General features: G+C 36.4%; 54 protein-coding genes, 1 tRNA gene and 1 pseudogene (1 of these 56 running past the window's edge). 21 read left to right on the top strand and 35 right to left on the bottom strand.

Annotated elements, in window-relative coordinates; all coding sequences use genetic code 11:
- The 6 genes from AC4GZ8_RS15280 to AC4GZ8_RS15255 all read right to left on the bottom strand — a co-directional run.
- Nucleotides 1–778 carry the 5' portion of a GntP family permease gene (locus AC4GZ8_RS15280; RefSeq protein WP_491082759.1) on the bottom strand. 542 nt of this gene lie to the left of the window's left edge, so the window shows 778 of its 1,320 coding nt (coding positions 1–778); it begins with the start codon at nt 776–778; its stop codon lies off the left edge, out of view.
- A 613-nt stretch (nt 779–1,391) separates the two neighbouring features.
- Nucleotides 1,392–2,765 carry a sigma-54 interaction domain-containing protein gene (locus AC4GZ8_RS15275; RefSeq protein ID WP_491082758.1) on the bottom strand — a complete coding sequence of 458 codons (1,374 nt, stop codon included), beginning with the start codon at nt 2,763–2,765 and terminating at the stop codon, nt 1,392–1,394.
- A gap of 267 nt (nt 2,766–3,032) precedes the next feature.
- The gene (locus AC4GZ8_RS15270; protein ID WP_491082757.1) at nt 3,033–4,238 is read right to left on the bottom strand and encodes an MDR family MFS transporter; all 1,206 of its coding nucleotides are present in this window, start codon (nt 4,236–4,238) and stop codon (nt 3,033–3,035) included.
- Nucleotides 4,239–4,381: 143 nt separating this feature from the next.
- Nucleotides 4,382–4,864: a GNAT family N-acetyltransferase gene (locus AC4GZ8_RS15265; protein WP_491082756.1), complete on the bottom strand. Its 483-nt coding sequence runs from the start codon at nt 4,862–4,864 to the stop codon at nt 4,382–4,384.
- 104 nt (nt 4,865–4,968) lie between these two features.
- The gene (locus AC4GZ8_RS15260; RefSeq protein WP_491082755.1) at nt 4,969–5,136 is read right to left on the bottom strand and encodes a glycogen biosynthesis protein GlgD; all 168 of its coding nucleotides are present in this window, start codon (nt 5,134–5,136) and stop codon (nt 4,969–4,971) included.
- Entirely contained in the window at nt 5,133–5,405 is a 273-nt protein-coding gene (locus AC4GZ8_RS15255) for a YtzC family protein (protein WP_102230607.1), read from the bottom strand. Before AC4GZ8_RS15255 ends, AC4GZ8_RS15260 begins: the two co-directional genes overlap by 4 nt.
- Before the next feature lie 182 nt (nt 5,406–5,587).
- Between AC4GZ8_RS15255 and mnmL the strand changes: the two genes are divergently transcribed.
- Nucleotides 5,588–6,547 (top strand): tRNA modification radical SAM protein MnmL/YtqA, encoded by a 960-nt coding sequence (gene mnmL, locus AC4GZ8_RS15250; RefSeq protein WP_491082754.1) that lies wholly within the window; start codon nt 5,588–5,590, stop codon nt 6,545–6,547.
- A 1-nt stretch (nt 6,548) separates the two neighbouring features.
- Nucleotides 6,549–7,121 carry a tRNA 5-(aminomethyl)-2-thiouridylate-methyltransferase MnmM gene (mnmM, locus tag AC4GZ8_RS15245; protein WP_491082753.1) on the top strand — a complete coding sequence of 191 codons (573 nt, stop codon included), beginning with the start codon at nt 6,549–6,551 and terminating at the stop codon, nt 7,119–7,121.
- A 197-nt stretch (nt 7,122–7,318) separates the two neighbouring features.
- On the opposite strand, the gene AC4GZ8_RS15240 is transcribed toward mnmM, so the two are convergent.
- A complete protein-coding gene (locus AC4GZ8_RS15240; protein ID WP_491082752.1) occupies nt 7,319–8,410 on the bottom strand; it encodes a tetraprenyl-beta-curcumene synthase family protein in 1,092 nt (363 codons plus the stop codon).
- Nucleotides 8,411–8,496: 86 nt separating this feature from the next.
- Entirely contained in the window at nt 8,497–9,291 is a 795-nt protein-coding gene (locus tag AC4GZ8_RS15235; RefSeq protein WP_491082751.1) for an alpha/beta hydrolase, read from the bottom strand.
- Between the two features lie 90 nt (nt 9,292–9,381).
- Here AC4GZ8_RS15235 and AC4GZ8_RS15230 point away from each other — a divergent pair, with 90 nt between their 5' ends.
- From AC4GZ8_RS15230 to AC4GZ8_RS15220, 3 genes are all read left to right on the top strand, one after another.
- Complete coding sequence (locus AC4GZ8_RS15230) at nt 9,382–9,912, top strand: gamma carbonic anhydrase (protein WP_491082750.1); 531 nt, start codon at nt 9,382–9,384, stop codon at nt 9,910–9,912.
- Nucleotides 9,913–10,191: 279 nt separating this feature from the next.
- Nucleotides 10,192–10,746: a phosphatase PAP2 family protein gene (locus AC4GZ8_RS15225; RefSeq protein ID WP_491082749.1), complete on the top strand. Its 555-nt coding sequence runs from the start codon at nt 10,192–10,194 to the stop codon at nt 10,744–10,746.
- A gap of 70 nt (nt 10,747–10,816) precedes the next feature.
- On the top strand, nt 10,817–11,959 hold the full coding sequence (locus AC4GZ8_RS15220; protein WP_491082748.1) for a glycosyltransferase family 4 protein: 1,143 nt from the start codon (nt 10,817–10,819) through the stop codon (nt 11,957–11,959).
- Nucleotides 11,960–11,994: 35 nt separating this feature from the next.
- Here the strand turns inward: AC4GZ8_RS15220 and AC4GZ8_RS15215 are convergent, their stop codons facing one another.
- Nucleotides 11,995–12,480 (bottom strand): FixH family protein, encoded by a 486-nt coding sequence (locus AC4GZ8_RS15215; protein ID WP_491082747.1) that lies wholly within the window; start codon nt 12,478–12,480, stop codon nt 11,995–11,997.
- A 234-nt stretch (nt 12,481–12,714) separates the two neighbouring features.
- Nucleotides 12,715–13,911 (bottom strand): methionine adenosyltransferase, encoded by a 1,197-nt coding sequence (metK, locus tag AC4GZ8_RS15210; protein ID WP_491082746.1) that lies wholly within the window; start codon nt 13,909–13,911, stop codon nt 12,715–12,717.
- Between the two features lie 818 nt (nt 13,912–14,729).
- On the opposite strand from metK, the gene pckA reads away from it, so the two are divergent.
- A complete protein-coding gene (gene pckA, locus AC4GZ8_RS15205) occupies nt 14,730–16,316 on the top strand; it encodes a phosphoenolpyruvate carboxykinase (ATP) (protein WP_491082887.1) in 1,587 nt (528 codons plus the stop codon).
- Nucleotides 16,317–16,445: 129 nt separating this feature from the next.
- Here the strand turns inward: pckA and AC4GZ8_RS15200 are convergent, their stop codons facing one another.
- Both AC4GZ8_RS15200 and AC4GZ8_RS15195 read right to left on the bottom strand, forming a co-directional pair.
- Nucleotides 16,446–16,688, bottom strand: coding sequence for a DUF2584 domain-containing protein (locus tag AC4GZ8_RS15200; protein WP_491082745.1), 243 nt, complete (start codon nt 16,686–16,688; stop codon nt 16,446–16,448).
- A 60-nt stretch (nt 16,689–16,748) separates the two neighbouring features.
- Nucleotides 16,749–17,540 (bottom strand): alpha/beta hydrolase family protein, encoded by a 792-nt coding sequence (locus AC4GZ8_RS15195; protein ID WP_491082744.1) that lies wholly within the window; start codon nt 17,538–17,540, stop codon nt 16,749–16,751.
- A 251-nt stretch (nt 17,541–17,791) separates the two neighbouring features.
- On the opposite strand from AC4GZ8_RS15195, the gene AC4GZ8_RS15190 reads away from it, so the two are divergent.
- From AC4GZ8_RS15190 to AC4GZ8_RS15180, 3 genes are read left to right on the top strand one after another with little or no spacing between them, the layout of a single operon-like run.
- Nucleotides 17,792–18,778: an ABC transporter substrate-binding protein gene (locus AC4GZ8_RS15190; protein WP_491082743.1), complete on the top strand. Its 987-nt coding sequence runs from the start codon at nt 17,792–17,794 to the stop codon at nt 18,776–18,778.
- A gap of 15 nt (nt 18,779–18,793) precedes the next feature.
- On the top strand, nt 18,794–19,564 hold the full coding sequence (locus AC4GZ8_RS15185) for an ABC transporter ATP-binding protein (RefSeq protein WP_491082742.1): 771 nt from the start codon (nt 18,794–18,796) through the stop codon (nt 19,562–19,564).
- A complete protein-coding gene (locus AC4GZ8_RS15180) occupies nt 19,551–20,366 on the top strand; it encodes an ABC transporter permease (protein WP_491082741.1) in 816 nt (271 codons plus the stop codon). Before AC4GZ8_RS15185 ends, AC4GZ8_RS15180 begins: the two co-directional genes overlap by 14 nt.
- Before the next feature lie 28 nt (nt 20,367–20,394).
- Here AC4GZ8_RS15180 and ytkD read toward each other — a convergent pair whose 3' ends face one another.
- Together ytkD and AC4GZ8_RS15170 are read right to left on the bottom strand one after the other, a co-directional pair.
- On the bottom strand, nt 20,395–20,880 hold the full coding sequence (ytkD, locus tag AC4GZ8_RS15175; RefSeq protein WP_491082740.1) for an RNA deprotection pyrophosphohydrolase: 486 nt from the start codon (nt 20,878–20,880) through the stop codon (nt 20,395–20,397).
- A 67-nt stretch (nt 20,881–20,947) separates the two neighbouring features.
- Nucleotides 20,948–21,280 carry a hydrolase gene (locus AC4GZ8_RS15170; RefSeq protein ID WP_491082739.1) on the bottom strand — a complete coding sequence of 111 codons (333 nt, stop codon included), beginning with the start codon at nt 21,278–21,280 and terminating at the stop codon, nt 20,948–20,950.
- Nucleotides 21,281–21,477: 197 nt separating this feature from the next.
- On the opposite strand from AC4GZ8_RS15170, the gene AC4GZ8_RS15165 reads away from it, so the two are divergent.
- A complete protein-coding gene (locus tag AC4GZ8_RS15165; RefSeq protein ID WP_491082738.1) occupies nt 21,478–21,690 on the top strand; it encodes a hypothetical protein in 213 nt (70 codons plus the stop codon).
- Between the two features lie 74 nt (nt 21,691–21,764).
- On the opposite strand, the gene AC4GZ8_RS15160 is transcribed toward AC4GZ8_RS15165, so the two are convergent.
- Nucleotides 21,765–22,205 carry a Dps family protein gene (locus AC4GZ8_RS15160; RefSeq protein WP_491082737.1) on the bottom strand — a complete coding sequence of 147 codons (441 nt, stop codon included), beginning with the start codon at nt 22,203–22,205 and terminating at the stop codon, nt 21,765–21,767.
- Between the two features lie 143 nt (nt 22,206–22,348).
- On the opposite strand from AC4GZ8_RS15160, the gene ytzI reads away from it, so the two are divergent.
- Nucleotides 22,349–22,498: a YtzI protein gene (gene ytzI, locus AC4GZ8_RS15155; protein ID WP_491082736.1), complete on the top strand. Its 150-nt coding sequence runs from the start codon at nt 22,349–22,351 to the stop codon at nt 22,496–22,498.
- A gap of 30 nt (nt 22,499–22,528) precedes the next feature.
- Here ytzI and AC4GZ8_RS15150 read toward each other — a convergent pair whose 3' ends face one another.
- Both AC4GZ8_RS15150 and AC4GZ8_RS15145 read right to left on the bottom strand, forming a co-directional pair.
- On the bottom strand, nt 22,529–23,497 hold the full coding sequence (locus tag AC4GZ8_RS15150; protein ID WP_491082735.1) for a TIGR03943 family putative permease subunit: 969 nt from the start codon (nt 23,495–23,497) through the stop codon (nt 22,529–22,531).
- Nucleotides 23,498–23,515: 18 nt separating this feature from the next.
- A complete protein-coding gene (locus AC4GZ8_RS15145; protein ID WP_491082734.1) occupies nt 23,516–24,520 on the bottom strand; it encodes a permease in 1,005 nt (334 codons plus the stop codon).
- A 206-nt stretch (nt 24,521–24,726) separates the two neighbouring features.
- Between AC4GZ8_RS15145 and folE2 the strand changes: the two genes are divergently transcribed.
- Complete coding sequence (gene folE2, locus AC4GZ8_RS15140; RefSeq protein ID WP_491082733.1) at nt 24,727–25,632, top strand: GTP cyclohydrolase FolE2; 906 nt, start codon at nt 24,727–24,729, stop codon at nt 25,630–25,632.
- 256 nt (nt 25,633–25,888) lie between these two features.
- Here folE2 and AC4GZ8_RS15135 read toward each other — a convergent pair whose 3' ends face one another.
- Nucleotides 25,889–26,362: an S-ribosylhomocysteine lyase gene (locus tag AC4GZ8_RS15135; RefSeq protein ID WP_026561799.1), complete on the bottom strand. Its 474-nt coding sequence runs from the start codon at nt 26,360–26,362 to the stop codon at nt 25,889–25,891.
- Nucleotides 26,363–26,501: 139 nt separating this feature from the next.
- Here AC4GZ8_RS15135 and yidD point away from each other — a divergent pair, with 139 nt between their 5' ends.
- Nucleotides 26,502–26,759: a membrane protein insertion efficiency factor YidD gene (gene yidD, locus AC4GZ8_RS15130; RefSeq protein WP_491082732.1), complete on the top strand. Its 258-nt coding sequence runs from the start codon at nt 26,502–26,504 to the stop codon at nt 26,757–26,759.
- A gap of 65 nt (nt 26,760–26,824) precedes the next feature.
- Here the strand turns inward: yidD and AC4GZ8_RS15125 are convergent, their stop codons facing one another.
- The gene (locus AC4GZ8_RS15125) at nt 26,825–27,388 is read right to left on the bottom strand and encodes a beta-class carbonic anhydrase (protein ID WP_491082731.1); all 564 of its coding nucleotides are present in this window, start codon (nt 27,386–27,388) and stop codon (nt 26,825–26,827) included.
- Nucleotides 27,389–27,833: 445 nt separating this feature from the next.
- Between AC4GZ8_RS15125 and AC4GZ8_RS15120 the strand changes: the two genes are divergently transcribed.
- The 4 genes from AC4GZ8_RS15120 to AC4GZ8_RS15105 all read left to right on the top strand — a co-directional run bounded on the left by AC4GZ8_RS15120 (nt 27,834) and on the right by AC4GZ8_RS15105 (nt 31,844).
- A complete protein-coding gene (locus AC4GZ8_RS15120) occupies nt 27,834–28,922 on the top strand; it encodes a metal ABC transporter substrate-binding protein (RefSeq protein WP_491082730.1) in 1,089 nt (362 codons plus the stop codon).
- 233 nt (nt 28,923–29,155) lie between these two features.
- Nucleotides 29,156–30,511: a cytochrome ubiquinol oxidase subunit I gene (locus tag AC4GZ8_RS15115; protein ID WP_491082729.1), complete on the top strand. Its 1,356-nt coding sequence runs from the start codon at nt 29,156–29,158 to the stop codon at nt 30,509–30,511.
- A 19-nt stretch (nt 30,512–30,530) separates the two neighbouring features.
- Nucleotides 30,531–31,571: a cytochrome d ubiquinol oxidase subunit II gene (locus tag AC4GZ8_RS15110; protein WP_491082728.1), complete on the top strand. Its 1,041-nt coding sequence runs from the start codon at nt 30,531–30,533 to the stop codon at nt 31,569–31,571.
- An 87-nt stretch (nt 31,572–31,658) separates the two neighbouring features.
- Entirely contained in the window at nt 31,659–31,844 is a 186-nt protein-coding gene (locus tag AC4GZ8_RS15105; protein ID WP_491082727.1) for a hypothetical protein, read from the top strand.
- A gap of 93 nt (nt 31,845–31,937) precedes the next feature.
- Here the strand turns inward: AC4GZ8_RS15105 and AC4GZ8_RS15100 are convergent, their stop codons facing one another.
- The 10 genes from AC4GZ8_RS15100 to AC4GZ8_RS15055 all read right to left on the bottom strand — a co-directional run bounded on the left by AC4GZ8_RS15100 (nt 31,938) and on the right by AC4GZ8_RS15055 (nt 43,926).
- Nucleotides 31,938–32,834: a metal ABC transporter permease gene (locus AC4GZ8_RS15100; protein ID WP_491082726.1), complete on the bottom strand. Its 897-nt coding sequence runs from the start codon at nt 32,832–32,834 to the stop codon at nt 31,938–31,940.
- The gene (locus AC4GZ8_RS15095) at nt 32,824–34,137 is read right to left on the bottom strand and encodes a metal ABC transporter permease (protein ID WP_491082725.1); all 1,314 of its coding nucleotides are present in this window, start codon (nt 34,135–34,137) and stop codon (nt 32,824–32,826) included. Before AC4GZ8_RS15095 ends, AC4GZ8_RS15100 begins: the two co-directional genes overlap by 11 nt.
- Nucleotides 34,138–34,234: 97 nt before the next feature.
- The gene (locus tag AC4GZ8_RS15090; RefSeq protein WP_491082724.1) at nt 34,235–34,984 is read right to left on the bottom strand and encodes a metal ABC transporter ATP-binding protein; all 750 of its coding nucleotides are present in this window, start codon (nt 34,982–34,984) and stop codon (nt 34,235–34,237) included.
- 33 nt (nt 34,985–35,017) lie between these two features.
- Entirely contained in the window at nt 35,018–35,941 is a 924-nt protein-coding gene (locus AC4GZ8_RS15085; protein ID WP_491082723.1) for a metal ABC transporter solute-binding protein, Zn/Mn family, read from the bottom strand.
- A 473-nt stretch (nt 35,942–36,414) separates the two neighbouring features.
- Complete coding sequence (gene menC / locus AC4GZ8_RS15080; protein WP_491082722.1) at nt 36,415–37,518, bottom strand: o-succinylbenzoate synthase; 1,104 nt, start codon at nt 37,516–37,518, stop codon at nt 36,415–36,417.
- Nucleotides 37,515–38,987, bottom strand: coding sequence for an o-succinylbenzoate--CoA ligase (locus AC4GZ8_RS15075; protein WP_491082721.1), 1,473 nt, complete (start codon nt 38,985–38,987; stop codon nt 37,515–37,517). The genes menC and AC4GZ8_RS15075 overlap by 4 nt, the downstream gene beginning before the upstream one ends.
- 145 nt (nt 38,988–39,132) lie before the next feature.
- A complete protein-coding gene (menB, locus tag AC4GZ8_RS15070) occupies nt 39,133–39,951 on the bottom strand; it encodes a 1,4-dihydroxy-2-naphthoyl-CoA synthase (protein WP_491082720.1) in 819 nt (272 codons plus the stop codon).
- A 30-nt stretch (nt 39,952–39,981) separates the two neighbouring features.
- The gene (gene menH, locus AC4GZ8_RS15065) at nt 39,982–40,776 is read right to left on the bottom strand and encodes a 2-succinyl-6-hydroxy-2,4-cyclohexadiene-1-carboxylate synthase (RefSeq protein WP_491082719.1); all 795 of its coding nucleotides are present in this window, start codon (nt 40,774–40,776) and stop codon (nt 39,982–39,984) included.
- On the bottom strand, nt 40,773–42,524 hold the full coding sequence (menD, locus tag AC4GZ8_RS15060; protein ID WP_491082718.1) for a 2-succinyl-5-enolpyruvyl-6-hydroxy-3-cyclohexene-1-carboxylic-acid synthase: 1,752 nt from the start codon (nt 42,522–42,524) through the stop codon (nt 40,773–40,775). Before menD ends, menH begins: the two co-directional genes overlap by 4 nt.
- Nucleotides 42,514–43,926, bottom strand: coding sequence for an isochorismate synthase (locus AC4GZ8_RS15055; RefSeq protein WP_491082717.1), 1,413 nt, complete (start codon nt 43,924–43,926; stop codon nt 42,514–42,516). The genes menD and AC4GZ8_RS15055 overlap by 11 nt, the downstream gene beginning before the upstream one ends.
- Before the next feature lie 282 nt (nt 43,927–44,208).
- Between AC4GZ8_RS15055 and AC4GZ8_RS15050 the strand changes: the two genes are divergently transcribed.
- The 4 genes from AC4GZ8_RS15050 (at nt 44,209) to AC4GZ8_RS15035 (ending at nt 48,506) form a co-directional block, all read left to right on the top strand.
- Nucleotides 44,209–45,141, top strand: coding sequence for a 1,4-dihydroxy-2-naphthoate polyprenyltransferase (locus AC4GZ8_RS15050; RefSeq protein WP_491082716.1), 933 nt, complete (start codon nt 44,209–44,211; stop codon nt 45,139–45,141).
- Nucleotides 45,142–45,556: 415 nt separating this feature from the next.
- Entirely contained in the window at nt 45,557–46,312 is a 756-nt protein-coding gene (locus AC4GZ8_RS15045) for a yteA family sporulation protein (protein ID WP_491082715.1), read from the top strand.
- A 159-nt stretch (nt 46,313–46,471) separates the two neighbouring features.
- Complete coding sequence (locus AC4GZ8_RS15040) at nt 46,472–47,443, top strand: bile acid:sodium symporter family protein (RefSeq protein ID WP_491082714.1); 972 nt, start codon at nt 46,472–46,474, stop codon at nt 47,441–47,443.
- Nucleotides 47,444–47,711: 268 nt separating this feature from the next.
- Nucleotides 47,712–48,506, top strand: a complete 795-nt coding sequence (locus AC4GZ8_RS15035; RefSeq protein ID WP_491082713.1) for a TIGR00266 family protein — start codon at nt 47,712–47,714, stop codon at nt 48,504–48,506.
- A 218-nt stretch (nt 48,507–48,724) separates the two neighbouring features.
- Here AC4GZ8_RS15035 and AC4GZ8_RS15030 read toward each other — a convergent pair.
- The 6 genes and pseudogenes from AC4GZ8_RS15030 to AC4GZ8_RS15005 all read right to left on the bottom strand — a co-directional run bounded on the left by AC4GZ8_RS15030 (nt 48,725) and on the right by AC4GZ8_RS15005 (nt 57,615).
- Nucleotides 48,725–51,075 (bottom strand): annotated as a pseudogene (locus AC4GZ8_RS15030) (glycogen/starch/alpha-glucan phosphorylase).
- A 43-nt stretch (nt 51,076–51,118) separates the two neighbouring features.
- Entirely contained in the window at nt 51,119–52,564 is a 1,446-nt protein-coding gene (gene glgA, locus AC4GZ8_RS15025; RefSeq protein ID WP_491082712.1) for a glycogen synthase GlgA, read from the bottom strand.
- Nucleotides 52,561–53,589 (bottom strand): GlgC family sugar phosphate nucleotidyltransferase, encoded by a 1,029-nt coding sequence (locus AC4GZ8_RS15020; protein ID WP_491082711.1) that lies wholly within the window; start codon nt 53,587–53,589, stop codon nt 52,561–52,563. The genes glgA and AC4GZ8_RS15020 overlap by 4 nt, the downstream gene beginning before the upstream one ends.
- Before the next feature lie 134 nt (nt 53,590–53,723).
- Nucleotides 53,724–54,890, bottom strand: coding sequence for a glucose-1-phosphate adenylyltransferase (locus AC4GZ8_RS15015; RefSeq protein ID WP_491082710.1), 1,167 nt, complete (start codon nt 54,888–54,890; stop codon nt 53,724–53,726).
- The gene (gene glgB, locus AC4GZ8_RS15010) at nt 54,847–56,769 is read right to left on the bottom strand and encodes a 1,4-alpha-glucan branching enzyme (RefSeq protein WP_491082709.1); all 1,923 of its coding nucleotides are present in this window, start codon (nt 56,767–56,769) and stop codon (nt 54,847–54,849) included. Before glgB ends, AC4GZ8_RS15015 begins: the two co-directional genes overlap by 44 nt.
- A 774-nt stretch (nt 56,770–57,543) precedes the next feature.
- Nucleotides 57,544–57,615 (bottom strand) — tRNA-Glu (locus tag AC4GZ8_RS15005).
- Between the last annotated feature and the right edge of the window lie 56 nt (nt 57,616–57,671).

Here is a 57,671-nt window from a genome sequence, read left to right as displayed (position 1 = left end):
ATTGCTGTAAAGAGTCATGAAAAGCAAATGAAATAATTAAGACAACAAGTAATGGAATTAACCCAAATAGAGGATTAGGCAATTCCTTGTTCTCATTAACAGGATCATTCTCCCTTGCCACAAATTTCTCACCATTTGCTACCGCTTTTGTAATCATTCTGCGTAACCACCAATACCCAAAGACGATCATAAACACAGCGACAATTAAACTTACTTCCCAGCCTGCGTATGGAGATGTTCCAAGATATTCAATCGGGATCCAGTTCTGAATTTCTGGTGAACCTGCTGATGTCATGGTGAAGGTAACAGAACCAAAGGCTAGGGCAGCCGGAATAAATCGACGTGGCAAGTTTGCTTCTCTAAACAAACTAACCGCCATTGGATAGACAGAAAAAGCCACTACGAATAAGCTGACACCACCATATGTTAATACCGCACAAGCGATAACAATAGCAAGTACAGCTCTTTTCATCCCAATCTTACTAACAATCCATTTTGAAACACTATCTGCTGCACCACTATCTTCCATGACCTTTCCAAAAATTGCACCTAATAGGAACATAAGATACCATGAAGCAATAAAGCCGGAAAATCCTGTCATATAATTGCCTACAAAATTAGCTTCACCTTCTCCAACTAATTGCGGAAATAAAGGAAGTCCACTTAATATCGCAACAAATAAAGCACATAATGGACCTGCTACTAATAAATTCATACCCTTCATTGTTAAATAAATTAAAAGTGCTAAACCACCGACTAGCCCGATCATGCTTAACATTTCATTTCCCCCTTTGTTTGACCAAAATAAAATGATGCAGATGAAGGTATTTTGACATTTTCACAAACTAGTAAAAACTAGGTTCAGTTGTTTGTATCGTTTGATAAGGACGAATTCCTAAAACCCATTCTCTAATCGCAAGACAACATGTTTCTCTGTTTAAATATAATTAGCCTCCGAAACCACCCACTCAGTAACCGCTTTCATTAATCTGTTTTTCACGTCTAGATATCTTATCACGAATATTTGCTTTACTCATTGCTCTTTTCGCACTGTCAACCGCTCAATTCTCTATTCTTGTGTCCTATCAATTAAGTACTGCACAAAACAGCTTCTATCTTCTTCCCCCTTTCAGCTTTACACATATAAAAGCAAAAAGTGTGCCAAAACAATTAATGTACTAAGACGGGATCAGAATTTTTCACTAATTAGCCACATTCGCTTATAGAGACACTCATTTTCCACTTAACCAATTTGTTCACAGTTCAGGTGAATCATTCCACTTTTTCGGAAACTAAATCGTAACATTAGACTTGTCCATCTAATTGACGTATCTATATCACAACAAAAAAACAACAGTCCATGTTTATGGACTGCATTCCAAAATTCTGGACTATTCATTTAGTCCATATTTTTGAATTTTCTCATACATACTCGATTTGCTAATCCCTAATTCTTTTGCTGCCTTTCTTTTGTCACCAGCATGTTTTTTTATTGTTCGTAAGAGAATGTTTTTTTCCGCTTCATGTAACATCTCCTTTAATGAGTTAGCTTTCATATCGGAGTGATAAAGAGATGGATTTTTTATATATTCAGGGATTGCCTCGAGTGTGATAACATCTGTTTTGGCTAGATGGATGGCTGCTTCAATAATATTTTCTAATTCTCGAATATTGCCTTGCCAATGATATTGATGGAATGTTTCCATTACGTCTTCATGAATCATAGAAATTCTTTTACCTGTTCTTAAGGAAACCTTTTTAATAAAAAAACGGACTAGTGTTTCTAAATCTTCCATCCGTTCCCTTAAAGGCGGGATCGACAACGGAATAACACTAATTCGATAATAGAGGTCACTTCTAAAATCATTCGTTTTCATGAGTTCCTCTAGGGGTCTGTTTGTAGCTGTTATGACTCGGACATCCAAAGGAAGTGTTTTTGTTGATCCTATTGGTTCGACCTCTTTTTCTTGAAGGACACGCAGTAGTTTCACTTGCATATGGAGGCTCATATCTCCAATTTCATCTAAAAAAATGGTTCCGCCATTTGCTTGTTGAAACTTTCCCTTCTTCCCACCTTTTTTAGCCCCTGTAAAAGCACCATCTTCATACCCAAATAATTCGGACTCAAGTAATTGCTCAGGTATAGCCCCACAGTTAACTTTAACAAATGGTCCTTCACTTCGATGACTTAACAGATGAATGCTGTGTGCGAACAATTCCTTTCCAGTTCCACTTTCACCTCTAATTAATACTGAGCTGTCTGTTGCAGCGATCGATTTGACTTTCTCCTTTAATTCAGCCATGATAACAGAATTTGAATGAATATCATTTAATGTGTATTTCGCTCCTGTAACATCCTGCTGGTCAATAAATGACTGAATGGAAGATAGATGGTGACGAACATGAGAGTTCATCTCGCTCCATTCCTTTGTATCACGAAACATGACTGTTCCAAATGCACCAACTACTTTATCATCCGCAAAGATTGGAATACGGTTAGCAATCATATAGTTTCCACGAATATATTGGAGATCAGCTATTTCTTCCTCGCCGGTTTTCACAACGATATGCATCCGTGTATTTTCAATCACTTCTGTAACATGCTTTCCAATGACTTCCTCTTTTGTTACTTCACAAAACCGGCAATAGTTTTCATTCATATAAATAATCTTTCCATCAGCATCCACAATAACGATCCAAACGTAAGCGTTTTCTATAACGGTCTCAAAAATTTCTTTGGCATATGGAAAACGATGATTTAACATAGTACCTTCCCCTAGCAAATGTTTTCTTTTATCGTATCACACTGTTTATATGGATAGTTTTTAAATTTGCTTTTCGAAAAAAGGAGCAGAAGGTGCGAGACTCCTGTGGGAGCAGCGGGACAGGTGAGATCCCACAGGCGCAGCTTACGAGGAAGCTCACCGCACGCCCCCCCCCGGAAAGCGAGCATCCTGTAGCTCCAATCAACCTTGTCTAACACTTATTTCAAAGTAACAAAGTTTGCGACAAAAGCATAAGGAAAAAGAGTCTTAGACCCCGACGGCGTCGGAAGTCTTAGACCCTTTGTTGTTTACCTCAGCATTCAGCTTTTTATCATATACAATGGTTGTAAAGATCCCTACTATTAATAGACTAATGATAATCATGAAAAGCAGATTCATATTGTAGTAATCAACAACCATTCCTCCAAGGAGAGGACCAATCATTTTTCCTCCTGTGGCTGTGCTATTAACAAAACCTTGGTAAAAGCCTTGTCTTCCTTCAGGTGCTAAATCATTTGCAATTGTTGGCACTGCTGGCCAAACTAACATTTCGCCGATCGTCAAAATGACCATAGCTACGAGAAAAGCGGTAAATTGCTCTGCATACGATGCAACCACAAACGAAATGATAAACACGATAAAGCCTAAAACCATTTGCTTTTTTAATGTTTTTGCAAAATACTTTACAAATAGAGAAATAAGCGGTTGACCTAATACAATTAACACACCATTTATCGTCCAGAGTAAACTGTATTGACTTAGGGATATATTTAAGGTTTGAGTATGTGACGAAATGGTGGAGGGCCATTGAACATAACCTACCCAACAGAGTAAATAACCTACACATAAAATGACTAAAGCCGCAAACTTATCACGATTTTTAATCGTTGGATTCTGGTCTAATATCGATGCTTGTTTTACAGTTGAACCATTGATATTTCGATACCCGAAGAATGCAAGCAAGAAAAATACAGCGTAAAGAGCTGCGTTAGCAATAAATATATACTCAAACGAGATCGAAGCAACGATTCCTCCTAAGGAAGCCCCTGCTGCTACACCTACGTTTTGTGCAACATAAATAGCATTAAATGCTTTTCTACCACCTTCTGGCCAAACCGTTCCAGCTAATGCATATGTAGCAGGGAAAACAATGCCTGACCCCAATCCGATAAAGATTAAGAGATACATATAGACAGGCCAATTATGATTAAACATAAGAGCCACTACTGAAACCAATGTAATTACAATTCCTAATAGGATGGATTTATATCCACCAATCTTATCAAATAATACTCCGCCAATAAGATTCCCTACTACACTTGCCGCTGCATTTAACATGAGGACAATTCCAGCAACTGTCAAAGACTTACCCAGATGATCATGAATATAAATCGTATTTAACGGCCATAAAAAAGAAGCCCCTGTTACATTGATCATCATTCCAATCACAAGCAACCAAAGAGAACGTGGCATAAATCCTCCTCCTTCACATATTTTTTCACGACGACAGTCGTAAATAATTCCTCAGAGAATTTTAGCCCCTTTTTCCTTGTTTTGCAATGAAGAAATGCCCTAATTTCTAATGTTATAATAGTGAGAAAATATAGATTTTTCTACTAATCCAAAAGTCTGTACATTAATACATCATTTACATATTTTCCCTCGATAAAAAACTCATTGATCAGTCTGCCTTGCTCAAGAAAACCACATTTTTGATAAAAACGTATTGCTCCTTTATTCGTTTCAAGTACACGTAGAGATAGTTTTTTTATCCCCTTTTCTTTAAAGATTTCTTCCGCACTTTTAAGCAATCTCTTTCCAATTCCCATTCCTTGAAAGGGCAGGTCTACAGCAATATCTATTTCTAGGACATGTTGATTTGTTTCTAATGGTGTTGGTGAATGGTAGCCAAGATAACCGGCGACTTTTCCATTAACTAATGCAACCAGTTGGCTTCCCTCTGGATTCTTTTGTTTATATTCACTTACTGAACTCCACTTAATAACTGCAGGTGTTGCCGCTGTATTCCATACTCGATTATCTAACGCTAATAGTTGTTCAATATCTCTTTCTTTTGAAAACCTCACTACGATTGTCATTGCATTACCTCCTGTCTGTTCTGTTCCCTTTATAACATACCAACTTCCATTAATTTTTCAAATATTTTTCACGAAAGCAAAAAGGGCCAATTTGGCCCTTTATATTACTCGTTCTCTACTCTTTGTTTTGATTTAATTGGTTGCCCTTTTTTGGCATTTTTTGCTTTAGTTTGAATAACCGGATCATAATCCTGACAAAATTCTAAATCATTACTATTGATACCATTTTTGGTTTTTTGCTCAGGATTGTTTTGTTTAGAACGCTTCTTCATCGTTCTGCATCTCCTTTTAAAATCATTTCATTTTGTAATTGTTGAAGCTGCAGTCTCATACGGTAAAGTTGATCTTGCTGTTGGTCATTCGCACTAAGAGAAAGATGGTTAATGTCATTTACTGCATTTTCTAATCCTTGCAGTGCTTTTGTATATTCAGATGCATTATAGTGCTCTTGTTGTGAACCAGTTTTATATTGCTCTCGAGCATATTCAATTGCTTCCGTACAGCGCTGTAAATATTCGTTAACGGATTGTCTTGTTGCCATATTTCTCTCCTCCAAACGATATGAAGTCAATAAAGCTTCATCGGTTCTATTATTTGCAATCTTATATCAAAGTTTGTATTTAAATTATTGGTAAGTCTTGAACCAATCTGTCTTTCTTTTAACTGACATGGTAAAATGTTTAGATGGAAAATTTGGACTGATGATACAAGGAGGTATCTAACTTGAAACAATCCTCTGTATTCGAATACGCATTAGATAATAAGCGATATCATACATGGAACTATCATTTACGTCATCATTTTGGTCATAAAGTGTTTAAAGTTGCATTAGATGGAGGGTTTGATTGCCCAAATCGTGATGGCACTGTTGCCCATGGCGGATGTACATTTTGCAGTGCAGCAGGATCTGGTGATTTTGCTGGAAATCGAGCTGATGATCTCGTTACTCAATTTCATACGATTAAACAAAAAATGCATCAAAAATGGAAAGATGGAAAATATATGGCTTACTTTCAAGCCTATACAAACACACATGCCCCGGTTGAAGTGTTAAAAGAAAAATTTGAATCAGTTTTAAACCAAGAAGGCGTTGTCGGCCTATCAATTGCAACTCGCCCCGATTGCCTTCCTGATGATGTAGTTGAATATTTAGCTGAATTAAATCAACGTACGTACTTATGGGTTGAACTTGGTCTCCAAACCGTACACGAGCGAACAGCACTTCTAATCAATCGCGCACATGACTTTCAATGCTATGTAGACGGTGTGGAAAAATTACGAAATCATAATATTCGCGTGTGTTCTCATATTATTAACGGATTACCCTTAGAAAATTACGATATGATGATGGAAACGGCAAGAGCTGTTGCCCAATTAGATGTTCAAGGCATAAAAATTCACCTTTTACACTTGTTAAAAGGGACACCAATGGTGAAGCAATACGAAAAGGGAAAACTAGAATTTCTATCACAAGAGGAATATGTGAAGCTCGTATGTGATCAATTAGAAATCATCCCTCCCGAAATGATTGTCCATCGAATTACAGGTGATGGTCCAATTGATCTTATGATAGGACCTATGTGGAGTGTTAATAAATGGGATGTATTAAATTCAATTGACGCGGAATTAAAACAACGCGACAGTTATCAAGGAAAGTTCTACCATAAAACGGAGGTAAAATGATATGAAGCTTCAACGAATTTTACCATTCGCAAAGCAACTATTAGAAACATCTGTTTCTAAGGGAGATATTGTTGTGGATGCCACAATTGGAAATGGACATGACACTGTTTTCCTGGCTAAGTTAGTTGGTAAAAAAGGAAAAGTGTATGGATTTGATATACAGGAGCAAGCAATCATCAACACTCAAAATCGATTAATGACAGAAAATCTCTTAGAACAAGTTACCCTCGTCCAACAAGGGCATCAACATATTCAATCTGTCATAGCTGATGAACATAAAGGAACCATTGCAGCTGCTGTGTTTAATCTTGGCTATTTACCAGGGGGAGATCAATCCATTGTGACTGTTCCTGATACGACCATTTCAGCCATCCAGCAATTGTTAGAGATTATGAAACCTGAAGGATTGATTGTGATTGTAATTTACCACGGGCATGAGGAAGGACAGGTTGAACGAGATGTATTAATGAATTTTGTTAAAACAATTGATCCACGTCATGCCCAAGTTTTGCAGTATCAATTTATTAACAAGAACAACAACCCACCTTATATTGTAGCGATTGAGAAATGTTAAGAGTCCTCCAGGAAAAACATAAGAGTGCGAAGCATTCGGCGACATGCATAAGGCGAGTAGGAATAGAAGGTGTTCTTTACCTTTTATTCCTACTTAACTAAACCCTAGAGACAAGTTTTTAACGTGACGTCGCCATAACTGCACTAGTGCGTCTGTACTTCGCCGATGGCACATGGAGCAAAGAGTGCCCCTTTATTTCACATTGCCTTTTGCGGGCTTTTTTTCCATGAAAACTTTTGAAATGCACGGTAAGCTCTTCCGTTAAAATAAAAGAAAAAGCTGGTCATACCTCCTAATTTTATTAACCTTTTTGCAAGCTTATTGAGTTCTTTATGTGTTGCAACTTTATCATCTGATAAATAAACCCCTAATAACCCCCGGTTAATTAGTTTATGAAAATTTTCGTGTGGGATACCACTTAACTGTGAATCTGCTTGTTGAACAAAATGCTCTAATCTTTCCATCATTGCTGCTTCTGAATCATAGTAACTGCAAAAATTTAAATCTCCGCCCAACTCATCTTCCTCTTGATCAATTAGATAATCGAGTAAAATATGAAGGCCTTGTATATATGGAAAATAGCTGTCTCTAATTTGTAATGCTTGTTTTTCCTCAAAGTTCTCTTGAAAAGCATAGGCCACCAAACAAAAGATCCCAAGTGTTGACCCTGTACATGCTGAAAATTCATACCACTCCATCTTTGGTACATTGTTTTTATGACTCTCAAACCAATTCTCAAGCCTTGGTACTCGCTCATCTTTTTTCACATGCTTATGTACTTGCAGATCACAATAATAGCTTGAAAGCTCTAGTAAATGTTTAGATATCATCGGATAATGTTCTAAGTCAGAAAGGACATTTTGACATGTTTGAACTAAACAATGTAAATATCCTCCATCATCTTGGTCTTCTCTATATTTGTAATAATCCTTACACGGAGCACCACATGTTAATGCATCAAGCATGGATTGGTGCAGCATACGAAAATCAACCGGATCTAATGATGTACTTCGATCACAAAGATTGTCTAAATAATCACTTATTGTTTGGTAGGCAACAATAAACTCAATACATTGTTGTTTATGCGGCCCTGAAATCATAGCCAATATAGCTCCACCTTCACAATGGAATTCTTTATCTTGAATACTATTCAAGGCTTGAATACGTAATTCCTTATTTGGAATTTTTTCAGCTTGGGCCTTCCATTGTCCAATATAAAAATGAACAATTGGGAAGATCTCTCTATACACTTTCGTCATTAACCGTAACGGATGCTGTGGTACTGTCAAAGGGGGTGTCACCTCTTGTGTCTATTTTTAAAAGTTTGCACTGCCACTTTAAATAAAGTGACAAAATCAACAATATGCTTTAGAAACTAAATAGCAGATTCAGAATGAGCATCAAAAAAACGTTTGGCTGTTTCAAATACTTGTTCTCTTTCCGGCTCGTTAAAGATTTCATGATAAAGCCCTTTCCATTCTTTATAATTTTTCTCCAATAAATCCACTTTGTTAAACCACTCTTTCACAAGTGATTTATCTACAATTTTATCTTCTCCACCTTGCATAAGAAGAAGAGGAACTTCTTGAAATTTGCCAACTTGTTTTTGTGCTTCTTCCATCGCCTTTATTAATTCACGATACCATCTTACCGAAACCTTTGTCACATATAAAGAATCATTTTCATCGAGATCCTGAACAGATTTATTACGAGTTGCTATATTTACACTTAATTTTGAGTCAACTTTAAATGACGGTGCTATAAAATTTAACCCCCGAGAGGCTAACTCTAATGCTTTATTTGGCTTAAACAAAATCCCTAAACAAGGAGATGATAAGATAACAGCTTTTATTTCATGATGTTTTTCTTGAAGCGCCCTAATAACAACTAAACCGCCCATGCTATGTCCTAATAAAAATAAAGGCACCCCAAACTTTTTCGCTTCTGTTATCCATTGATTTACTTCTGTTATATATTCGTCAAATGATAAGATATGTCCTCTTCTTCTTGTTGATGTTCCTTGACCAGGTAAATCTCCCATGACAACATGGTAGCCTGACAAGCGCCACATTTCTACTAACCATTTGTAACGTCCGTGATGTTCTGCAGCCCCATGGATGATGACAATAACACCTTTTACCGGCTTAATTTCAGCTTCCCATTTCCACATTGCATTACCTTCTTTCACTTTCTTCTTTGTCTATGGTTATAATAAAATAGAGGAAAAGTATATTCTTTCCATATGAAAGGAATGAAAAACATGATCTATCCTTATAAAGAAAAAATTCCTAAAATCTCTGATTCAGCTTTTATTGCTGACTACGTTACAATTACTGGTGATGTTGAAATTGGAGATGAATCCAGCATCTGGTTTCAAACCGTGATTCGCGGTGATGTCTTCCCTACTATTATTGGAAAACGAGTAAATGTTCAAGATTTGTGCTGTTTACATCAAAGTCCTAACAAACCCCTTATTCTTGAGGATGATGTTACTGTTGGACATAGTGTTATCTTACATAGTTCAATTATTCGCCAAAAGGCATTAATTGGAATGGGGTCCGTCATTCTGGATGGTGCAGAGATTGGTGAAGGTGCATTTATTGGAGCTGGAAGTCTAGTCCCTCCCGGAAAAAAAATTCCTCCTAACACACTTGCACTTGGACGGCCTGCAAAGGTTGTAAGGACATTAACACCAGAAGATATAAAAGACATGGATAGAATTCGTCGTGAATATGTTGAAAAAGGACAGTATTACAAATCACTTCAATCAGAACAATCACAAAATATCTAGATTGATCTTAATGAGTAAGGAATATAATAATCTGTGTCAATTCCTTACTCTTTTACTTTAATGGTACCATCCCCTTATCCTGCTTACCACACTTCTACAAACAACTCATACTTTTTTTACTAAACAAATTGCCATTTCCGATCAATATTTATTTACATTTTCAGGAGCAATCGTTAATTTTGTGAATATTATGTGAAGGAATTTTTTACAATATCTTATTATTAACTAAATATTTCTCTACTAAAATAATAGAAAAGGGGTAAATAAAGGAGCGTACAAATGAAAACAAAGCTTATGTCCAACATGTATAATTTCGAATGCAAGCTGTTTCGAAGTGTTAATCGTCACTTCGATCAAAAAATGTTGAATTTCTATTTTCGAAACATTACCCACTTAGGTGGAGCTGTCTCAACAATAGCTGTCTGTTTATTTCTCATTTTTTTCACAAACGATCTTTTACAAATCATTGGAATAACCAGTGCTGTATCCCTTCTTTTCAGCCATCTGCCAGTTGCACTAGTGAAAAAGTTATATCCAAGAAAACGACCTTATCTTGCACTTATTGAAACAAAGGTACCTGCCAATCCTTTAGAAGATCACTCTTTTCCTTCTGGGCATACAACAGCAATCTTTTCTGTTATCATTCCATTTATTTTATTTATGCCTCAGCTAACCATGATCCTTTTGCCATTAGCTATTAGTGTAGGCCTTTCAAGAATGTATCTAGGATTGCACTATCCTTCTGATGTGTTAGCAGGCGGCTTATTAGGATGTTCAATTGGATTTCTTTGTTACACAATCATGACAAGGTTCTTTTTCCTGTCTTCGTTATAGTGACGAGCAAAACAAAAATAGTGCCTCATTTTAGGTACCTTTCATTTATTTTGTAACTGGAGGGATTGCATTGAGAATAGCTATTTTCACAGATACTTTTGCACCTGATGTTAACGGAGTTGCAAGAACCTTAAAACGCTTTACAGATTATCTTGAAAAGAATGGCTATGAATATAGGGTTTTTGCGCCTGTTAGCACAAAGGAAAGCATGTTTTCAAGCCATATCCACCGTTTCACAAGTTTACCATTTTTTCTTTATCCCGAATGCAGGTTGGCTCTGCCAAACATGCTACAGGTTAAAGCTGAGCTTCAACGGTTCAAACCAGATTTAGTTCATGTTGCAACTCCATTTAATGTTGGGCTTTGCGGTTTACATTATGCCAAAAAGCTCGGAATTCCAATAGTTGGATCTTATCATACAGACTTTGACCAATATTTAGAGTATTATGATTTTCAATTTTTATCGAAAGTATTATGGAAATATATGCACTGGTTCCATAAACCACTAAGAAAGATATTTGTTCCATCAAACGAAACATTGGAACAATTAAAACGAAAAGGATTTTCAAATCTTCGTATTTGGGGCAGAGGTGTGGATTGCCATTTATTTCATCCAAACTACAATCATGAAGAAATCCGTAAAAAATACCAGATAAAAGAAAAATATATCCTTTCGTATGTAGGAAGACTTGCACCAGAAAAAGATATCCAAACATTAATGAATGTCACAAAGGAACTTCCTAAGCACATTCAAAAAGATGTTCACTGGTTAATTGTTGGAGACGGACCTTCGAAAGAGGAGATGCAAAAAAACGCTCAAAGCAATATGACATTCGCCGGATATTTAAACGGTATCGAGCTTGCCAAAATTTATTCTTGTTCTGATTTATTTGTTTTCCCATCTCCGACTGAAACATTTGGAAATGTTGTTATAGAAGCATTGGCTTCTGGTACACCTGTTATTGGCGCAAACTCAGGGGGAGTAAAAAATATTATTAAACCGTTAGAAACCGGATTTTTATGTGAACCTAAAAATACAAATCAATTTATTCAAGCTATTATTCATTTATTAGAAGATTATTCTTTACGTAACAAAATGGGGAAAGCTGCTCGTGAATATGCCCTAACTCAAACATGGAATCATATTTTTGAAGGTTTATTAATGGAATATGAAGATGCATTAATAGATGAAAAACATGCACGTTATGCCTAAACCAATGAGGAGCCTTTTCGGCTCCTCATTGTTGTCTACTCTTCATTTGCAGCTTCTTCATGATGATGATGAATTGTTTCACTTTCCTCATCATGCTGTGATGGTTCAACACTATCACCTACTTGAATTTCAATTGAAGGCATAATATGATAACCTTCAGCATTAGTGTGAGCAGTGACCTGATAATGACCATCTGACTCAAATGTATAATCAATCGCATATTTTCCTTCTTCTATCAAATTAGCTGTGATTTTTTCTGATACTTCATCATGGTTGATTTCAAACACAACTTCAGCATTATCGACAAATTCTTTTCCGTATGTAACCATTGCTAAAATCGTTTCTTCCTGACCTTTATCAACATGTTCGTTTGCCTTAATTTGAACTTCTGGAGCTATCACCTCATCATCAGCATCATCATGCTGCATCTGATGGTCTGACTCATGAGCATTGGACTGATTTTGACAACCACTCATAGAGATTCCTATAACCAAAGACATTCCTATAAGAAAAGCTTTCATTTGCATCCTCCTGCATTTTACCTTTAATACATTAACTATACCACTGACTTCAGCAATAAAATGAATAAAACAATTGCATTTCTATGAACAAACCGGACCTTATTAATATACATGATTGAAGAAAAATATTCCAAATCCCATACAGATTTTCTTTTTTTATCATCCATAAAATCTTATGCTTCCAGCATGGTACAAAAAAAGAATGACCAGAAAAAGGCCATTCTTTTTATATTTTTACTGAAGTGCAGCTTTGCTAAGCGCTTCTGCTTTATCTGTTCTTTCCCATGGTAGATCTAAGTCATTGCGACCAAAATGTCCGTATGCAGCAGTTTGCTTATAAATCGGACGTCTTAAATCAAGCATTTTAATGATTCCAGCTGGACGCAGATCAAAGTTGTTGCGAACAACCTCTACTAATACATCCTCAGAAACCTTTCCTGTTCCAAACGTATCAATTGAGATTGAAACAGGTTGTGCTACACCAATTGCATAAGCTAATTGAACTTCACACTTTTCAGCTAGTCCTGCTGCTACAATATTTTTTGCTACATAACGAGCGGCATATGCTGCAGAACGGTCAACTTTTGTTGCATCTTTACCAGAGAATGCTCCGCCACCGTGACGTGCATATCCACCGTATGTATCAACGATGATTTTACGTCCAGTTAAACCTGCATCACCTTGTGGCCCTCCAATAACGAAACGGCCAGTTGGATTAATAAAATATTTTGTATTTTCATCAATTAATTCTTTAGGAACAACAGGGTTAATTACATATTCTTTTACATTACGTTGAATTTGTTCTAACGTAATCTCAGGATGATGTTGAGTAGAAATAACAATTGTATCAATACGAACTGGTTTATTATTTTCATCATATTCAACTGTTACTTGAGTTTTACCGTCTGGACGTAGGTAAGGAAGAATTTCTTCTTTACGTACCTCTGTTAAACGGCGAGATAGTTTATGTGCTAAAGAAATTGGCAGCGGCATTAATTCCTTTGTCTCATTACATGCAAAACCAAACATTAATCCTTGGTCTCCTGCACCAATAGCTTCAATTTCTTCGTCAGACATTTGGCCTTCACGTGCTTCAAGTGCTTGGTCAACGCCCATTGCAATATCTGCTGATTGCTCGTCAATAGAAGTTAAAACCGCACATGTTTCTGCATCAAAGCCATACTTTGCGCGAGTGTATCCGATATCTTTAATTGTTTCACGAACAATTTTAGGAATATCAACATACGTACTTGTTGTAATTTCTCCCGCTACTAACACTAATCCAGTTGTAACAGATGTTTCACACGCTACACGTGCATTAGGATCCTTGGAGATAATTGCATCAAGAATTGAATCTGAAATTTGGTCACAAATCTTATCTGGATGGCCTTCTGTTACAGACTCAGAAGTAAATAGATGTTTTTTAGACATAGTTAAAAGTTTCCTCCTCATATTTGTTCATTCAGTTGATCCGGAACTCTTCCCAAAGTATGACCTTTAGAAAATCACGTTGGCATATTTGTGAACAGAAGTATTATGTACCTTTACCACATGCTTGTCCTGGTAAAACTCTAATGAAGAAAATACTTATTTCTGTTATCAAAAAAACCTTTCCCTAAATGAGGAAAGGTTTGTTATCGTTCATCGCCTTTCGCTCTTATCGATCAAGGGCTTTCGCCTTGCTTCAGGTTAGCACCTTTGCGTCGGAAAATGTCGCCGGGAGTGCGTCTCTTTAACATAGTTCCACAGATTGGGGCTTTTTTGCCTAAGCAAGCTTTCGCTTGCTTAGAATGATGCATAGCATCATTCTTGACCTAACAAAAACACAACATGAAACAAAACGAGTTTTGTTTCATAACGTGCTTTTGTTAGGTCAGGCAAAAAAACTGCTAATACTATTGACTATATAATTAGTGCGCATTCGCCGCTTTCCTTTGATAGCAGGTTGCTGGGTTTCATAGGGCCTGTCCCTCCACCAGCTCGGGATAAGAGAATCCGTTCAAGGACATATCATAGCGCACTAACTTATTGGTGTCAACAAAAATCGACAGTGATTCCATATGAATTTTATTTAGCTTTCAGTTAAATCTTATTATTAATATTTCCCTTCATGTTCTCAAATATGAGATTAATTTTAGTTTGTACATTTTTTTTGAAAAGCCTTCACAAATAGTATGTTCTAATAATATAAATGTGTTATACTATTAATCACAAGGAATACTATTCAGAAAGAAGGTATGGGTATGGGGATGAATATGACAGACATAACAGCTGAGCTTAATCAGCTTGTTAATGGGAAAAATGCAAAGCATAACTTATCGGTTTCACAGCTAGTTGAAAAAGTACTTGAAAAAAAAGAAGGTGTTCTTACTTCAACAGGAGCTATTAGAGCGACAACTGGAGCATATACTGGAAGGTCCCCTCAAGACAAATTTATTGTAGAAGAATCCTCTACTAAAAACATTATTAATTGGGGTTCTATAAACCAGCCTATTTCCTCAGAGGTATTTGATCAACTCCATAGTAAAATGATTTCTTACTTAAAAGAACGAGATGAGATTTTTATTTTTGAGGGTTTCGCTGGAGCGGATAAGCGCTATCAACTTCCATTAAAAGTGATAAATGAATTTGCATGGCATAATCTATTTGCTAGCCAGCTTTTCATCCCTAATGATGGAGAAGAAACCCTAACATATGAAAAACCTTTTACAATTTTATCAGCTCCGCATTTTAAAGCAGATCCTAAGATGGATGGAACAAAATCTGAAACCTTTATTATCATTTCTTTTGAAAAGAGAACTATTTTAATTGGCGGAACGGAATATGCTGGAGAGATGAAAAAATCCGTTTTTTCTGTTATGAACCTTTTATTACCTGAAAAAAACATTCTTCCAATGCATTGTTCAGCAAATGTTGGTTTTGAAGGGGATGTAGCATTGTTTTTCGGTTTATCTGGAACTGGAAAAACCACATTGTCTGCTGATCCAAACCGACGTCTTATTGGTGATGACGAACACGGATGGTCAACGTCTGGAGTATTTAATATTGAAGGTGGGTGCTATGCAAAATGCATCAACTTAACAATAGAAAAGGAACCTCAGATTTATAATGCTATTCGATATGGATCTGTTCTTGAAAATGTTGTCATTGATGAATTAACTAGAGAAGCAGATTATAGTAACCCTTTTTATACTGAAAATACAAGAGCAGCCTACTCCCTATCTGCTATTGATAAGGCTATTGTTCCTAGTATCGCTGGTCATCCGCAAACAATTGTCTTTTTAACAGCAGATGCGTTTGGAGTCCTTCCTCCAATAAGTAAACTATCGAGAGAACAGGCAATGTATCATTTTTTAAGTGGATATACAAGTAAATTAGCCGGAACAGAAAGAGGTGTAACAGCACCTGAAGCCACGTTTTCAACTTGTTTTGGTTCCCCATTTCTTCCACTTGAAGCAACACGCTATGCAAATATGCTAGGTCAAAAAATTGATGAACACGATGTTCAAGTTTTTCTCGTAAATACTGGTTGGACCGGTGGAGCATATGGTGAAGGAAAACGAATGAAACTGCAGTATACTCGCTCAATGGTACAGGCGGCTGTCGAAGGAGACCTTGATCATATCGAAACTGTAAAGGATGAGGTATTCGGACTAAATATTCCTATTCATGTCCCTGGTGTTCCCGATGATGTGCTACAACCTCATAAAACATGGAATTCTCAAGAACAATATTACGTAAAAGCCAATGAATTGGCGACAAAGTTTAAAGATAATTTTAAAAAGTTTAAACATCTATCACCACATATCGAAAAACTTGGGGGACCAATTAATTAACATTAATTTTATTTCCACTCAGGGCTTTAGGAGGGTTGTCTCATTTCAGAGAGGCCCTTTTTCAATGCTCTAAGGGGTAATCTGTCTGGGATAAAAAGAGACCTTATACGGGTCCCTTTTTATGTTGCGTTAATTTGTTGAATTTAAGTTTATTAAACGATAGGTGATAATCGTACTTGTGTTTGTTAATTCTAGTTTTTGAACAATAGCTTGTCCTGTAACTTCTCCACTTTTGGATTTTCTTACCTCTATCGGAATATCTATTGGATAAATACGGTATCCATCTTTTATTAGCTCAAATGTATTTTCATCTATACGAACTTCTTTACCTTTTGTTACAATCATTGTATTAAATTCAACTGGCATTCCCATTTGAATTCCTCCTCTTCTTACTGATTGGACACTTCTATCATACCATCATTGCTTTTATCGTTAAACTTGAAACGACTGTTTTTTCATCCAAAAGCAAAGTTTTTGAAGAGTATCACGATTAATGTTTGGTGGAAAGTAGTGAGTAAACTCCTTAAAATACCAGCACTCTACTTGTTTTCCTAATTCTTTAAGTCGTTTCTCCAGTCTGTAAGCATGTTCAACAGATACATTTTTATCATTTACCCCATGAATGATTAACACTGGTGCATGGATCCTTTCAAGCTCATATAAAGGTGTTCTCCACTTATACCTTTTAGGAAACTTTGATGGTGTCCCGCCGATGACTCTTTTCATCATTCTTCGTAAATCTTCCCGTTCAACATAGGTTAAGCTCATATCCGTTACCCCACCCCATGTAACAACTGAACATAATTTTTCCTCTACGATTCCTGCTAATAAAGCCATGACTCCTCCCCTTGAAAAACCAAATGCATGGATTCGCCCTTGTCGTACTGAAGAATGATTTTTCAAGATTTCTATAGCAGAAATTGCATCATAGCGATCTTCCCCTGCGAAATCTTCATTTCCTTCTCCACCTTGGTTCCCACGGTAAAAAGGTGCCATAACTACAAACCCCTCTGAAGCAAATTGAACAATTCTTCCTGCCCTTACCATACCAACATTTTTTATTCCACCTCGTAAATATAATAATCCATCATATGTACCCTCTTTCTTCGGCTCTGCAAGTAGCCCTTTAACCTTTAATCCATTTGACCAATATGTCACGATCCATAAATTAATGTGGGGGTTAGGTGACGGATATTTTACCTTATTTATCACTTTACCATTCATTTGTCTTCACTCTTTCTCTGTTATCTCATCAAATTTTCATTCTGCTTACTTACTTAAGGAAAGTTGTCCGTTTTAAGTTTTCCCAATTCAGCGTGAATCATTTTTCCTAGGCATTCACACATTTTTAGGAATTGTCATAAATTATTCTATATCCGTTAGTAATTGAGCGTCATATTATAACGAATAATATATGTTTCGTATTTTATCTTACAAAATTCAATGATGCTATGCATCAAGGAGGTTAAAGCAAAATGAAAAGATGGTTAGCTTTGCTATGTGTTGCATTCCTTTTCCTCTTTACGTTTACTGCCTGCAGTCAAAACAAAACCGAAACCATTCGACTTGCTGAAGTAACTCACTCCATTTTCTATGCTCCTTTATATGTCGCGATGGCAGAAGGTTTTTTTGAAGAGGAGGGTCTTGATGTGAAATTAACAACTACTTGGGGCGGAGATAAAACAATGACAGCTCTCTTGTCCGATGGAGCTGATATTGCCTTAGTGGGATCTGAAACGTCTATCTATGTTCATGCACAAGGCTCAAATGATCCAATCATTAACTTTGCTCAGCTTACACAAACAGATGGGACATTTCTTGTTAGCCGAGAGAAAATTGATTCATTTGCTTGGGAGCAGTTAAAAGGAAGCACCTTTTTAGGTCAACGAAAAGGCGGAATGCCTCAAATGGTAGGAGAGTTTGTATTAAAACAACATGGAATTGATCCTCATTCAGACCTCGAATTAATTCAAAATGTAGATTTTGCTAATATTCCTAGCGCCTTTGCCTCTGGAACTGGTGATTTTGTGCAATTATTTGAGCCAACTGCAAGTATTTTTGAAAAAGAAGGTACTGGACATATCGTCGCTTCCTTTGGAACTGAATCTGGCAATGTACCATATACAACTTTTATGAGCAAACAAAGCTTCTTGGAAAAAAATGAAGAAACCGTTAAAAAATTTACAGCTGCCATATACAAAGCCCAGCAATGGGTTGAAGAAAAGAGTGTAGAGGAAATCGCAGCATCCATTGCTCCACAATTTGAAGATACAGAGCTTGAAATTATTGAAACAGTTGTTGAGCGATATAAGGAACAAGGATCTTTTGCAACAGATCCAATTTTAGGGGAAGAGGAATGGAATAACTTACAAAACATTATGGACGAAGCAGGAGAACTTCCAATGCGTGTTAATTATGAAACACTTGTTAACACCTCTTATGCAGAAGAAGTTGCTAATTAGGAAGGAGAATCCTTTATGTCATTTTTACTCGTAGAAGATGTTCGTCATATCTATTTAACAGAAGACCGTGCAACTGTAGCACTTGAAGGTATTCAACTGGCTGTGGAGGAAGGGGAATTTGTCTCCTTCCTTGGGCCAAGTGGGTGTGGTAAAACAACATTGCTTTCGATTATCGCGGGCCTTATAAAACCTATCGAAGGTAAAGTGAAACTTGCTAATTCACTTATTACAAAGCCCGATTCTGTTATAGGATACATGCTTCAGCAGGATTATTTATTTCCGTGGAAAACCATCGAAGAGAATGTTACGTTAGGTCTAAAAATTACCGGACAAAAAACATATGAGAATACGAAAGCAACATTAGAAATGTTAAAAAATATGGGTCTTGATCAGGTAGAAAAGCAGTTTCCTCACCAACTTTCCGGCGGTATGAGACAGCGAGCTGCTTTAGTTCGAACGTTAGCGACAAATCCTAAGATTCTTCTACTTGATGAACCTTTTTCAGCACTTGACTATCAAACGAAATTAAAGCTTGAGGATTTAGTCGTCAAGACTTTAAAGGATTTTAATAAAACAGCTCTTCTGGTGACACATGATATCGGAGAAGCCATAGCAATGAGTGACAGAATTTTTGTTTTTTCTGCTAGACCTGGAAAAATAAACAGAACGTATTTAGTTCCAAAAGAACTACGAGAACTGCCACCGTTTCATGCAAGACAGCATCCTTCGTTTTCTACATTATTCCAACAAATATGGAAGGAGTTAGATCAGCATGAAACAGAATGAAAACATTGACCTCCTTCATCAAAGTTATAAACGTAATTTAGCACGGGAGAAAAAGTGGGTACGATTTTATCAACTATTAATTTTTATCAGTTTTTTCAGTCTCTGGGAGCTTGCAGGACGAAGGGAATGGGTTGATCCGCTTTTATTCAGCTCTCCTTCTAAAGTCTGGAACCTTTTTATAACGAAAATAAATGATGGAACACTTCTCCCACATATTGGTGTTACATTATTCGAGACAGTTCTAGGGTTTATCTTAGGTACATTACTTGGCGTCATCCTCGCTGCTTTGCTTTGGTGGTCACCAAGATTATCAAAGGTTTTAGATCCTTATCTTGTTATCCTAAATGCGATGCCTAAAGTAGCATTAGGACCTATTTTAATTGTTGGCTTAGGTCCAGGTTTTGTATCCATTATCGCCATGGGAACCATTATATCAGTGATTATTACAACCATTGTTGTATACACTTCTTTTAAAGAAGTAGACTCAAATTATATCAAGGTTTTACAGACATTTGGTGCAAGTAAAAGGCAAATTTTTAGAGAAACGGTATTACCTGCCTCGTTTCCAACGATTGTGTCTACCTTAAAGGTAAATGTCGGTTTATCATGGGTAGGAGTAATTGTCGGAGAATTTCTCGTTTCAGCAAAAGGGTTAGGGTATATGATTATTTATGGGTTCCAAGTGTTTAACTTCACCCTTGTTCTCTTGAGCTTATTAATTATCGCTGTCTTTGCAACAATCATGTATCAAGGTGTGGAACTATTAGAAAAAAAGCTTGTGAAATCAGAAAAAAGAGGCTGAATGAGACTTTCCCATCTAGTGGGATCTGTCACATGTCGCCTCTTATTTTTATTCTTTTCTTTACTTCTTCTAAGCTTTTCTGTAAAACATCGTCTTTCATAATAAAGCTGAACTGTTTATTTGTCTGGATATCCTCAGGGAGTTTATCTAATAATACAGGTCCATATGTTTCAAAATATCCATCTTGCTTTTCAAGTCGATTGATTCTAGCAAAATAAATATTTTTTACAATCACCTTCTCTTTACCTTTTACTTTATATTGACCTATATATTCAATGTCGTGAATGATTCCCCCCGTTTCCTCTTTCACCTCTCTAATTGCTGCTTCCAGGGCTGTTTCATTTGCTTCAACCTTGCCGCCAGGAAACTCAAACCCGCGATCAGAATGCTTTGTTAATAGCCATTTCTGTTTGTGTCGACAAACAACCCATACATGTTTTGGTTCTTTTGAGAACGGATGATCATCAAACGACAGTAATACTTCATTGTGATAATAATCAATAAATCGGTACATAATTTATCCCTCTATTTTTCCTTATCTATTCAAATCTTATCACAATGTTAAAATTCTGTGTAAGAGTTTATTCCTGTTCATCAATTTTAGACATCAGTTGCTGTGAACGAATAAGCTCTTTTGCTTCCTCATCACCTAATTCATATATCATTCGATAGATTTTTTTATTTATATCGTCAATTGCATCATTTTCTCGATCATAATGATATTGTACATATGGTGTATGTGCACGAAGGAACCCTTGAAAATCAGCAGAATAGACCTGATCAAAATACTCACGAAGCTGAATTATCTCTTCGTCTGTTGCTTCAATTTTAAAATCCCAAGCAGAAACGGTGCTTAATTGTGAGATTTGTCCATTCCCTACTGTAATATAATATGTCTTCTTTGTATTCTCCATGATGCCCACTCCTTCATTTTTTCCTTCCATTAGCTTTTGCCCTTATCATTTGCATTATTCTCAATGTCTATAAGAAATGCGCAAGCGCCTTATGCTTGTCGGGCTAGGCGCTTGCGCTAGACACTAAAACTAAGTATATAACATTCGTTAAAAGCTAACGATAAATACTGGTACGCTACGAATGGAGGATGTCAAAAGTGAATCATCAAATCTTTTTTAATCATGATCATAGTCAATTTCGAGCTGACGAGGAAGATGTTTCGGCATATATACAATCTATTATTCGTCATACAAATAAACAAGAAATTCTCAGTTGGATGAAAGATCTTCCAGAACACGAACTCAAATCCATCATTATTCCGTTTATAACAGATAAAATGTCTAAGGAAATAGGAGAAAAGGAATTTTAAAGAACTATTTTGCGAAGTCTTATCAATGAAAAGAAGGGACTGTCCAATTAATAAAAAAGGCAGTCCCTTACATCTTATTTACCTAAGAATGATTTTAACATCCAATTATGCTTTTCTAAACTCTGGTGAATTGCGAGAAGCATATCACCTGTTGTTTCATCGCCAACTTCTGCTGCTAGATCCATTCCTTCTTTTAGCTCTTCTGCCAACTTACTGAAATCTTCATAAAGGCTTTGAACCATTTGCTGTGCTGTTTCACTTCCTTCCGCTTCATTCACAGATGAAAGCTCTAAGCATTCTTTCATAGTTGCTACCGGTGCACCATCAAGAGCTAATAAACGTTCAGCTAACTCATCAATATGAACAGCTGCTTCATTGTAAAACTCCTCAAACTTTTCATGTAAAGTAAAGAAATTTTCTCCTTTTACAAACCAATGATAGTTATGTAATTTTACATACAACACCGTCCAGTTTGCTATTTGTTTGTTTACTGTTGCGATTAATTTTTCTGACATGATTATTCCTCCTTTTTTATCTACTATTTGTTTACCCCAAATAGTTTGCTCCAAAACCATTACGTTAAACATTCTTTACCTCAGAACCAATTTTTCATGATAAGATTAAGGAAAAATAGCTGCTCGGTACAGGAGGAAATATAGTGAAAGTTGTTTTTATTATTTGCATTATCATTGTAATTGTCGTACTTTTATTAAGCGTTATAACAACTAGCAAAGCCTATCAATACAAACATACAATCGATCCTATCAAAAAACCTGAAGAGCAACCAAATAAAGAACAAGATGACTAAAATTAGAAAAAACACGCTTGTGCGTGTTTTTTAATAGCTCTCATATACATAAGGAGTATCTGGTTGTTCAACTTCTTCAATACTAGATACATCAATTGAAGGTAACGTCCAATCTTGATAGGTTGTAGTTGTTAATGTTCCCTCCAGTTTTACCCACTTATCATCACCAATTTGGTTCGCATCAGGGTAAGTTGCTAATGTTCCAAACACAGATGCATCCGCTACACAACAGGACAAACCAAACCTCGCGATAACAAATTGATCTTCTTCAAAGTCATGTTCTCGGAAAACAAACCCCAAGATCTCAACTTTTTTCCCAATAAATTTTTCAGGATTTTGATCTAAAATGGTTGTCATAGCAATATAGTTTTCTTCAGTAAATTGAATGGTATCCATTTCAAGCATTTCTTTTTCTAGCTGAGCATAAATATCCTCAGGACGCTCTTGAACTTCAAACCCCTCTGGATGTTCAAGGGGGATATCTGGAATGTTTTCCGAAGACGCTAAAACCTTATCTCCTATCCTCTCATCTAGTTCTCTCATGTAAGCTTCAGGATCCTCAAGGTATGCTTCAGCTTTATCAGTTCCAGTTTCTTGATTTGCTGTTTGTGTATCTGCTGTTGCAAAAGTTTTAAAGCCTCGTTTAGCTGCTACAGAACTATCCAATACAACCTCAGGGAACAGAAAGCCTGTTACAATCGGAATGATGAACAATAGATAAACAAAAAAGGAGCGAACTGGGGAAGACGGAGCGGCATGATCTACTCCACAATCACAATAAAGCTCTGCTTGCTTCTTTGACCCGCTTCTCCATATTTGAATGACACCTAACATTAAAAATACAACAATCGCAAAATACATAAACGGCATCATTTTTGGCGCAATAAAATTGACCATATTTCCCGTAACGAGTAGTTTAATCATCAGCAAGGTAAAGCCAATTAGTATGATGCCACGAAGATATACTTGAAATCGATAATGATTTTGTTGGTTATCCATACCGGAAATCCTCCCCTCTTAAAGAAAAATTGCTTGATATATAATGATCGAAAGATAAACAACGATAGTGACGATACCAATGAATGCAGCAACAAACTTTGCTTTAAAAAATGCAAATAGCATAATCGTATTTTTTAAATCAATCATTGGTCCGTAAACTAAAAATGCAATTAATGAACCAGCTGTAAAAGTACCTCCGAAAGTAGCTGCAACAAAAGCATCAGCCTCAGAACATAATGATAGAATATATCCAAATCCCATCATAATTGCTGGGGAAAGAAATTCACTGCTGCCAAGCTCTGTTAAAAGTGTTCGATCAAGAAAGGTTTGAAACAAACTTGCAATAAATGCCCCAATAATTAAAAACTTTCCCATTTCAAAAAATTCATCACTTGCATGAAACAAAGTAGATTTTAATTTCCCCACCTTTTCTTCACTTTTTAATTGAACAGTACCAGTTAATTCTTCCTTTGTAAATTTGAGCTGATTTCCATTTTTAAAAAGAAGATACATAATAAACCCAATGATAATAGACAGAACAAATGCCAGCCCCATTCTTGCATAGGCAATATGAAGTTGTGAAGAAAAAGCATAATAAGTTGAAGCAAACACTACAGGATTTAAGATTGGAGCCCCTACTAAAAATACCACTCCAAGATGCAAAGGCATTCCTTTTTTCATCAGCCTTCTTACAATTGGGACAATGGCACACTCACAAATCGGAAAGATCGCTCCAAGTAGGGCAGCAGGTAAAAGAGCTAAAATAGCATTCTTTGGTAACGCTCGTTTAATAAATTCCTCCGAAACAAATGTTTGAATAAGCGCAGAAACAAAAACACCTAATAAAATAAACGGAATGGCTTCTAGTAAAATACTTAAAAACATTGTATTAACAGTCAATAGTTCAGACGGAATATTCCATTCAATATCTTGGAAATCAACGAATAAAAACAAATAAAAGAACAATCCTATTAAAGCTAATGCAAGGGATTCTCTTAATAATGGTAGTACAGATCTATTCATATACGAACTCCTAACCTATTATTCTTTTTTCTATATCATACTAGTTTTCAAAAAAGATTATGACCTATAATTTGAAATCCTTTTTCCTTTTCCTGCATTTTCAGTTTGTTTACAAGCTTTTAGAGTACACAAGAAGATTTAATCGTTGAAGTTTTCTATCGACTTACAGTATACTCTCAATATCGAGTAAGTGAGAGGGGATCAAAATGACAAGAAAGATTAACTTACCACCAAAAAAAGAACGTCATAGACTTTTTGGCTCCGTTGAACCAGGAGTTAAGCTGAAGCCAACTGAAAAAGATAAAATGCCGGATCTACAAAATACAAAAAAAGATTTTCTTTTTACTATAGATGCAGTTGGAATTAGTAATGTGAAACACCCTATTATCATACATTCTGATTTACTTCCAAAACAACAAACAACGATTGCTAGTTTTAAAATGACAAGTAAAATTGCACACGACTCAAAAGGAACAAATATGAGTCGTTTTACAGAGCAATTAGAGAAATATCGCCAAAACGGAGGATTTCACCTTACACTAGCAAATCTATATGACTTTACAAAAGAGCTTGCTGAACGACTTAAACAGCAGGATGCTAGTATTGAAATATCATTTCCATGGTTCTATGAAAGAAAAGGTCCTAGCTCTGAGTTAGTCGGTCTCAATCATGCAGAAGCTACAATTTCCGTTTCTTATGAGAATGGAATAGGATTTACAAGTTCTGCCTCATTAAAATGTGCTGTAACAACTCTTTGTCCATGTTCTAAGGAAATTAGTGAATATTCCGCTCATAATCAACGCGGCTATGTCACAATGAATGTTGAATTTACTGATGACTATCGGGAAGAAATTGACTGGAAAAAAGCACTATTAGAAGCAGCTGAAACAAATGCCAGCGCGATGATTCACCCTGTACTAAAACGTACAGATGAAAAAGTGGTAACTGAAACTGCCTATGAAAACCCTCGATTTGTAGAGGATATGGTGAGACTAGTAGCTGCTGACCTATATGAACTAGAATTTGTTCAAGCTTTTTCAGTTGAATGTCGTAACGAAGAATCAATTCACTTGCATGATGCAATTGCAAACTTGAGTTATCGCAAGAATTAAGAACAAAAGCGCAAACGCCTCGATCAGTCTCGGACAAAAAAGACGAAAATGAATAGAAGAAGTTCTTTTTCTTCAATTCATTTACGGCTTCTAACCTCTAGGGAGTCAAAATCGCGACGTCCTGTCGCATTGACTGCACTTGCACATCCTGTGCTTCGAAGCCGGATACCACGCGCTTATCCACAGTACAAGAATTAAATCATTTCCTAGACGATGAAATAGGGGCTGTCTCATGATTTTGACAGCCCCTTTGCTATTATCCAAATACCTTCGCTAATTCTTCTTTATCCTGTTCGAGCCAGAAACGCATTAAACGTTTTGCCCCTTCAAGATCATGCAGCTTTGCTTGGCCACATTGAGTTTCATTCGCAGCAGGAATCTCTGTTACTTCAACAGCTGCTTTTAACGTATCTTCTAGCAAATCAATAATTTCAGTGACTTCCGGCTTGCCGCTCACAACTAAATAATAACCAGTTTGACAACCCATTGGCGAAATATCAATGATATCAAAGTGATCATATTTCTCAGCATGTTCACGAATATTGAATGCCAATAAATGTTCTAGTGTATGGATTGTATCTGGCTTCATAGCCTGCTTATTTGGCTGACAAAAACGAATATCAAATTTGTTAACTTCCCCGTCGCTACCAACTTTATGAACACCGCAATGGCGAACATATGGAGCCTTTACGGCATTATGATCTAGTTCAAAGCTTTCAACTGAAGGCATACTCATTCACTCCTAATAAATATAATATCCGTTTTATATTGTATCATAGGTAAAGATACTAGCGTATGATAACCTCCTCTAGTATAGTAAATAATAATAAAAGAGGTTATTTAATATTACTGGAAAAGAAGGTCGTATTATGAAAAATATCTTTATTCTTGGAATTCGATTCTATCAAAAATTTATTTCTCCTATAAAACCTCCAACTTGCCGCTTCTACCCTACTTGCTCACACTATGGATTAGAAGCTTTTCAACGATTCGGAGTTTTAAAAGGAGGTTATTTAACAATAAGACGAATTTTAAAATGTCATCCTTTTCACCCAGGCGGCATTGATTTTGTACCTGAAAAGAATACGAATAAAAATCCACGAGAAAACTCCAACACTTCAGATTGATTGCAAACGATAGCTATACTTCGAAAAAAAGCGGGTATTTACTAGCAGTCTGATCTAAAAAGAAATTAATCCTCGTAGCCATTTACAACAACATCTAATTTTCCTGTTGATGGATCAATAACAAGTCCGTGTACAGGAATACCACTAACTAGAAGTGGATGGTTTTTAATTGTTTCTACACTATCACGCACACTGTCCTCTACACTATTGAAACCTTTTAACCATTGATCCAGATCAATGCCGGAATATTTAATTGTATCAATTTTCTCTTCAGAAATTCCTCTTTCCTTTGCTTTAGCAAGAAATGATTCTGAATTTATCTTACTCATCCCGCAATCATGATGACCAATGACACAAATTTCATCTGCTTTTAATTCATATACAGCAACTAAAATACTTCTCATAATACTTCCAAATGGATGTGCTACGATTGCCCCTGCACTTTTAACAATTTTCACATCTCCATTTTTAACATTCATCGCCTGTGGAAGAAGCTCCACTAATCTAGTATCCATGCAAGATAGAACAACAAGCTTTTTCTCTGGAAATTTAGTTGTTTCAAATTTTGCAAACTCCTTATTTGCCACAAACTTTTCATTATGAGCTAAAATTTCATCTACTATTCTCATGTTCAATCTCCTCCGCTTTACTAATAAACTTTTAAATAAATATATCATATCTCTTGAGTAATCTCTAATTTTAGGTTACTATATTACTTGTTTAAATCGTAATAGTTACTATTTAACTTTTTCCATAATTATAGACTATTTTCTGAAATATTGTTGTTAATAAATATTTTTTTGAGCAAAAACTTAATTAAGTAGAATATAGAGGAAGGTGCGAGACGAGTGAGACCCCACAGGCATGACGACGAGGGGGCTCACCGTCTTCTCTGCGGAAAGCGAGCAACCTGGAGTGGAAATCAAACATTCCTAAAACTTGTTACATAACAACATAGTTTGAAAAATAGCCAAAAAATCATAAGAAAAATTAGTTCTCAAATCGGAATGATTAAGATATAATAGTGAAGGCTTAATCGTAATCATACTGATTTATTGAAAGGAGATCACAAAAGTGAAAAAACAACTGCTATCATTGAGCACAATGTTATTTATATCCAGTATTTTAATCGGATGCAACAGTAATGGAGATACATCTTCATCACAGTCAGCTCCGACAACTGATTCGGAAACAATAAAAATATACACAACATTGTATCCCCTTGAGGATTTCACCAAAAAGATTGGCGGAGACTTAGTAGATGTTGAAAATGTCATTCCCCCTGGTGCAGATGCTCACACATATGAGCCCTCTACAAAAGATATTGTAAACATCGCCGAAGCTGATGGTTTTATCTATTCAGGTGTAGGACTCGATTCCTTTGCTGAAACAGTACAAGAATCTCTTAAAGATGAAAATGTCACATTCATTAATGCAGGTGAAGGTATAGAATTGTTAGAAGGACATGAAGAAGCTGAACATACTGATGAGGAAGCTACTCACGAAGAGGAACATGCTCATGACGAATCAGAGCATACCGATGAAAAAGCTACTCATGAAGAGGAACATGCTCATGACGAATCAGAGCATGCCGATGAAGAAGCTACTCATGAAGAGGAAGGACATGCACATGATCATGGGGATACGGATCCTCATGTATGGATTGACCCTGTACTATCCATTCAGCTGGCAGAAAATATTAAAAATGCCTTAACAGAATTACATCCTGATGGAAAAGAAACATTTGAAAAAAACTTTGAAGCTTTAAAAACAAAATTAAATGAATTAGATCAATCTTTTTCAGATGTCATCAATAATGCTAATAAAAAAGAAATTATAGTATCTCATGCTGCTTATGGATATTGGGAAAGTCGATATGGTCTTGAACAAATTAGTGTTTTAGGTCTTTCTCCAACTCAGGAACCGTCTCAAAAAGAATTACAAACAATTATTGAAACAGCAAAAGAACATGAAATAAAATACATTATCTTTGAGACGAATGTAAGCAGTAATGTGACAGATATCGTGCAGTCAGAGATTGGTGCCGAAGCACTAACATTAAACAACCTAGAGTCCCTATCTGATGAAGATATTAAAAACAATGAAGATTACTTTAGTATTATGAAAAAGAACCTTGAAACATTAGAAAAAGCCCTTAATTAATTAGAAGTGAGCGAGATGATCGCTCACTTTTTTTTGGTCTGAAATATTGGATAAATGCATAACATCTAGCTCGAAGCACAGGAGGTGCTAGTGCAGTCTGTGTAACAGGATGTTGTGATTTTAGATTGCCAGCGCCTAGCCTTGTAAAGCTCAATATTAGAAGAATATTCTTTAGAAAATTGTGGACACTATGGGTGATTACTCTCAAGAGTGGAAAAGAAAGGCGGATCATAATGGATGATTTAGTTTTAGCGCGTTCACTGTTCGGAACCACTATGGGCTTTCATATAATTTTTGCTACTCTGGGGGTTGGGCTTCCCTTAATGATCTTATGTGCGGAATTACTTTTCCAGAAAACGAAGGATCACGATTATGCAATTATGGCAAGACGATGGACAAAGGGTCAAGCAGTTTTATTAGGAGTAGCTATTCCTACAGGAACAATTGCAGGTGTTCAACTTGCTTTATTATGGCCTGGTTTTATGGAAGTCATCGGGAGAGTCATGTCTTTACCATTTCAGATTGAAATATATGCTTTTTTTATTGAAGCCTTATTCATGTCTATATATGTGTATGCCGCTGATCGTATCTCGCCCAAAATGCGAATTTTTAGTGTTACCCTTGTCCTTATAGGAGCTAGCGCTTCGGCAGTTTTAATTACAAATGTACATGCATTTGAAGGAACTCCTGCAGGTTTTCGAATAGAAAATGGTGAAATCGTTGATGTTGATCCATGGGCTGCATTTTTTAACCCTAGCTTTTTTATCTCTGCAGCACATGTCGCAGTTTCTGCCTATATGACCGGAGCGTTTATGATCAGTACGATATCAGCTTTTAAAATGCTCAAAAATAGAAAAAAAGAGCGAGTCTACCAGTTTCATCGCAAAGCCCTCATCCTTAGCTTAATTGTTGGCGGAGTTTTTTCTTTTCTAACTGCTATAAATGGACATGAATCTGCTCAGATGCTGCATGAATATCAACCAGAAAAGCTCGCAGCAGCTGAGGGCCTTTTTGAAACACAGGATTATGCTCCATTAGCAATCGGTGGGTTCACCGATCGTGAAACACAAGAAATAAAATATGCTATTGAAATTCCATGGGCTCTAAGCTTTCTTGCAGGCAACAGCTTTGAGACAGTAGTAGTCGGCTTAAATGACTTTCCTGAAGAATATTGGCCGCCATTATTTGTTCACACATTATTTAATGGTATGGTCCTTATCGGTAGCTTTCTTATTTTTTTATCTATTGCTGGATTTATTTGGCACAAATTTTTAAAAAGAGAGCATTTTCCAAAGATTTTTATGTATGCCTTTGTTATTGCAGGTCCACTCTCTCTACTTTCCATTGAGTTTGGGTGGATATTTGCTTGTACCGGAAGACAGCCGTGGGTCATATATCGAATTTTAGCTACCGAAGATGTTGTTACAGGTTCTACACAGATTGGTATTTTATTTCTTCTCTTCTCTCTAATTTATGTGATTTTAGCAATCGCGGTTTTAGCTGTTCTGAAATATTATTTCAAACGCCATCCTGTTGAGCACGAGCTTGATGATGGATCTCAGCAGGAACATCATGTAAGTATTACTTAATCCTAAAAGGGGTGACAGAATGACTACCGATTCCTTACTAGCAATCACCGTACTCTGGGGATTCGTTTTTATCTATGCTGTGATGGCAACAATGGATTTTGGAGCAGGCTTTTGGTCAATGATTTATATTAATAAAGAAAAAACAAATGCAACTAACATTGCAAATCGTTATCTTTCCCCGACTTGGGAGGTAACAAATGTATTTATTGTTGCAATTGTCATTGCACTTGTGAGCTTTTTTCCCGGTGCCACTTTTATTCTTGGGACAGTATTATTGATTCCTGGAAGTTTTATCTTAATATTGCTGGCGCTGCGAAGCGGGTTTTTAGTGTTTTCTCATGTGGCGAAAGATTACGAAAAAGGACTTACCTATGTTTCCGGAATATCCGGTTTTATCATTCCTGCACTCCTAATGCTTGTTTTACCCATCACTCATGGCGGTTACATAGAAATAGTCAACGATGTTCATCAACTTAACTTTGCTGCTCTGTTTACAAGTCCGAATATATACGCATTTATCGGCTTTGCAATAAGCAGTACACTTTTTTTATCTTCTTTATTATTAGCAGATTATTCAAATGTTGCAGATGAACTAGAGGCATATCGTGTTTATCGAAGAGATGCCCTAATTCTTGGCCCCATATCTTTGCTTATGGCATTTTTGATCATGCTAACGCTGAGAGTAGAGGCAAATTGGCTATATACAAATATGCTAAACTACATACCCTTTTTAATTGGATCTGTTCTTCTTTTTATCGTTGCTGGAGCGGCATTATTTATTCCATCTGGTAAACATAAAAGACGGATAGGAAGACCTAGATTGGCTGTTATTGCTGTAACAATCCAATACCTCCTAGCTAGTTATGCATATGGAAGATCACATTTGCCCTACATGATTTATCCTGATGTAACCATCGAGTCAGGCTTTACACACCCAAATACATTTAGAGCTTTATTTGTGACGTATATTGTCGGTTTTCTTATCTTGTTCCCAGGGTTTATTTATTTTTGGAAACTTTTTATGAAAGATAAACGATATTTAAAACAAAATGAATCCTAAAGAAGGTAATCAAGCTAAATAAATGTATAAGAATTTGATTTTGGCAAAAAATAAAAACGATCGTTTTGCATAAGGAGGATATGAATAATGAAGGAAAGCCTTATTGAGTCATTTCGTCATGATGTTAAAAATTCTAATGCCGAATCTTTTCCTATGTTTGTCGATTCTTTTACAAATTTATGGGATTATGAATTCGGTTCATTAGAGGATCTTCCACAAGACGTAAACGACTTAATTGCTGATCGAGCAATTGAATTTGGCTTGATGGAGTAATTATTTGGCCTCTACACATAGAAACATCTAAACTGTACTTACTCAACCCGAGGATGCCTTAAGCTTTTAGTCTAAAGGCATCCTCATTTTTTATCACTTTACCAAAAGTGAAGCTTCTTTTGCCAATTTTCTTTGTGCTCGTTTTTTCATGACAAAGCCATGCTTAGGTGAAAATAAGAACGCCATGGCAAAAATGATTCCAGTTGATGATGCCATCGCTCCTGAAATGGACACGTTTAGAAATGTAGCCACATAATAACCACATATTGCTGAAATAACACCAATGCCCGCACTAATGAAAAGCATATGAAGTAATTTATCTGTTAGTAAATAAGCTGTAGATGCCGGGACAATCAACATTGCGACAACTAATATAGCTCCGACACTATCGAATGATGCAACAGTTGTAATGGAGAGCATTCCCATTTGAACATAATGAATGACTAAAACTGGTATCCCAATGGCTACGGCCATCTCTGGATCAAAAGAGCTGATCTTAAATTCTTTATAAAAGAGGATAATGATAAGCAAATTAACAAGCATGACAAATGTTAACAACCAAACTGCTTTTGGCCCCAACTCCATTCCGTTCCATTTTACTGTATCCCAAGGAATAAAGGTGATTTCCCCCATTAGCGCATGATCAACATCTAAATGGATATTTCCAGCAAAAACTGATAAGAGGATCACTCCGACCGCAAAAAGAAATGTAAAAACAATTCCAATCGCGGCATCTCCTTGAACCCCTTTTCCACTTAAGAGTTGGACAAGATAGGCCGTTAGTAGTCCAACAATGACTGCGCCTATCAGAAGTGAAGGACCATCAAGACTTCGGCTTACGAGATAACCTCCTACTATACCTAATAAAACCGTATGAGAGATCGCATCTGCTAGCATGGACATTTTTCTCAATACTAGGAAGCAACCGATCATTGCACAAGTAATGCCAACTAATGATCCTGTTATGATAATCCATATGTCATACATCATTCATCATCAATCCCCTCTCATCACTACGAGACTTTGGTATTAATCGTGGAGTGCGATGATGGATCTTTAATAGCTTCAATAGCTGATTCATTGTATCCTTTGATAAGGAATGGATGTTAAGGTCATCTCGCGTATTAAGCTCTAAATGAGCAAATTCCATTTCATGCATTAAATACATTTCATATAAGCGCTGTTGTAACACAAGCTCAAACCCAGCTTCAATACCTTTTTCAGTTAACATCCACTTTCCTTGGCTTTCTTCTTTTATAAAGTTCCTCTTTTCTAAAGCATTTATTGCATATTGTAAAAGGCTTGGGGTTAATCTTCTTTTTGAAAGAACTTCCTCTTTAGACACTTCATGATCCTTACCAGCTTCTACGACATCATAAAAGCTAAGGAGGGTCTGCTCTACTGCTACTCTTTTTCGTAATGATAATTGTTTAACCGCTTTTGCCAGCAAGCCTCTATTCGGTGCAAAGACAAGTGACACACTAAACATAGCTGTAGCTGCTATAATAATAAGCGGACCTGTTGCCATACCTTTCATCACCGTACTTAATAATGTACCTATAACCCCAGAAATTCCTCCAAATATCCCCGAAATGATAATCATCGTACTTAGTTTTTCAGTCCAATATCTCGCACTAATGGCAGGTGTGATAAGCATTGCAGCCATTAAAATAACCCCTACTGTTTGTAATCCAATCACAACTGAGCATACAATCAGGAGTAGCATTAAACCATTGAGAAATTTTGCAGGTAGACCAAGTCCCTTCGCAAATTGGGGGTCAAAGGTCATTAATTTAAATTCTTTATAAAAAACCGCTATTAAAGCCAGCAATACAATGGCAATAGTGGTGATTATGCGAACATCCGCTCCAACCATAGAAGCTGCCTGACCGAAAATAAAATCATCTAAACCGCTTTGATTTCCAGCCCCATTATGTTGAATATAAGTTAATAGAACAATCCCTAATCCAAAAAATACAGAAATAATAATGCCTAGAGCTGAATCCTCTTTAATTCTTGAATGTTGAATAATAACCTGAATCAAGTATGATGAGATAAGCCCTGCTATAATCGCACCAATTAAAAACCAAAGCAGTGATTTTGAACCGTATAATAGATAAGCAATACATACACCAGGTAAAGCAGAATGTGCAATCGCATCTCCTATCAGACTTTGTTTTCTTAATAATGTAAAGCTCCCTGCGATCCCGCTTAAAATCCCAAGGAGCATCGAGCCCATTAATACCCATTGAGTATTAGGATTTTGAAGTTGTAATAAAAGATCTTCCAGCATCTGCTTCACTCCTATCTTTCTAATGCAAGTTCTTCCACCTTAAATGGGATAGCCCGCATGCGATTTTGCTGTCTAACTATATGATTCTATGAAAAGTCTATTTCTCTTCGATAACAACCGACTGATCTTGTAAAAATGTAAGCTTTCCCCCATATGTCTTTTGAAGATTAGCAATCGTAAAGACTTCTTTCGTCGGTCCAAAAGCAATTTTTCTCATATTTAAAAGAAGGACCCAATCAAAATATTCCGTAACTGTTTGTAGATCGTGATGAACAACAAGTACTGTCTTCCCACTAGACTTTAACTCGTTTAACAAAGCAATAATCGCTTTTTCAGTTGCTGCATCTACACCAACAAATGGTTCATCCATAAAATAAACATCCGCGTCCTGGGCTAGAGCTCTTGCCAAAAATACACGTTGTTGCTGTCCTCCGGAAAGCTGACTAATTTGTCGATTTTCAAATTCCTGCATTCCTACTTTTTTCAAGCATTCTCTAGCAAATTCTAAATCTTTCTTTCCTGGACGTTTAAGCCAACCAACATGCCCATACCTTCCCATGAGCACAACATCCAAAGCATTGGTTGGAAAATCCCAATCAACAGAACCGCGCTGCGGAACATACCCGACACGCTTTCTTTGGTTTTTGTATGGTTTACCAAATATTCTCACTTCGCCGGAAGCTGTTGGAATTAATCCTAAAGTCCCTTTAATTAATGTTGATTTTCCTGCCCCATTAGGACCGATAATTCCAATTAAATTACCTTCTGGAACCTCGAAGCTTACTTCTTGCAGTACAGGCTTTTGATGATAAGCGATCGTTAAATTTTCAACTGTAACAGGGTTCACTTTTTTCCACCAACCTTATTTGCTGTTTCCAACCTATTTTAATGAAGAAACAATGATGTCAACATTATGCTTAAACATTCCAATATAGGTGCCTTCCTCAGTTCCTTCTTTTCCCATTGCATCCGAGAAAAGTTCACCGCCAATGACAACATCATGACCTTGTTTTTTTGCACCTTCCACAACAGCACTAATTGATTTTTCTGAAATACTACTTTCTATAAATACTGCTTTTATATTTCTTTCAACTAACGTATTAACTAGCCCTTGAACATCCTTGAGTCCATATTCAGAGTCTGTGCTAAGCCCTTGTAACCCCATAACTTCGATCTCGTAACTATGACCAAAATATTTAAAGGCATCATGTGCTGTAACTAGAACTCGACTTTCCTTAGGAATAGATTGGATTTGTTCTTTTGCATATTCATCTAATTCTTGTAATTCCATTTTGTATTTCTCTCCATTTTCCACAAATATGGTCTTATGCTCCGGAGACAGCTTTGAGAGCTCCTTTTCTACTGCATCAACAGCATAGATCCAAGCTTGAATATGGAACCAAACATGAGGATCATAAGCGTCAGAGTCATCCGCACTTAATAACATCTCTTCCGGAATAGAATCAGTGACTGCCACCGTTGGTTTATCCTCGGACATTTTTTCAAAAATGGTTTCCATTTTCCCCTCTAAGTGAAGACCATTGTAAAAGATCAGATCGGCGTTATTTAATTTTTTTATATCTCCTTGTGATGCTTGATAAAGATGAGGATCGACTCCTGGCCCCATTAATGAGTTCACTTCTACTAGGTCACCGCCTACGTTCTTTACGATATCTGCGACTTGACTTGTTGTGGTTGTCACATTGATCTTAGCGTTAGAACTGTTCGTTACGTCATCACTTCCACATGCTGCTAAAAAAACTGCTGTTACAACTGCAACAATACTAAGCAACCATATTTTCATCCTTTTCTCCTCCTCCAACTCATAGTAATAGGCGAACTTTCTTTGTTTAACGATAGTCTATGACGAAAAGTAGTGTGCGTGCTATTTTTTTCACTTTAGTCACCTTTTGTTTATACAGTAAAAAAAGTTTCCTTAGTACAAAATTTAAAGCATTCTTGTATCCATGTCAAATATCTTTTTTCGACAAAAAAAAAGAAGGATGATTCATAACATGTTTTTCTTTGGCTTTTTGCCGTAAAACATACATGTTAGAGTCATCCTATCCATGAGCAGAAAGAGAACCTATTCATTGATTTAGTTGTTATCTTTCATCATGATTATAGTCATTTACTTGATCTTTCCCAAATTAATGTTTTTCATTTTCATAGCAAATTTTATGATTATAAATATATTTTGCTTTAAGTCAAAACCTCGTTTTTGAGCATGAAAATTTAGTTTCGAAAATCCAAGGATAATTTTTTCCTTTTTCATGATTAAATGCTTGTGACAGATGTTGTATACTTTTTGACTATTTCCCTATTTACTTCGTAGCCAATTCCCGGTTCGCTTGATACGATTATTGTTCCATTCATTGTTTTAATTTCTGGTATGACAATGTCTTCATCCCAGTATCTTGTCGATGATGAGATATCGCCTGGAATCGTAAAGTTCGGGAGTGAGGCTAACGCAATATTATGAGCTCTGGACACCCCTGTTTCAAGCATACCTCCACACCACACAGGAACTTCATTTACTTGACAGAGATCATGTATTTTTTTCGATTCAACTAGTCCACCAACACGTCCTGGTTTAATGTTAATGATTCCACAGCTTCCAAGTTCAATTGCCTTTCGGGCATCTTCACTTGTTACAATACTTTCATCTAAGCAAATTGGAGTTGAAAGTTTTTCCTGAAGTTTTGCATGGTCCACAATATCGTCAGCAGCTAAAGGCTGCTCGATCATCATTAACTGATAGTGATCCAGTTCCTTCAATCTGTTCATATCAGCAAGTGTGTAGGACGAGTTAGCATCTGCCATTAGCGGTAAATCCGGAAATACCTTTCTAATTTGTTCTATTAGTGCAAGATCTTGCTTTGGGGAAATTTTAATTTTAAATCGTTTATATCCCTCTTCAATATACCGGCTAATTTGTTCAATCATATTCGGAACACTCGAAATTCCAACAACAACACCACATTCAATCTTTTTCTGTTCTCCTCCTAATGCTTCTGCTAGAGGTAGTCCTTGTTTTCTTGCATATAAGTCCCAAATTGCCCCTTCCAAAGATGCCTTTGCCATCTGATTTCTCTTCACCTTCGAAAAAATCGCTTGAAGATCTTCAGGATGCTCAATGACTATATTCCTTGTTAATGGAATAAGAATATCCCTTAATAGATGATAGCAAGTGGAAATAGTTTCTTCTGTATACCATGGTGTCGTAAAAGCCACGACCTCTCCCCATCCGCTTTGCCCATCCTCATCAATGACTTCAACCAAAATACTATCACGATCTGTCACATGCCCTATACTTGATGTAAAAGGAACTTTTAGGGTTTGAGTAATATGATGCAAGTTGACATTTTTAATTTTTATCATAAACATTCCTCTGTCAAAAGGTCTTTTAATTTTCTTCTTACTAATTTATTTGATGCATTCCTAGGTAGTTCATTCAGGATCTTAATTCCCTTTGGAACTTTATAACTTGCTAATCGAGTTTTACAATAGTTGATTAGTGATTCAACATCCACTTCACTTGTTGTCACTATAAATGCAAAAGGAACTTGCCCCCATTTGTCGTCTTCTTTTCCAACAACTCCTGCGTCAACAATTTTCGGAAATGATAATAAGACATTTTCAATCTCAGCAGGATACACATTTTCTCCTCCTGAAATGATCAAGTCAGAACGTCTATCCAAAACAAATAAAAAGCCTTCATGATCAATATACCCATGATCACCCGTATGGAACCAGCCTTGAGTAAACACTTTTGAGGTTGCATCCGCTCTTTTCCAATAGCCTTTTGTTATATTCGGTCCTTTTACAAGGATTTCACCTTCTTCAAAGGCAGCGCATTCCTTCCCATCTTTCATGATTTTCATCTGACAAGTAAATAAAGGTTTCCCTGCAGAACCTAACTTTGTTGTACTATATTCAGAAGACAACGTAACAATCTGTGATGCCGTTTCTGTCATCCCATACGTTTGGTAAACAGGGATCTGTTTATCCTTACACTCTTCGAGAACTTTTTTTGGTACAGGCCCTCCCCCAACAAGCATACAACGAAAGCTAGATGGGTATTTTTTATCGCCAAGGGCATCAATCATTTGACTAAGCATAGTCGTGACAACAGATACGATGGTTACCCCTTCAGACATAATGGATTGATTCATTTTTCGAGCATCAAATTTTTCATGCAGCACAATCGCCATACCATATATAACACTTCTAACCAAAATAGAAAGACCGCTTATATGAAACAATGGAACTGCTAATAGCCATCGATCATCTTCTTTTAAACCTAAGTTTAATGCTGAACCAACTGCACTTGACCAATGATTGCCAAATGTTTGCATAACTCCTTTTGGATGTCCGGTTGTACCAGATGTATACATAATAGTGGCAACTTGATCTACCTGAAATTCATCTTGTAAAGCAACGATATTTGGGCAGGATAGCTCAGATAAACGTTCAATTGATATACCTTGTACATGTATTCCTGCATCTAGTTTATTTTCTAAGTCCTCATGAAAAATAACATGAGATGCTTCGATATCAGATAATTGCCATGCTATTTCCTTATTTGTTAACCGGTGATTTAAAAGGACTGCTACTGCACCTAAAGAAAAGATAGCATGGATGACTTCAATCATCTCAATACTGTTCTTCATTAGCACTCCAATATGCTGCCCCTTTTGTACACCCAGATTTGCTAAAAGAGAAGCTTGTCGTTGTACACGTTTATAAAGCGTTTCAAAAGAAATGCTTTCGCTCCCTTGTTTAATTGCCAATCTGTTAGGGGTAAGCTCTGCACGTTGCATTAACCAATTCGGAAGTGAGTGTTCCATTTCTCCACCTCTTCTTAAAAATCTCGTTAGAAAAACTTTCCTTATTTCCTAATCCTAATGGAAAGACCTTAGTTTATCATCACCCATCATTTTTGATCGTATAAAAAAGCTTGATGAAATTTTCATCAAGCTTTTACTTTATATCTTAAGGAAACCTAGGGAATTGTTTAAAGTCTGGTGTACGCTTTTCTTTAAAGGCGTCACGACCTTCTTTTGCTTCATCAGTTGTATAGTATAATAATGTTGCATCCCCAGCAAATTGTTGAATACCTGCTAAGCCGTCTGTATCAGCGTTAAATGCTGCTTTTAGGAAGCGAATAGCTGTTGGGCTTTTTTCTAGAATTTCTTCACACCATTTTACTGTCTCTTCTTCTAATTGATCAAGAGGTACAACAGTGTTCACTAATCCCATATCCAACGCTTCTTGTGCATTGTATTGCCTACATAAGTACCAAATTTCACGAGCCTTTTTATGTCCAACAATACGAGCAAGATAACCTGAACCATAACCTGCATCAAAGCTTCCTACTTTAGGTCCTGTTTGTCCAAATACAGCATTGTCTGCCGCAATCGTTAAGTCACACACGATATGAAGAACATGCCCTCCACCAATTGCATAACCTGCTACCATTGCAATAACCGGTTTTGGGATAACGCGGATTAGACGTTGTAAATCTAGTACATTTAAGCGAGGAATTTGGTCATCGCCAACATATCCACCATGACCACGAACTTTCTGATCTCCGCCTGAACAGAATGCTTTTCCACCTTCACCTGTTAAAATAATAACTCCTACATTTTCGTCATCGCGTGCATAAGCAAATGCATCAATTAACTCCATAACTGTTTTTGGAGTAAATGCATTATGTACATGCGGACGATTAATTGAGATTTTTGCAATCCCATTGTATGTTTGATAAATAATTTCTTCATACTGGCGTTCTGTTACCCATTCAATTGCCATGTTTATTGCCTCCTATTTTAAAGAGTTGTCCTATTTTAAGAACTCATTTACTATTTTACCAAAAATTCGCGGTTGTTCTACATGAATTGCATGTCCTGCATCATTAATTTCCTTTAAAACTGAACAAGGTAATAATTTTTGCATGCTTGTAGCTATCTCACAAAACTTTCGATCCAATTCACCACATAACAGCAATACTGGGATATCAAGATCTGCAAGTGCTCCCCACCATGATGGTTGAGAACCAGTTCCCATACCAATGAGACTATTAGCCAAGCCTACTTCTGAATTTAATAATCGTTGATTTCGGATCCTTATTTTTTGCTGATCTGTCAGTGTCATTTGTGAAGAAAATAGCGGGATCTTCTCCCACTTATCAACAAAGCAGGATATTCCATCCTTTAATATTTCATCTGCAAGCATCTGATCAGATTTTACACGTTTATACCTTTCTTCTTCCGTTTTCAATCCAGGTGAGCTGCTTTCCAATACAAGTTTTTTGACTCGATTTGGGTATAAAGCAGCAAGAGACAGTGCTAATCTCCCTCCCATGGAATAACCCACTACATTTGCTTTTTGAATAGACAAACGATTAAAGATCTCGATCATATCCTCTACTACCTCTTCCATTTTATATCGAGTGGAATCGGATGGATGATCTGTTTTTCCATGACCTAGTATATCAATAAAGATTAATTGGTGGTTTTGAAACTCATTTATGAGATGTTGCCAACTCTTCGAAGAACCTGTAAAACCATGCAAAAACACGAGAGGTTCTCCGCTAAACTTAATCTCAACATGATAATTAACGCCTCTTACCTTCATTGTTTCAACACTTTTCTTATTTCCTGGGAAACACGATCTAACAATTCCCGATGAATCTTGACACGTGTTTTACGATCAGTTTTGATTTCAATCACCTTAAGGCCTTGATTTGACCATTTATCTTGAAAATAGGAATGCAGCTCATCCCAACTATTAATGATTTCATAATGGCCTTGATACATGTCAACCGCTTTAGCAAAGTCTATACTAATTGGTGTTCCATATAATGTTTCAAAATGCTTTTCTTCTTTTGATTGCGGAAGGAAAGAAAAAATTCCTCCTCCATCATTATTCACCAAAATAATGGTTACATCCAGATTGTTCATTTTGGCTGCCAATAATCCATTTAAATCATGAAAGAATGAAAGGTCTCCTATTAAAAGAAAGGTAGGATTTGTTGAGGCAGCACTTATACCTAAGGTAGTTGATACAACACCATCTATCCCATTAGCTCCCCGGTTTGCAAGAATACATATTTCTTTTTCAGTATTCCTGAAAAATGTATCAACATCTCGAATCGGCATACTATTTCCGACAACTAAACGACTGCCATCAGGAAGAACCTGCTGTAGTTCTCTTACAATTTTCCCTTCAAATAGGTCGTTTATGTTTCCAAGCTCATGATCTACTAGTTCTTGAAAAATATTATTACATAAAATCCAGTTATCATAGTATTTTGAAGAAGCAGTTTCTGCAATTTTCTCAGATAATTCTTCACAGAAAGCAAGATGGTTGCTAACAATGATGTGAGAAGCATTTAATGTAGGATCACGATACTCTTCGCTTGGGTCAACAATAATCTGCTTAATATCCGGATTGTTTTTTAGCATTAACATTAACGGCTTTGAAACAGGCATAGGTCCAAAGCGTATGATAAGTTCCGGTTTAAGAATATCGATCATTTCTCGATCTTTTAAGATGGAATCATAGCCTTCAATAACCCCCTGCTTATCTCCTTTACTTGATCTAAGTTGAGATAGAGGATCAGCCAAAATTGGATACTTTAATTTATTAGATAACTTTTTTACTGCAGAACCAAATTCTGCCTCATTTTGTTCCCCACAAACGATTAATCCCTTTGTAACATCCTTCATTAGATCTGAGATTACTTGTACTTGAGGATTGGATAGTTTTGGTACCCCCTGAATTGTATGTAAATAACTTGACCTCTCATCTTCTGTATCCCATAGATTAGACATCCCTAAATTAGGAATTAAAGGTTCTCTAAATGGGAAATTCAGATGAACGACACCTGCAGGATGAGAAGTAGAAACAGCGACAGCACGTCCTGCTATCGTCCTCACATACCGATACATTCCAACTTTTTCCTCTGGCAATGCCACGTCCACAAACCACTTTGGATATTGACCATACATTTGTATCTGATCAATCGCTTGAGGAGCGCCAACATCCCGTAATTCATGGGGTCTGTCAGCTGTTATGACAATTAACGAAACTCTAGAATATCTCGCTTCAACAATTGCTGGATAGTAATTAGCTGCTGCTGTTCCAGATGTACAAACCAAGACAACAGGCTCTTTTTTTTCCTTGGCTAATCCAAGGGCAAAAAAGCCTGCTGATCTTTCATCAATATTCATGTAACAAGAAAGTTCAGGATGCTCCGCCATTAACATAGCTAATGGAGTAGATCGCGACCCTGGACTAATCACAGCTTTTTTAACACCTGATCGTGTTAATTCATCAACAAAACTAGCGACGAATCGTGTTAGTGAATCACTAGTCTTCATTCACAATTCCTCCTAATGCAGACATCATAGGCTTTAGCTTTATTTTTGTTTCAAGGTATTCCGATTTAGGATTTGACTCTTCAACAATTCCGCAACCGGCAAAAAGGGCTGCATTTTGCCCCTCTAACAGACCTGATCGAATGGCTACAACAAATTCGCCATTATCCTCATGATCAAACCACCCCAGAGGTCCTGCGTACCACCCTCTATGCATTGGCTCTAATTCTCTTATCTTCTCGATCGCCTTGTCTTTTGGATAGCCTCCTAATGCTGGTGTAGGGTGAAGTTTTTCTACCATAGATAAGATAGAAAAACCTTCTTTTGCATACCCCTTAACAGGTGTATAAAGATGCTGAATATTTTTTGATTTAAATAAAACAGGTGCCTCTGGCGTGATCACGTTAAAACAACAATGTTCTATAGCGGCTTTTATCATTTTCACAACAATACCATGCTCTATTAAATTTTTATCATCATGTAATAATTGTTGTCCTAAATCATGATCCTCCTGATCTGTCTTACCTCTTTTTATAGATCCCGCTAGACAAGTTGAAAGAACTTCATTATATCTCTTTTTAATTAACCGCTCAGGTGTTGCTCCAACAAAATGTTGAAGTCCATTTTCAAATTCAAAAATATAGCTAGTAGGCTGTTCTTGTTGTAAATTGTTAATAACTTGATATGGATTAATTTTATTCGTAAATTTAAGATGAACCTCACGAGCTAGGACAACTTTATCCATTTCTTTTGACTTTATGGTATTGGTTGCCTCTTGTACTGCTTTTAGCCACTCAGACGTTTTATACTCTATGCTTGAGAATTCGTTACCTTTTTCACAATCTAATTGATAAGGAAAAGCCGAACCAAGTTCAAATGATTTTTCAAAATGATTAAGACACACACCAAGTTCATCATAAGGTGTGACGACTTTATTTATTGTTAAATAGCTTTTTTGATCAATAACAGAAAGCATATGTGCAGGCAGCACGAACTTAGCCTCTGAAAACCCATCCCATAGCGGACTTTTTTCTTTCAGAGGATCAAATGAAAAACCGCCAAATAGTATAGGTCCTGTTCCCACTTGTTTAGTTTCATTAGAAATGACCTGCTTTTTAAAGCGCTTCCATTCTTTTTCGATATCCCGAAAACGTTCTTTAGTAGAGATATTATTTTCTAAGACTAATTCATTTCCAAGCCCAACCATCGTAAATTCACGATTAGGTGTTGACCAAAAATATCGCTCTCCAAGGAAAAGATCTTCACCGGAAGCAAAGAAATGAAGGGGGTCCATTGCGTCCACTTCTTTAATGCAGCTAACGATCACTGATTGATTCGTTTGCTTTGCATCTTCCAATGCCTGTTGAATGAATTCTTTTAATGTATGGTCCAAAGTAGTAATCAAGCTTATCCCCCCGACACCAAAAATTGCTTATATTAAGATACACCTAGCTAGAAGGTGTGTCAATAGGTCCTGCCATGTTATATCCTTATTATATATCTTGAAAGACAGGATTAAAATGAAAACGTCTCGGATAAGCCATCATTTTATAGGTATAACTGGTAATAATAAGCTATGATCATTGATCTGAAAAGCATTGACACCCTCTTGTTATTTTTCTAAACTATTTTATGGAGTCGTTTTCTAATGTTTAATATGTTTTTTGCAAAAAAAAGGAGAGATGACATGCAACCTCAGACAACGCCGCATGTTCCTACTATCAAGAAGGACAAAGGTTGGAGAGTTTGGTGGATGCTATTGCGCCCACATACACTATCTGCAGCATTTATCCCTGTGACAATAGGAACAGTGTTAGCTTTGCAAGAAGGAGCCATAAAGCTCTCATTATTCATTGCAATGCTTGTAGCTTCCATCCTTATACAAGCTGCTACTAATATGTTTAATGAGTATTTTGATTATAAACGAGGATTGGATAATGAATCATCAGTTGGTATTGGTGGAGCCATCGTCCGAAATGGAATTAAGGCAAATACAGTGTTAATGCTGGCTTTTATCTTTTTGGGTGTTGCGACATTAATCGGAATTTATATTTGTATGGTATCAACATGGTGGATTGCTGTTATAGGAATCATCTGCATGGCTGCAGGATATTTTTATACAGGCGGCCCTATTCCGATTGCTTATACTCCGTTTGGTGAGCTTGTCGCAGGTTTCTTTATGGGCAATGTCATTATTTTAATTGCTTATTATATTCAAACAGCCACTTTGTCCATAACAACCTTCCTTGTTTCATTGCCGATCGCCATCTTAGTTGGTGCCATTTTAACATCTAATAATATTCGAGATCTTGATGGTGATAAAGAAAATGGCCGAAAAACATTAGCTATTTTATTAGGGCGTAAAAATGCTATTTGGTTTTTAGCAGGGATGTTTATTGTATCATATCTCATAGTTATTTTACTGCTTATATTTGGTCATGTTTCGTTTTGGACATTAATTGTCTTGCTCAGCATCCCTAAAGCTTATTCAGCAGTAAAAAAATTCATTGGAAAATCAATGCCGATTGAGATGATGCCAGCGATGAAAGCTACAGCTCAAACGAATGTTCAATTTGGATTTTTATTAGCACTTGGTTTATTTCTTGGTCATTTGCTATAAGAAAAGCGCAAGCGCCTTGATCATCGCCGTACAAACTGGAGGAGCATCGACTAAATATTTAGGGAACACGGTAAGCGAAGCGAACCGATGTTGACTTATCGTAGGGAGATGATCTGAAGTTTGATAGGCGATAGGCGCTTGCAGTCAAAATGCGCGACGTCCTGTCGCAATGACTGCACTTGCACGTCCTGTGCTTCGGAGCTAGACATCAACACTTGGTTTAAATTTCATACTTTTACCTCTTGATAAAAGGACTGTCCTACTACAGGAACAGTTCTTTTTCTATTGGTTGAAATTTTAACTTTGGACTCGACAATGGGGAATTTTCTTTATGAAATTATTTACAATCATGTTTTTAGCCTTACTGTTCATAATAGGTATAGAACCATTTCATTAAGGAAGGAGCGTGGATGGTATGCTAAGTTCACAACAAGTAGAAACCTTCCGTTCGCAGCTTGTGCAAATGAAAAAAGAAATCGACGATCGTTTCGAAATGAATGGCCATTTTGGATTAGAAGAAGGTCATTTTCATGAATCTGTCGGTGAGCTCTCGAGCTATGATAATCATCCAGGTGATGAGGCAACTGAATTATATGAGAGAGAAAAAGATATCGCATTAAATGAACATACGGAAGAAGAAAAATTAGATATTGAACGAGCATTACAAAAAATCGAAGATGGAACCTACGGAAAATGTGAAATATGTGGAACTGATATACCTCTTGAACGACTTGAAGCAATCCCAACTGCTACTACTTGTAAAGAGCATGCGCCAGAGCAAGTTGTTTCCCATAACCGACCAATTGAAGAAGGCGTGTTAATGCCTCCTTTTGGAAAATTCGATTATGACGATCAAGATGAAAATGTCGCATTTGACGCTGAGGATGCCTATCAAATTGTAAACAGTTATGGTTCCTCAGAAACACCTTCTGACTTTAATGATCCACAAGATCATTATAATGATGTGTACATGGAATCAAATGATCCAGATGGTTATGTAGAAGATTACGAAAACTTTGTTGGTACAGATATTGAAGGGAAAGAAATTACGATCTATCCATCAAACCAACATCAGCAATATGAAGATATGTTAGATGAAGAAGGTCTTATGACCAGTTTTGGAGATCTCCCCCCATATGAAAAAGATCCTTATACCGAAGAAGAAGTATAAACAACAAAAAATCCTAGAAAGAGATCAACCATTGATCTCTTTTTTTAGTTTATATGGAATATTCTCTTCCAATTCTCTTGATTTATTTTGTTAATTCATAACTAAATATTGAAATTTCAGAATACATAGATATATAATGCCTTAAGGAGGATTGATCATATGCTTTTTTTGGAGAAAATTAGTAAAACAGCAGGAAATACATTTGCAATTTGGGTCATTCTTTTTGCTGTTTTGGCCTTTTTTATCCCAGGGGGATTTACTTGGATTGCTCCACATATTTCTTTACTACTCGGGATTATTATGTTTGGTATGGGTCTTACATTATCATTACAAGATTTTAAAGCAGTTTTTCAAGCACCAAAGAGTGTTATATCAGGTGTAATTGCTCAATTCACAGTCATGCCATTATTAGCATTTTTATTGGCAACAATCTTTCAGTTAGAGCCGGAAGTAGCTGTAGGTGTTATTTTAGTAGGATGTTGCCCTGGTGGTACAGCTTCAAATGTTATGACTTTTTTAGCAAAAGGAAACACAGCATTATCAGTTGCTGTCACATCTGTTTCAACTTTACTTGCGCCAATTCTAACTCCGGCACTAACATTATTATTTGCAAGTAAATGGCTACCTGTTTCAGCTGGCTCACTCTTTTTATCTATCGTTCAAATTGTTCTTGTTCCAATCATTTTAGGTATTATAGTTAAATTATTATTTAGAAAACAAGTTGAGAAAAGCATTACCGTTCTACCACTTATCTCAGTTATTGGGATTGTAGCTGTGGCTTCAGCAGTTGTGGCAGTAAATTCCGCTAAAATCGCTGAAACAGGACTATTAATCTTCTCAATCGTTGTATTACACAACGTACTAGGTTTATTAATAGGTTTCTTATTAGCAAAAGCATTAAAATTAAATTTTGCTGATCAAAAAGCCATCTCTATTGAAGTTGGGATGCAAAATTCCGGACTCGGTGCTGCTTTAGCTGTTGCACATTTCTCACCACTTTCAGCAGTTCCAAGTGCCATTTTCAGTGTTTGGCATAACATATCAGGTCCACTTCTTGCAACATGGTGGGGAAAAAAAACCAGTAGCCGCATGAATTCTACTGAAAATATTAACCATTCGACAAAGGTATAATATAAAAAGGAGCATTTAGTGCTCCTTTTTATATTATCAGAAAGTTTAGATTTGATCGGATAATAGTATAAGAAAAACTAGGGCTTTCGCCATTAGGACTTGCACTCATAGAGCATAAGTCATTCTAAGCAAGCAAAATACGCTTGCTAAGTAATCTATAGCGATAAGCCAAGTTTTTCTTATTTTGCATCTTCCAATAATTACATAAACAAGTAAAATAGTAGGTGATTCACAAATAATCTTGTTAACTACATATGGAGGGATTCTAATGAACGCTCATGAAATTGATTATTTTTTACATGGGGACGATATGCAATGTGTTGAAATTGAATTAGATCCACATGAAAGCGTTGTAGCGGAAGCAGGCGGAATGATGATGATGGAAGATGGCATTGACATGGAAACGATTTTTGGTGATGGAGACAATAACCAAAAAGGGTTGTTAGGTAAGCTAGTTGGTGCAGGTAAACGTGTCCTTACTGGTGAAAGTTTATTTATGACAGTATTCACAAACAAAGGAGTTGGCAAAAAAAGAGTTTCCTTTGCAGCACCTTATCCTGGAAAAATCATTCCTGTGGACCTGAGTGTGCTTGGCGGAAAAGTCATTTGTCAAAAAGATTCCTTCCTATGTGCAGCAAAAGGTGTTTCAATTGGGGTAGATTTCCAAAGGAAATTAGGTACAGGGTTCTTCGGTGGAGAAGGTTTTATTATGCAAAAACTTGAAGGTGATGGCTTAGCATTTTTACATGCGGGCGGAACAATCATACGTCGTGAATTGCAGACAGGAGAAAAATTACGTATCGACACAGGATGCTTAGTTGCTCTTTCAAAGGAAGTTGATTATAATATCGAATTTGTTGGAAAAGTAAAAACGGCCTTTTTTGGTGGTGAGGGATTGTTCTTTGCAACAGTACAAGGACCTGGAACTGTTTGGATTCAAACACTCCCATTCAGTCGCCTCGCTGATCGTGTAATTGCAAGTGCACCTTCTGCTGGCGGCGAATCTCGCGGGGAAGGCAGCATACTTGGAGGATTTGGCCGTTTATTAGATGGAGATAGATAAAGTGAAACTTCCATCAGGTGGGTATTTCATCCCCCACTGATGGTTAGTTGAACCAATCGGACCTTTACGGAAAGTTATCCCCACCTACCTTCTTTCTAAACTCAGAAGCTTGAGTTGGGAGTCTTAACTGCCCGTTAAGAGTAGGATAAAAGAGCTTAGATACTTCTGTATTTTTAATTAACATGTAAAGAAGGTGCTGAACAACAGCACCTTCTTTTTTACATTTTCACGCCAATCGGCTCAATATTCCAAATCCCGTCAGCATATTGTTGGATTGTTCGATCACTTGAAAAAAAGCCGGAATGTGCTACATTAATTAGCGCCTGTTCAAGCCATTTCCCTCTATTTTGATAGGCGAAACCAACCTTTTCCTGAATATCAATATAAGAAGCAAAATCACGTAATACAAAGTACTGATCATTTTGTACTAACAAGGAATCTGCAATTGCTTCAAATTCTCCTTCATCCTCAGAAAAGAAACCATTTGTTAATTGATCAATTACCTGTCTAATTCGTAAATCATGATGATAATACTCCATTGAACGATACCGTCCATTTTCTTCATACTTGAGTACTTCAGGGGCCGTTAATCCAAATGTGAAAATATTTTCCTCCCCAATTTCCTCCATAATTTCAATATTTGCTCCATCCAATGTACCGACCGTTAATGCTCCATTCATCATAAACTTCATGTTTCCTGTTCCAGAGGCTTCCTTACTCGCAGTCGATATTTGTTCACTAACATCTGCTGCAGGAAAAATATCTTCAGCAAGTGAGACCCGATAATTTTCCATAAATACAACCTTAATAGTTTGAGAGACTTTTGGGTCATTGTTCACTTTGTCTGCTAAGGAGTGTATTAGTTTAATAATCTTCTTGGCATAATAATACGTAGGTGATGCCTTAGCTCCAAAAATAAATGTTCGCGGTTGGATGGAATAATTACCATCTTCCTTTAAGCGGTTGTATAAATACATGATGTGCAGAACATTTAAAAGCTGCCTTTTATATGCATGCAGCCTCTTAACCTGGACATCAAAAATAGAATCAATATCAACATGAATTCCATTTTTTTCAGCTATTTTTTGGGCAAGAATTTCTTTTCGTTTTCTTTTTACTTTTGCAAATTGTTCTTTTAGTCCGGATGGTAAACATGCCTTTTTAAATCTATTAATTTTTCTGGATTTCTTATCCAGTCATCACCAATGGCATTGTTTATTAATGATGTTAGCTCAGGATTTGCTTTTAACAACCATCTGCGATGAGTAATTCCATTTGTTTTGTTATTAAACTTCGCAGGATAAACCTCAAAAAAGAGTCTCATTTCTCTATTCTTCAAAATATCTGAATGGATTTTTGCTACACCATTAATACTGCTGCTTCCTACTATAGCAAGATGTGCCATTTTCACTAAACCATGTGCAATGATAGCCATATGTTCAATCCGCTCCCACTCACCTGGGTACCGATCCCAAAGCTCTGCACAAAATCTCTCATTTATTTCTTCGATAATCATATAAATTCGTGGTAACAGTGGTTTAAATAAATAAATTGGCCATTTTTCTAATGCTTCTGCTAAGATTGTATGGTTTGTATAGGAAACTGTGTTTGTTGTAATATGCCAAGCATCTTCCCATGATAAACCTTCTTTATCCATGAGAATTCTCATTAGTTCGGGCACTGCCATCGCAGGATGGGTATCATTAATATGAATAGCAACATAGTGATGCAGATCTCTAATATTCGCGTTTTCCTTTTTATAAGATTTGATAATACTTTGAAGGCTTGAAGAAACGAGAAAATACTGTTGCTTTAAGCGAAGTATTTTTCCCTCATCATGAGTATCATCTGGATATAAAAAATCTGTAATTGCTTCTGTATCGCGCTTATATGACAAAACATCTTGGATGGGACCAAATGAGGCTGGCTCAGCATTCCAAAGTCTGAGCGTATTCACTGTGTCAACTCTATATCCTACAACAGGCATATCATATGGAACGGCTAATACCTTTTGTTCATCGACATGCTTAAAGGTTAGGATCTCTCCATCAACAGCTGTCTCAATCCTTCCCCAATAAGAGATTTCAACTGCTTCATCAGGCTTTCGTACTTCCCACACATTTCCATGCCTCAACCATTGTTCTGGAAGCTCTACCTGATAGCCATCAACAATCTTCTGATCAAATAAACCATGTTTATAGCGAATTCCATATCCATGACCTGGAAGATTTAGTGTTGCAAGAGAATCTAAGAAACATGCTGCAAGTCTTCCTAAGCCACCATTACCTAGTGCTGGATCTGATTCACACTCCTCAATTTCCTTCAAACTAATGTTTAGCTCATTTAATCCTTCTTCAACAACATCTTTGATCCCTAGGTTTAATAAATTTTGACCTAATAAACGTCCAAGTAAAAACTCAATTGATAAATAGTACACTTGTTTTTTATTTTCTGATCGATATAATTCGTTTGTTTCAATCCATTTTGAACTAATGTATTCTCTCACCATATTCCCTAACGTGTGGTATTGGTCACGTTTTGTTGCTTCTTCAAAGCCTTTGCCACACATGCTTTCAAGCCTGTTTAAAAAGTTTTCTTTAAAACGATCTTTGTTAGAGAACATGACTTTCACTCCCAGTCATTAAATCAGCATACAGCTGGTCATACTTTAATGCAGATTGCCCCCAACTATAATCCTGTGTCATCGCGGTTCTAACTATGTTTCCCCAAACTTCCTCTTGATGATAAAAATCAATTGCCCGTTGAATCGTGTATAGCATATCGTGAGCATTAAAATTCCTAAAAGTAAACCCATTTCCTTCTTCTACATCCTCACGATACGAATTCACTGTATCATTTAAACCGCCTGTTTCTCTTACAATCGGAATTGTGCCATATCTTAGAGCAATTAGCTGCCCAAGTCCACATGGTTCAAATTTTGACGGCATGAGAAATAAATCAGAGCCCGCATATATTTGGTGTGCAAGCACCTCATCAAAACCTATGTATGCCTTAAATTTGAATGGATATGCCCATTCCATATGCCTGAAATAATCCTCAAATTCTTTTTCACCAGTACCGAGCACAATAACTTGAACATCCCTACTAAGTATTTCGTCAAGAACACGCTTGATGAGATCAAGACCTTTTTGTTTCGTCAATCTTGTCACCATAGAAATGATAGGTGTTGATTCATTTTCCGGCAATCCAAATCTAGCTTGAAGTGCTAGCTTATTTTTCATTTTTTTACTTAACATGTCTACACTATATGGTTCTGTAATATGTTTATCAGTTTCAGGATTGTAGAGTGTTTCATCTATTCCATTTACAATACCGAGTAATTTCCCGCTGTGGGACTGTAACAATCCATCTAATTTTTCTCCATAATAAGCAGTTTGAATTTCATCTTTATACGTTGGACTTACAGTTGTGATGAAATCAGCAGAATTAATTGCACCCTTCATAAAACTAATATCACCATGAAATTCCAAATCATAAAAATTCTCATCATTTAAATTCAAAAGATCCTCAAGCACACTGTATGGAAATACACCTTGAAATTGAAGGTTGTGGATCGTAAAAACAGTTTTGATATTCTTAAATAAATCCTGCTCATGATATTGCGCTTTTAATAAATAACTAATCATTCCAGTGTGCCAGTCATGTGAATGGATAATGTCTGGATGGAAATCAATTCCCTTTAGAGCTTCTAAAACACCTCTGCAAAAAAATGAAAAACGCTCAGCATCATCATAGTGGCCATATAATGAATCACGATAAAAATAATATTCATGATCTAAAAAATAATACGTAATTCCTTCAAATTCCAAAGTTTCAATTCCACAATATTGCTGTCTCCATCCAACCGGAACAATGATTTCTTTAACTTTGGTCATTTCATCTCGAAAAGTTTCTGATATTAAACTATATTTGGGCAGGATGACTCTTACGTCATGGCCTAGCTTGACTAATTCCTTTGGCAATGCACCTGCAACATCAGCTAATCCACCTGATTTTACAAACGGCACACATTCTGAAACAGCAAAAAGTACGTTCACGAGTTCATCATCGCTCCTTGAGTGGTTCTTTTTCTTAAAATAGTCGGTTCACTGTTCGTACCTGTTATATTTGAATAATCTAAGATCTTTACATCTTTATCTGTAATAATATTTTCTATTAAACAATGATTTCCAATTTGTGTCTTCTGCATAATCACACTATTTTTCACCACTGTTTCTTTTCCAATATGAACACCTCTAAAAATAATACTATTCTCGACATGTCCTTCAATTTTACAACCATTTGCAATTAGAGAGTTCTTTACCATCGCGTCCTTGCCATATTTCGTTGGCGGCTCATCTTTTGCTTTTGTTAAGATTGGGCGATCTTTGGTGAAAATTTCATTCCAAACCGTTGGATTAAGCATATCCATACTATGTTTATAGTAATTAGCCATAGAATCGATAACAGCTGCATATCCCTGGAATTCATAATCACAAATAGTCCAATGATTTTGATTTTCTTCAATCACTTCAGCAAGTGTTTTACAACCTGTTTTTTCTTTATCATGAATGAGATCTATAAGGAGTTTTGTTGACATTATGTACATCTGCAACGTCTGACCATCTTTACGTACTTCTGTAATATCACAGCCATTATCAAGGTGGCACTTTAATACCTTTTGAAAGTCAATGTTACAAACCGTATAGCTATTTGTTATAACAGCATATTCCTGTGTGCTTCTTAAAAAGAAATCAATATGATCTGAAAATTGACGAAATGACCCAAACTCATCATATTCGTTGTGAAGATGTGGTGATGGGAAGAAAAACAGTCCATCTTTTTTACGGTTAAGGTCCCACTGTTTACCAGAGCCCAGATGATCCATTAATGAACGATAAGAGTATTTCGGAAAGATCGCAACACTCTCAATCTCAGAATTCACCATATTAGAAAGCACAAAATCAATTACACGATATCTGCTAGCAAAAGGAACAGCTGCTAATGAACGATGCATGGTTAAGTCTTCAATTTCTGGTTTGTGTGCTGTAGCATCAATAATTCCCAATAATTTGTTACTCATATCAATTACTCCCCTTTAAAGAAATAGGTTTGCTTTCTCATCATGCAGGGTATAAATAAAGAAGAGATAAAGACAAGATAAGAAAACATAATGAAAAGCTTCCCTATTTCATACTATTTTGTCATTTTCTTTTGTTAGTTTACTTTGCCTTCTACCATTGCATTGATTTCCTCAATGATTTCTTCCGTTATTAAGAGAATTTCATCTGAGTTTGAATCAGGGCAAATGACAGTCCCATTGGGAATTTCAATACCGCTAGGTACAATAGCATTCTCAATAATTACATTTTCTCCAATCATGCAATCTGGCATGAGGACTGAGTTTTTCACCACTGTGTTTTTTCCGATCGTAACACCTTGAAATAATATTGAGTGATTGACATTCCCCATAACGACACATCCATCATTTACAAATGAATCTGTAACAACCGCATCTTCGGCAATAAACTGTGGGGGATGGTTTGAATTAACCGTATAGATCTTCCAATCCCGATCAAATAAATTTAATTCTGAATCCTCATTAAGTAAATCCATATTTGCTTCCCATAAGCTCTTTACGGTTCCTACATCCTTCCAATAACCTGTAAATGGATATGCAATTACATTGCGCTTTTCATCAAGTAACAGTGGTATAATGTCTTTTCCAAAATCATGACTTGAATCCTGATTCCGCTCATCCATCTCTAAATATTCTTTTAATATTGACCATTTAAAAATATAGATTCCCATAGAAGCTAAATTATTTTTCGGGTTTGCCGGCTTTTCATCAAACTCAATTACCTGCATGTTTTCATTAGTATTCATAATGCCAAAACGGCTTGCCTCTTCCCAAGGAACTTCAATGACAGATATTGAAGCGTCGGCATTCTTTTCAATGTGGTAGTCTAGCATTTTAGAATAATCCATCTTATAAATGTGATCTCCTGACAAAATTAATACATATTCAGGATCATATTGTTTGATATAGTTTATATTTTGATAGATTGCACTTGCTGTTCCTTTATACCACTTCATTTCAGAGGATTCAGAGTAAGGAGGTAGAACTGTTACCCCTCCATTCTTTCGGTCTAAATCCCACACACTGCCTATACCTATGTATGAATTCAAGACAAGTGGCTGATACTGTGTTAGTACACCCACTGTATCAATACTTGAGTTAGTACAATTACTTAAAGTAAAATCTATAATTCTATATTTTCCTCCGAATGGAACAGCTGGCTTTGCCAAATTCTTTGTAAGTGAGCTTAATCGGCTCCCTTTACCTCCTGCTAGTAACATTGCGACGCATTGTTTTCTTCCCATTTTTATTCTCCCCTCTTTTTTTGACTGCACGTAAAATAACTGCTCCATATGGTGGGATAGTCATTGAAAGGTGATAAGGCCTTCCATGAAATTCTCCTTCAATGGCTTTTAAATTTTTTGGATTTGTTTGGCCAGATCCTCCAAACTCTATTTCATCAGTGTTCATTATTTCTACATACTCTGTATCTGCTGGAACTCCAATTTTATAATCATGGTAAACAATAGGCTTAAAATTTAATATAACAACAAGAAATTCATTTTCCTTTTTACTTTTACGGATAAAAGAAAAAATACTTTGATCCCGATTATTCACATCAATCCACTCAAACCCTTCATCTGAATGATCCAATTCAAAGAGGGGCTTCTGCTTTGAATAGATAGAAAGTAGTTGTTTGAAATAAACTCTCATTTTGTTATGCATTTCATAATCATCCAACATCCAGTCTAGCTGCTCTAAATCCTTCCATTCATCATACTGACCAAATTCACCTCCCATAAACAATAGTTTCTTGCCTGGATGTGTAAACATAAATCCATATAAGAGTCTTAATTGGGCAAACTTCTGCCAATAATCACCTGGCATTTTATTTAATAATGATTTTTTTCCATGGACAACTTCGTCATGGGAAAAAGGTAAAATGAAGTTTTCAGAAAAAGCATAAATAAGGGAGAATGTTACTTTATGGTGGAGTTCTTTTCTATTCTCTGGAGAGGCCTCCATATAAGAAAGAATGTCATTCATCCAACCCATATTCCATTTGTAGTTAAAGCCAAGACCACCAGACGAGGTAGGAGCGGTAACCATCGGCCAATCAGTAGAATCCTCAGCAATCATTAAGATATCCGGATCTTTTGCGAATACTGCTTCATTTAATTTCTTTAAGAAAGTAATAGCAAAAGGATTTTCCACTAATTCATTAGAATTTGGCCAATACAACATATTTGCAACAGCATCAACTCTAAAGCCATCAACATGGAAGTAATCAATCCAAAACAACGCATTTGAGATTAAAAAGCTTTGTACCTCTGTTTTTCCCAGATCAAAATTAGCTGTACCCCAAATGTAGTTTTCACGATCATGTTCATTGACATATTCAAAAGTTGGTTGCCCATCGAACATATAAAGTCCATGTGCATCTTTACAAAAATGACCCGGAACCCAATCAATGATGACACCAATATTTTCTTCATGGCATGCATTGATAAAATACATTAGATCCTTTGGAGGACCAAAGCGACTTGTTGCAGAATAATATCCTGTACCTTGATATCCCCATGAGCGATCATAAGGATGTTCAATGATAGGCAAGAGTTCAATATGAGTAAAGCCATGTTCCAATACGTATGGTATGAGCATATCGGATAACTCTCTATAACTGTATAGCTCTTCTTCCCCTTTTATCTTCCAAGATCCTAAATGCACCTCATATATCGCTAAGGGACGATCATACGGTGGCCTTTGACGCTTCCTTTTTTTCCATTTTTGATCTGTCCACTTAAAACCTGACAAATCAGCTACAACTGATGCAGTATTCGGCCTTACTTCAGATTGAAAGGCATATGGATCTGCCTTTAATAAAATCTCATCATTTGAAGTGATTATTTCATATTTATAAATCTCACCTTCTTGAACTTCTTCAATAAATAAATTCCAAATCCCCTCCTCATTTATTTTTTCCATTTGATGATTATGTCCATCCCAGTTGTTAAAATTTCCTACTACATTAACTTGCTTTGCATGTGGTGCCCACACACAAAAGGACGTTCCTTTTTTACCATTCTGTTCTTGAAGATGTGCACCAAAAACATGATAGCTTTCAAAAGACTGGCCCTCATGAAATAAATGAATATCGTAGTCTGTTGGAGACGTGACGGTCACTGAAGTCACCCTTTCACTTATTATTATCTATGCTAAAGATTCAAGACTTACAAATGAATCCCTCTAATGAAAACGTTCTTTTTTCCGACATAAACCTACAAGGACCTAACATTATATTTTTATTATTATTCTTTTAAAATTTAAGGGAAATTTGATATAGTAGAGTGATGTTCGAGGTAAACAGGTGCCACCCTTGGATAAAGGAAAAAATTTAATCATTAAGAATAATATAGCTTTTGGCTACGAAATCGGTTTTACAGGGTGAAAACAACTATACATACAAAGTTAATATTATATAGAAAAAATATTTTTTTCGACTTTTTGTTGAAATTTGTTGATTTTTTTTCAGAAGAAATGGTGAAGATTTTCTGAATTTATGGAGGGAAGAGCATGAATTTACATAGGAGAACAAAAAAGGTAAAATATTTTAGTAAAGCATTTTATATAGTTTTACCTTTAGTTTATTAACATTTAAATGATAGAGGTAAGAGAATAGTGCTATGAAAAGATATTTGAAAAAGGATTAGCAGAAGGATACAAAAGTAGGGTATGAAACAAAAAGTTCTATTTTGGTTTTGACATGATCTATCGACAAGTTCTAATGGCAGAGTCTTAGACTTATAACATTTTTTTGATTTTAATAGTAATGACTAGCTTAATAGGGAGAAAATACAGGAAAAGTTGTACTTATAACAACTATGTCGAATCATCTTCTAAGCTAACTGCTTTTAATTTGAGAACAAAAAAAACACTGTAGAAATACAGTGTTTTAGATGACCCGTACGGGATTCGAACCCGTGTTACCGCCGTGAAAGGGCGGTGTCTTAACCGCTTGACCAACGGGCCATAAATAATATAAAAATGGCGGAGAAGGAGGGATTTGAACCCTCGCGCCGCTTACA

This window comes from Metabacillus sp. RB-C-LZQ-3-1 (genome assembly GCF_058315175.1).
This window is presented reverse-complemented; position numbering and strand designations above follow the sequence as displayed.

Coding starts and splice junctions, on each gene's coding strand:
- AC4GZ8_RS15260 (WP_491082755.1), bottom strand. CDS start 5,136: ATGAAGAAGCGTTCTAAACAAAACAATCCTGAGCAAAAAACCAAAAAT.
- menH (WP_491082719.1), bottom strand. CDS start 40,776: ATGAAGGTAAGAGGCGTTAATTATCATGTTGAGATTAAGTTTAGCGGA.
- AC4GZ8_RS15215 (WP_491082747.1), bottom strand. CDS start 12,480: ATGAAAGCTTTTCTTATAGGAATGTCTTTGGTTATAGGAATCTCTATG.
- AC4GZ8_RS15110 (WP_491082728.1), top strand. CDS start 30,531: ATGACTACCGATTCCTTACTAGCAATCACCGTACTCTGGGGATTCGTT.
- AC4GZ8_RS15125 (WP_491082731.1), bottom strand. CDS start 27,388: ATGAGAATAGTAGATGAAATTTTAGCTCATAATGAAAAGTTTGTGGCA.
- AC4GZ8_RS15190 (WP_491082743.1), top strand. CDS start 17,792: ATGAAAAGATGGTTAGCTTTGCTATGTGTTGCATTCCTTTTCCTCTTT.
- pckA (WP_491082887.1), top strand. CDS start 14,730: ATGAATATGACAGACATAACAGCTGAGCTTAATCAGCTTGTTAATGGG.
- AC4GZ8_RS15170 (WP_491082739.1), bottom strand. CDS start 21,280: ATGGAGAATACAAAGAAGACATATTATATTACAGTAGGGAATGGACAA.
- AC4GZ8_RS15225 (WP_491082749.1), top strand. CDS start 10,192: ATGAAAACAAAGCTTATGTCCAACATGTATAATTTCGAATGCAAGCTG.
- AC4GZ8_RS15275 (WP_491082758.1), bottom strand. CDS start 2,765: ATGTTAAATCATCGTTTTCCATATGCCAAAGAAATTTTTGAGACCGTT.
- ytkD (WP_491082740.1), bottom strand. CDS start 20,880: ATGTACCGATTTATTGATTATTATCACAATGAAGTATTACTGTCGTTT.
- AC4GZ8_RS15020 (WP_491082711.1), bottom strand. CDS start 53,589: ATGAGTAACAAATTATTGGGAATTATTGATGCTACAGCACACAAACCA.
- AC4GZ8_RS15135 (WP_026561799.1), bottom strand. CDS start 26,362: ATGCCTTCAGTTGAAAGCTTTGAACTAGATCATAATGCCGTAAAGGCT.
- AC4GZ8_RS15075 (WP_491082721.1), bottom strand. CDS start 38,987: ATGGAACACTCACTTCCGAATTGGTTAATGCAACGTGCAGAGCTTACC.
- AC4GZ8_RS15040 (WP_491082714.1), top strand. CDS start 46,472: ATGCTTTTTTTGGAGAAAATTAGTAAAACAGCAGGAAATACATTTGCA.
- AC4GZ8_RS15180 (WP_491082741.1), top strand. CDS start 19,551: ATGAAACAGAATGAAAACATTGACCTCCTTCATCAAAGTTATAAACGT.
- AC4GZ8_RS15145 (WP_491082734.1), bottom strand. CDS start 24,520: ATGAATAGATCTGTACTACCATTATTAAGAGAATCCCTTGCATTAGCT.
- yidD (WP_491082732.1), top strand. CDS start 26,502: ATGAAAAATATCTTTATTCTTGGAATTCGATTCTATCAAAAATTTATT.
- metK (WP_491082746.1), bottom strand. CDS start 13,911: ATGTCTAAAAAACATCTATTTACTTCTGAGTCTGTAACAGAAGGCCAT.
- AC4GZ8_RS15115 (WP_491082729.1), top strand. CDS start 29,156: ATGGATGATTTAGTTTTAGCGCGTTCACTGTTCGGAACCACTATGGGC.
- AC4GZ8_RS15185 (WP_491082742.1), top strand. CDS start 18,794: ATGTCATTTTTACTCGTAGAAGATGTTCGTCATATCTATTTAACAGAA.
- AC4GZ8_RS15050 (WP_491082716.1), top strand. CDS start 44,209: ATGCAACCTCAGACAACGCCGCATGTTCCTACTATCAAGAAGGACAAA.
- menC (WP_491082722.1), bottom strand. CDS start 37,518: ATGATAAAAATTAAAAATGTCAACTTGCATCATATTACTCAAACCCTA.
- AC4GZ8_RS15095 (WP_491082725.1), bottom strand. CDS start 34,137: ATGCTGGAAGATCTTTTATTACAACTTCAAAATCCTAATACTCAATGG.
- AC4GZ8_RS15160 (WP_491082737.1), bottom strand. CDS start 22,205: ATGTCAGAAAAATTAATCGCAACAGTAAACAAACAAATAGCAAACTGG.
- AC4GZ8_RS15100 (WP_491082726.1), bottom strand. CDS start 32,834: ATGATGTATGACATATGGATTATCATAACAGGATCATTAGTTGGCATT.
- AC4GZ8_RS15200 (WP_491082745.1), bottom strand. CDS start 16,688: ATGGGAATGCCAGTTGAATTTAATACAATGATTGTAACAAAAGGTAAA.
- AC4GZ8_RS15270 (WP_491082757.1), bottom strand. CDS start 4,238: ATGCCACGTTCTCTTTGGTTGCTTGTGATTGGAATGATGATCAATGTA.
- mnmM (WP_491082753.1), top strand. CDS start 6,549: ATGAAGCTTCAACGAATTTTACCATTCGCAAAGCAACTATTAGAAACA.
- AC4GZ8_RS15105 (WP_491082727.1), top strand. CDS start 31,659: ATGAAGGAAAGCCTTATTGAGTCATTTCGTCATGATGTTAAAAATTCT.
- menB (WP_491082720.1), bottom strand. CDS start 39,951: ATGGCAATTGAATGGGTAACAGAACGCCAGTATGAAGAAATTATTTAT.
- AC4GZ8_RS15035 (WP_491082713.1), top strand. CDS start 47,712: ATGAACGCTCATGAAATTGATTATTTTTTACATGGGGACGATATGCAA.
- AC4GZ8_RS15265 (WP_491082756.1), bottom strand. CDS start 4,864: ATGACAATCGTAGTGAGGTTTTCAAAAGAAAGAGATATTGAACAACTA.
- AC4GZ8_RS15085 (WP_491082723.1), bottom strand. CDS start 35,941: ATGAAAATATGGTTGCTTAGTATTGTTGCAGTTGTAACAGCAGTTTTT.
- AC4GZ8_RS15150 (WP_491082735.1), bottom strand. CDS start 23,497: ATGGATAACCAACAAAATCATTATCGATTTCAAGTATATCTTCGTGGC.
- folE2 (WP_491082733.1), top strand. CDS start 24,727: ATGACAAGAAAGATTAACTTACCACCAAAAAAAGAACGTCATAGACTT.
- AC4GZ8_RS15195 (WP_491082744.1), bottom strand. CDS start 17,540: ATGAATGGTAAAGTGATAAATAAGGTAAAATATCCGTCACCTAACCCC.
- AC4GZ8_RS15255 (WP_102230607.1), bottom strand. CDS start 5,405: ATGGCAACAAGACAATCCGTTAACGAATATTTACAGCGCTGTACGGAA.
- AC4GZ8_RS15045 (WP_491082715.1), top strand. CDS start 45,557: ATGCTAAGTTCACAACAAGTAGAAACCTTCCGTTCGCAGCTTGTGCAA.
- menD (WP_491082718.1), bottom strand. CDS start 42,524: ATGAAGACTAGTGATTCACTAACACGATTCGTCGCTAGTTTTGTTGAT.
- AC4GZ8_RS15235 (WP_491082751.1), bottom strand. CDS start 9,291: ATGTGGAAATGGGAAGCTGAAATTAAGCCGGTAAAAGGTGTTATTGTC.
- AC4GZ8_RS15230 (WP_491082750.1), top strand. CDS start 9,382: ATGATCTATCCTTATAAAGAAAAAATTCCTAAAATCTCTGATTCAGCT.
- AC4GZ8_RS15015 (WP_491082710.1), bottom strand. CDS start 54,890: ATGGGAAGAAAACAATGCGTCGCAATGTTACTAGCAGGAGGTAAAGGG.